The organism is Streptomyces sp. ISL-98 (genome assembly GCF_018614055.1).
GTDB classification, from domain to species: domain Bacteria; phylum Actinomycetota; class Actinomycetes; order Streptomycetales; family Streptomycetaceae; genus Streptomyces; species Streptomyces spiramyceticus.
In genome coordinates this window covers 224,817-265,708 of the sequence record NZ_JAGGPB010000013.1, presented here as the reverse complement: position 1 = coordinate 265,708, position 40,892 = coordinate 224,817, and the positions used below count along the sequence as shown (strand labels likewise).

Here is a 40,892-nt window from a genome sequence, read left to right as displayed (position 1 = left end):
ACTCATGAACGATCGAGGCTAGTGTTCCACTGGCCGTTGTAGTAGACCTGCCACCCATAGTCGGGCATTGACGCGTTGGAAGCACACCAGTCCGTCCGACTCGCCCCACGCGTGATCTGGGCACCGTAGGTCGTGGTCTTCCCAATACCAGTCGAGCACTTCGCTATCGCCCGAAGCGGTCGATTACATCTGTTCAGGGCTATGGTCGCCTTGTACGCCGTGTTACGCCCCGAAGTGACCTTCTCGCCATATACATCCATCGCGCACGGCGGATCGGCAGCAGCCGGAGCGGCAGTCAGCGGAACAACGGATGCTGCGGCAATCACAGCGGGTACAAGCACACGAAGCATTGTCCTGCGCAAGACAGTCCCCCTCTTGTAGCGGTAGGCATAGGCCCGGCAGGTCAGTCCGGCCCTCAACACCCATAAGATTCGGACGCACGTTCGCGTCTCTTGGTGGGACACTAGCGAACAGAGCGTGACCGATCAAGAGCCTTTAATGCCATGCGAATTGAGACTACGGGCGGCTTCACACTCCAAGCCCGCGCACTCCCGACGGGACGCAGCTCCACAGGCTGAGTCCCGGGCCATGCCCCCGGGGAACACCCGTTACCTCAACGCCAGCACTCGAGAGGGGCGGAGTCGGCAGGGCAGGGCCCCTTATCGCCCTCTTCGCATATCGAGGCTCCTCCTACTTCACCGCCAGCACCACCGCGTCCGACGGCGAGCACCACACCGCCCGCGCCTCCCCGAACCCGCCGGCCTCGCGCAGCGTCCGCGCGTGCCACTCGATCTCGACCGCGTCGGCCTGGGCGACAAGGCGAAGAACTACCCGTCGCAGCTCTCCGGCGGCCAGCAGCAGCGTGTGGCGATCGCCCGCGCGCTGGCCATGGAGCCAAAAATGATGCTCTTGGACGAGCCGACGTCGGCGCTCGACCCCGAGCTGGTGGGCGACGTGCTCGACGTGATGCGCGGCCTCGCCGAGGACGGCATGACGATGATCGTCGTCACGCACGAGATGGGCTTCGCGCGTGAGGTCGGCGATGCGCTGGTCTTCATGGACGACGGCGTGGTGGTCGAGTCGGGCAACCCGCGCGACGTACTGACGAACCTGCAGCACGACCGGACGAAGGCGTTCCTCTCCAAGGTTCTCTGACCGGCGCCCTTCTTCCGAGGAGCCGACCGAACGGGCTCCGCCGCGCAAATGCGGCGGAGCCCGGCCCTTCGCGACCGCCACGAACCCGGTACCAGCGCAACCTCAAGGAAACCTCTGAGACAACGAAGATCGCTGTGCACGGTCTACGGGCCGCCGTACTGTGCGCGGTGACCGTCTCGCCGGATCTCCGGCGAGACAAATCTGGGGGTTTCATTGAATCGCTTCATACAAACGACCGCGCGAGTGGTCGGTGTCGCCGGAATTGTGGCCGCGTCGGTCATGACGGGGTCCAGCGCCCAGGCGGCGAGCGGCGGTGGCTGCTACAGCTACACCGAGGGCTCGACCAACAGGGGCACCTATGTCGACATCAAGACCTGTATCAGCGCGCCGAGCCGCGGGGTGGGACGACCCGATGCCTACATCACGCTTCGCTCCGGCCACCCCGCCTGTAAAATCGCCATTCGGGTGGCCCGGTCGGGCGATTCGAGGCTGATGTCGCAGAAGACCCACCGGTGCCCCTCCGGCGGCATTCGCGCGAAGCGGTTCACCGCTCCCGACTTCCGCGCAAGCTCGCGCGCCTACACCACCTTTACGCAGATCGTGTGGACGTCCGCTGGGGAAGCAACCCTGCCTTACCGCAGCCCCTGGCTGAAGCTGCCGTAAGACGACGAAACAGAGGAGTGGTGCCGCCCTGGGCGGCACCACTCCTCTGTTTTTCACCGGGTGGCTATTTCAGCCCGAGGACCAGCGAGTCCGACGGGGACGTCCACACCGCCCGCGCCTCCCCGAACCCGCCCGTCTCGCGCAGCGTCCGCGCGTGCCACTCGATGCTCGGAGTCTCGCCGTCGGCGTGCTCACCGTAGATCTCGAAGCGCTTGGCGGTCGGCTCGGCAAGTACGGGGTCCTTGGCGGCCAGCTCCCACCACTCCGCCCAGTCGAGCGCGCCGGCGGCCTTGGCCCGGTCCATCTGTGCGTGCCGGTGAGCGCGTTCGGCCTCGTTGATGCGAGGGGTGCGCTCGTCCTTCATGTGGTCGGCGTTCATGAAGACGCCGCCGTCCCGTACGAGCCCGCCGATCTGCCCGTACAGGGTGGTGAGCGGCTCGCTGTGCAGCCAGTGGAGGGCGGTGGCGGTCAGGACCGCGTCGTACGACTCGTACGGCAGCGCATCGGTCCACTGCGGGTCCTTCAGGTCGGCCGTCACGAAGGTGACCCGCTCGTCCCCGGCGAAGTACCCCTCCGCGATGGCGAGCAGCGCCGGGTCGAGGTCCACGCCCGTGCTGGTGGCCCTCGGGAACCGCTTCAGCAACCGGTCCGTGATACTTCCCGTACCGCACGCAAGATCCAGCACCCGCGGCTCGGGGCCGACCAGGGCCTCGACCATGTCGAGCATGACCCGGAACCGCTCCTCGCGGTCCGGCATGTACCACTCCTGCTGCCGGTCCCAGCTCTCCTGCCAGGCCCGCCAGTCGGTGCCCGTCACTGTCTCCGCCACCAGAACCTCCACACCGTAATACCCTCGAACTACAAACAGCTATTACTCGCTATTACCTCGAACCTTAGACCGCCCTCGTAAGGACTACAAGTGGAACTGGCCTATTACTCGGACTACGCCGTGCGCCTGGTCAACAGCGAGGAGCCGGCCCGTAATAAAGACACCCTCACCTCGGTGGAAGCGGTCCGCGCTCTCTTCGGCGCCAATTCGTCGGCAGCCCGCCGCACCACCGAAGCGGATGTCACCCGTTTCCGCTCGGTACGGGCCCGTCTGCGCGCGATCTTCGAGGCGGCCGACGGCGGGGACGAAACGCTCGCCGTGGACCTGCTGAATTCACTCCTCATGGAATTCCCGGTCAGCCCGCAGATCTCCGGCCACGAGACACGCAAGGAGGACGGTCGTCCCGACTGGCACATGCACCTCGCCGACCACCCCTCCAACGCGACCGCCGGCTACGCCGCCATCGCCTCGATGGGCCTCGCCTTCCACCTCACCGAACACGGCGCCGACCGCCTCGGCCTGTGCCAGGCAGCACCCTGCCGCAACGCCTACCTGGACACCTCGACCAACCGCTCGCGCCGCTACTGCTCCGACCGCTGCGCGACCCGCGCCAACGTCGCCGCCTACCGCGCCCGCAAACGCCTGGAGACGGAGCGGTCGCTCAGCACGGGCCGTACGGCGGACACCAGCCAGGAGAGCACCACCCCGATCGAACGCTGACGCCCCGCCACAATGGGCCGGTACCGCGCACGTACCCGCCCCAGCACCAGCTCGCAGGGCACCACGCCGAACGCCCTGCTGTCCGTGACCTCGGCGTCCTGGTTGTCGCCGAGCACCCACCAGCCACCGTCGCGCCGCTCGACCAGCCGCTTCACGATGAGCAGATCCTGCTGCAACGGATGCCGCAATACGGCCACATCACCCGCCCGCGGCTCCACTCCGTAATGCACGAGCAACTGATCCCGGTGCAGCAGCGTCGGCACCATGGAAAGACCCGTCACTTCGGCGACCCCGAACATCGCTGTCGGCTCCCGCCCTTGATCCACCATCCGGCACCTCCGGTCCGATCCTCCACCAGTCTCATACTGACCCTGGACTTTTGGCCTAAGCCCATGGGGGCACCCGTCAAAACACGTCTCTCACCGAGTAATGTCCCCCTTGAGAAGACGATCACGAGGAAGGAAGCTCTTACATGCTCTCCCGCCTGTTTGCCCCCAAGGTGAAGGTCAGCGCACACTGCGACCTGCCCTGCGGCGTGTACGACCCCGCCCAGGCCCGCATTGAGGCCGAGTCGGTCAAGGCCGTCCAGGAAAAGATGCAGGCCAACGACGACGCGCACTTCCAGGCGCGCGCCACGGTCATCAAGGAGCAGCGCGCGGAGCTCGCCAAGCACCACGTTTCGGTGCTGTGGAGCGACTACTTCAAGCCCCCGCACTTCGAGAAGTACCCGGAGCTGCACCAGCTCGTCAACGACGCCCTGAAGGCGCTGTCGTCGGCGAAGGCGTCGACGGACCCGAAGACGGGCGAGAAGGCACTGGAGCTCATTGCCCGGATCGACACGATCTTCTGGGAGACGAAGAAGGCCTGACCTCCACCAGGTCACCTTTTCCGGTACGACCGACAGCACCCGGCATCCGCGCGGAGCCGGGTGCTGTCGGCGTTCGTACACAGGATTTCGGGGCGCTGGTGAAGGGGCAGTCCTTGAAGCCGCCCCGGGACGGAGCGGGCGGAGCCTTCGGCGCACTTGAGCGGGGGTGGCGCACCCGGCACCCACATACGTGTGGTTTACGGCACCTGTCCGGCACGTCCGGCGGACAGGTGTCGCTACTACTGGTCCCTCCGTACGAGTTGGAGGGATCAGCATGCGCAAGCTCAGCTCCCTGGTGTCGGTGTTGATGATTACGGCGGCAATCGCCGCAGGCTCGGCGCCCGGCGCCGCCGCCGCGCCCGGTGACACGGTCAGTACCACGGTCGAGAAGGCCATCGCCGGTCTGCCGGTCGCCGCCGAGGACGGCGCCGGGTACAGCGTGGGGAAGTTCAGGCACTGGACCGATCCGGACCAGGACGGCTGCGACACCCGTGCCGAGGTGCTCATCGCGGAGGCGACCACGCCGCCCGCCGTCGACCGGTGGTGCACCATCACGGGAGGCGCGTGGCACTCGTACTACGACAAGAAGGACCACACCGGCGCCGGATCGCTGGACGTCGACCACCTGGTGCCGCTCGCCGAGGCGTGGCGCAGCGGTGCGTCGGCGTGGAGCGACGAGGAGCGGGAGCGGTACGCGAACGACATGGCGGACCCGAGGGTGCTCGCCGCCGTGACCGCCGCCGAGAAGCGTCTCAAGGGGGACAGGGATCCGGCGCGGTGGGAGCCGTCCGACGACAGTGCGGACTGCCGGTACATCGCCGAGTGGGCGGCGGTGAAGGGGCGTTGGAAGCTGGCTGTGGATTCGGGTGAACTGGCGGCGCTGAAGAACATGGTGGCGGAGTGCGAGACGGAGGAGATCACTTACGAGCTCGCCCTCTGACGCCACCGGCCTCTGACCACACCAGCCTCTGACGCCGCCGGTTTCAGGCGGTCAACTCCTCTTCCTCCAGCCAGGTCTTGCCCCGCGTGCGCGCTGTGAGGCGTACGCCCGTCAGCAGCGGGGCAAGACGCTCCGCCTCCGCGCGAACCGCCGCCTCGGCCGCCCTGCCCACGTCCTCCACGAAGCGGCGGACGATCTCGCCGGACGCGTCCTGGGCCCATCCGCCGACGAGCCACCGCCGGCCGGTGGCGCCACGCCAGGCGTTCCCTGCGTTCGGCCGTGCTCACCCGCATCGTCCGCGTCTGCATGCGCGGACCCCAGCGGACCTCACCCATGCCGCTGGCCCTCTCCCATGCCGCTGACCAGGTGCCGGTACCTCCTGGGGTGTTCCTCGAGGTACTCGGCGAAGGTCTTGGCCGAGTGGCCCGTCAGGCGGGGCACGGCGTCGGAGACGGCTGCCATCTCGCCGTTCGCGATGGCCTCGTACGACGACACCCAGCCCGCGACCTCCCACGCCTCGGCGCCGTACCGCTCCCGTGACGCGTACGCCTCTTCGCGCGTCTCGGGTACGTAGGTGACGGTGCGCCCGGTGGCCCGGCTCAGCTCCTGCGCGATCTCGGCGAGCGACAGGGCCTCGCCGCCGGTGAGGTCGTACGTAGCACCGTCGTGGCCCTCGCCGAGGAGTACGGCGACTGCCGCGTCCGCGACGTCCTCGTGCGCCACGGCCGAGACCCTGCCGTCGCCGCCGGGGCCGCGCATCACGCCGTCCTCGCCGGTCATGGCGGGGAACGCGGCCTGGTAGAAGCTGTCGCGCAGGAAGGTGTGGCGCAGGCCGGTGGCGCGGATGTACTGCTCGGTGTGCCAGTGGTCGCGGGCGAAGGTGAACGTCGCGTCCGGCGCCGCGCCGAGGAAGGACAGGTACACGATCCGCTGCACGCCCGCCGCGACCGCCGCGTCCACGGCGCTCTGGTGTTCGCGCACGCGGTCGGCGCTCTCGTGCGCGGAGACCAGGAAGAGCGTGTCGGCGCCGTCGATGGCCGCGCGCATCGCGTCCGCGTCGCCATAGGCGGCGGGCGGCGCCTTGACCGCGCCGGGCAGGTCGGGCAGGTCGGGCAGACGGGAGGGATCGCGGCAGAGGAGACGCAGGGCGGGGCGGGTGTCCGGGCCCGCGGCGGCGAGCCCCCTGGCGACGCGGCGCCCGACCTGTCCGGTGGCTCCGGTGACGGCGATGACGTGGGTCATGGGGGGATCCCCTTCAGCTGCTGGGTGGCCTGGTGCCCGTACAGCATCAATGGGCCGGGGCCGGGCCGCATTCCTTCACACCGCCATCAGCCGTACAGCCGCCGCCGGTGGAACTTCCCGGCCGAGCGGATCGCGCCGGGACCGACGGGACCGACGGGGCCGACGGGGCCGACGGGGCCGACGGGACAGGGCCACAGGCTGGGCCCTACGTCGTGCTCCTCCACGGGGGGCCGCTCGTCGCACATGACCTGGGCAGTTTGTGGGACCCCGTCGGTCGCGCTCGCGAGGAGATAAGGCACCTCCTGGAGTGGCGGCGGCCCGAGCATCCGGCGTCACCGCCCGGCCTCGGCCTCCCTCGTCATGCGGTCACTCCGTCACGCCACCGCGCTCCCCGCCAGCAGCGGGCTCTCGTTGCGCAGCAGCCACTGCCGGTACCCGGCCGCCCGCATCGCCGCGTCGCGGTACGCCGCCTCCAGGTCCGCGTACACCGCCGCAGCCTCGGCGAATCCGGGCCGCGACACCAGCAGCAGGCGTACGGCGAGCGGGTCGCCGCGCCACGGCCGTATCGCCATGTCGTCGCGCGGCCCCGACGTCGGCTGGCAGGGCGCGACCGCCTCGCCGATCACGATCAGGGAAGCTGCGGTGAGGTAATCCCCGTACAGGACAGGCGGATTGAGACCGGCCGCACCGAATACGCGGCGCAGACCGTCCCATTCCCCGTCCACCGTCGGGTCGACCATCCACCGGTCGGCGGCCAGATCCGCCAGCTCCACCACCGGCCGGGCGGCCGCCGGATGGTCCAGCGACATCGAGATGAACTGCGGCTCCCGTTCGACCAGTACGCGCTGCACCAGGCCGTCGGGCATGCGCAGCGGAGAGCCCTCCACCTCGTGCACGAAGGCGACATCGAGCTGCCCGGCCGCGAGCTTCCGCAGCAGCGCGTTTGCCGATACATCGACATGGAGTGAGGTGTCCGTACCGGGCAGCCGGATACGGAGCCTGCGCAGCCAGTTCGCGATCACGCGGCTGGCGGTGGCGCCGATCCGCAGATGCGGGCCTTCCGTCGTACGGGCCGCGGCCGCCCTCGTCTCGGCCACCAGCGCACTCATCTGCTCGACGAGCGGACGCGCCCTGCTCAGCACCGCGTACCCCAGGGGCGTCGGCCGGCACCCGGTGCGCTCGCGCGAGAACAGCTCCGCGCCCAGGGAGTTCTCGATGCGGCGGAGCTGCGTGGTCAGGGGCGGCTGGCTCATACCGAGACTTCGGGCGGCTTTGTGCAGGCTGCCGGCCTCGGCGATGGCGCACAGCGCACGGAGGTGCCTCACCTCGAGCTCCATACCCCGAGCGTAAGCGGGCCCCTCGCGTCACACCAGACACCACAACCACACGAATCACCCCCGGTTTCATGGCGGTTGGCCGACGTGATGCGCTCGCGCTATCGCCGGTTGGCATCATCCGCACCGGCCCGGGCTCCCCGACACTCTCCCCTACCGAACCGTTCACGTTTCACATTCCCCGGACGAGTAGGAGCCCCCCACATGAGACGCACCAGGACCGTCCTCACCACCGCCCTCGGCCTCGGCCTCGGCCTCGCCGCAGCGACCCTCGGCGCCGTACCCGCGAATGCGGCGGCCCCCCACAACGCCGCATCCGCGCAGTACGGCTCATACGACTCGTACGTCGCGTACGAGAAGTCCAAGGAGAACGGCGCGGCCACCAAGGCCTTCTTCGAGGCCGTGAAGAAGTCGGTCGCCGAGAAACGCGCCGCGAACCCCGGCGCGCAGGCCGTCACCGTCGTCTACTCCGCGGCGAACGCGCCCAGCTTCCGCAGCCAGATAGCCAGCAGCACCCAGATATGGAACAGCTCCGTCTCCAACGTGAAGCTCCAGGAAGGCTCCAACCCTGACTTCACCTACCGCGAGGGCAATGACTCCCGCGGCTCGTACGCCAGCACCGACGGCCACGGCAGCGGGTACATCTTCCTCGACTACCGCCAGAACCAGCAGTACAACTCGACCCGCGTCACCGCCCACGAGACCGGCCATGTCCTCGGTCTGCCGGACCACTACTCGGGCCCGTGCAGCGAGCTGATGTCCGGCGGCGGCCCCGGCACCTCCTGCCAGAACGCCACCCCCGACCGGAATGAGCGCAACAGGGTCAACCAGCTCTGGCAGAACGGGTTCGCCCCGGCGGCCTCCTGACCCCTGGATGCCCCGTACACGTACAGTCGGCTCCCAATCGACAACAAATGGAGCCGACTTGCGAGTACGGGGCATCGTCCTGCCGGAGCGGGAAGAGCGGACCTTCTGGATACGAGGCGACCGCCTCACGACGGACCGGCCGCCCGCAGGGACGGACGCCGAGTCCGTCATCGACGGCGGCTGGCTGCTTCCCGGCCTGGTCGACGTACACACCCACCCGGGCGCGGAAGACGCCGACACCCCATTCGACGAAGCCCTGCTCCGCAAACACCTGCTCGACCACCGCGACGCGGGCGTGCTCCTCGTCCGTACGCCCGGAACCGCCGCCCGTATGCCCGCCTGGGTCGACTCCGACGAGGAGCTGCCGCGCGTACGGTCGGCAGGACGGTGGCTGGCGACCCCCGGCCGGTTCTTCCCGGGCGCGGGGCGGGACATCCGCGAGGAGGAGCTGCCGCGGGCGGCGGTCGAGGAGGCCGGGGCGTCGTCCGGCTGGTGCAAGGTCATCGGCGACTGGCGCTGGGACGAACCGGCGGTCCCCCTGGACATCCTCACCGAGGCGGTACGGGCCGTACACGCGGCCGGCGGCAAGGTCGCCGTCCACTGCCAGACCGCGGAGGGCAGCCGCAACGCGGTGCTCGCCGGGGCGGACAGCCTGGAGCACGGCATGCACCTCGACCCCGGGCTGCTCCACCGGATGGCGGCACAGGGCACGGCGTTCGTACCGACGCTCGGTGCGTTCGGGTCGGGCGCGGACGAGATGTACGCGCGCGAGCGCGGGGCCAGGCGTGACCACTGGGTGGCGGGCTGGGAGGGGATGCTGCGCAATGTGCGGGCCGCGCACGAAGCGGGCGTCACGGTCCTGGCCGGAACCGACAGCTTCCCGTGCGGCACGGTGGCCGCGGAGGCGTCGTGGCTGATACGCGCGGGCCTGCCGTCGGAAGCTGCGCTCGGGGCGGCATCGTGGACGGCCCGCTCCTGGCTCGGCCTGCCGGGGCTGGCGGACGGGGCTCCGGCGGACGTGATCGCGTACGCGACGGATCCGACGCTGGATCCACGCGTCCTGGCCCACCCGACCCGGATAATCCTGCGCGGCAGGGTCGTCGGCTAGACAGGGTCGTCGGCTGAGGGCGTGCCCTGCGGGGCTTTGCCCCTACCCGCCCCTTCGACGGGCTGATCTCTCAGCCTGGGGGTCCCCCCTGGACGTAGTCCTTGGGGGAGTTTGAGGACCGGGTCTGGGGCGGAGCCCCACGCGGGGGCAGCCGCAAATGTCACAGCGGGAAGAATGGGGTCTCCCCTGCTCGAACGAAGTTGAGAGCTTGGGGGAAGGGCAGGGGAACAGAAACCTCCGCCCGCCCCCCGCCCCGCCTACCCCACCGCCGAGGAGGGCGCAGCCCGCACCGTCCGCTCGCCAGACGCAGCCAACTCGCCCGCCCCCGCCCGAACATATGGAAACGGCCCCCGGTAACCCGCCCCCTCCGCCGGCCTCCGCTCAAAGTCCGCGCAAGCCCACGTCTCCTGCACGAAGCCGGACCGCAGGTCCCACAGCCGGAGCAGCTCCCGCTCGCCCTCGATCGCCCGGTACTCGTCCTTGATCCGCCGGAAGCAGGCGAGGTTGCCGAACAGCCCGCTGCCCGCAGGGTGGTAGTCCGAGAAGGCGCAGGAAATGCACGCCCGCATGTACGCCCCCTCCGGCAGCCGCCGCTGTATCACCGTCAGCGCGTGCTCGAAGTCGTTCTCGGCGCGCTCCGATTCGTACGCCGCGCCGTCGAAGTGCAGGGTCAGGGCGAGGTGTTCACGGTCGAGGCCGCCCGTGGGAAGCGGCCGGCCGAGGGTCAGCAGGCAGCTGAGCGTGGCCCGGTGCACCCGCCCGTCCGCGTACACCGGAATCGGTGTGTCCCACTCAAGTATGCAGTCGCACAGCGAGCCACCGTCCGACAGCGCGAATATCGCGCTGCCGCCCCCGCCCTCCCACTCCACCGGCTCCAGCGCGTCGAAGCTGTCGCCCTCGAAGTCGACTCCCCTGATGCGCGTGCGCAACCGCTGTCCGTCCGTCGTGATCCCGACGGCGACGGAACCCGCGCGGTCGCGGTACCAGCCGGCCCATGGCTCTCCTGTCATGGGCGGGACTTTAGCCCGTTCGAGTACGGCACCGCCCCCGGTCCGGGTCAGCGCACCTTGCTGTACTTCAGGACCACGGCGCCGTTGTCGTACGTCCGCGGAGGCGCCGCGTCGAGCGTGAAGTTGCGGACGCCGAACTCCGCCGAGAACAGCGGGATGCCCGAACCGAGCACGATCGGGTACAGCTTGACGACCATCTCGTCGATCTCGTCCAGCAGCTGAGCCGCCAGATTCGCCCCGCCCGCCAGATAGATCCCGAGGCCGTCCTCCTGCTTGAGCTCCCGGACCTTGGCCGCGACGTCGCCGGAGATGATCTCGACGTCGGGGTCGGGCGACTTGTCGATACTGCGCGACACGACGTACTGGCGCAGGTGCTTGTACGGGCTGGTGACCCCGATCTCCAGAGCCGCGCCATAAGTTGCCCGCCCCTGAAGCATCGTGTCGAAGTGCTTGTTCTCCAGGCCGTCCACGCCGAGGTGCTGGCGCGCGTGGGTGGGCAGACAGTCCGGGTACTCGCCGATGTGGAAGTCCTTGATGAAGGACTCGCTCAGCGGATACATGTCGTAGGTGCCGTCGGGCGCCGCGATGAAACCGTCGAGGGACATACCGACGTAGTACGTGAGCTTGCGCAAGCTGATCCTCTGGTCGGAAGGCAAGGATGGGATGCGGGAGCCGGTCGGCGTACATCACCCGCCCGCAACCACTCCGTGCATAGTGGTCCATCCGTAGTGGTTACGCAAGGGCCTTTTCCTGGAGGGAAGTTAGAAAGTCAGGGAAGTCAGGGAAGTCAGGAAAAGTTGAGGAGCACGCCGCCTCGTCAGGCGAGCGGCTCACGCCACATGGGCCACATGTGGGGGCCGTCGGGAAGATCGACCGTACGGCCGGTGAAGGCGAACCCGAGCCGCTCGTACAGCTTGCTGCTGCGCGCACTGCTCGCCTCCAGATAGGCGGGCACGCCGTCGCGGTCGCAGCGCTCGAGGACCGGCTCGATCAGCGCGGTGCCGAGCCCCTCGCCCTGGCGCTCCGGGGAGACGGCGATGAGCAGCAGATACTCGTGGGCCCGGTCGTGCGGATGCACCTCGCCCGTCAACCGGCCGATCAGTTCGGCCCGTTCGTTGTCCGGGTCGGCGGTTTCCCTCATCCGTACGGGAGTGTCGTCCTCCTCGGGCGGACCGGCCGGCACCTGGAGCCAGAGGGCGGCCGCCGATCCGTCCTGTGTGACGTCGACCCGCCCCTCACGGAGAGCCACGTCGAGAAAGACACCGAGGAAGGTGCCGTGCACGCGGCGGCGGTGTTCCCGGTCGGGGAAGACCCAGCTGCTCACCGGGTCGTCCATGAAGGCCGCGTCCAGCAGCCGTACGAGCGCCTCGCGGTCGCTCTCCCCCGCCTGTCGTATCTCCACGTCCACGCCCACGGTCCGGCCCTCTCTCGGGTACGTAACTGACGTACCTGATCCTAGAGTTGGCGCCCACGTGGTGAATCAGTGCATGCGCGGACGCCCGGGGTCTCCCTCCCGGACGCCCGCGCAGAGGCAGCTGATCAGCGGGTTCTGCGCGTGACGAACTCCGCCAGCGAGAGGAGATCTCCCGCCGCGCCCAGGTCGGGCACCGCCCGCGACAGATGGTGCACGGCCCGGGCCATCCGGTCCGCCGCATGACCCTGCGCCCAGTCCCTGCCGCCCGCCCGGTCGACGGCCTCGGCGGCGCGCCGGACGGCGGCGGCGTCCAGCGGCCCCCGGTAGAGCCCCGCCAGCTCGTCGGCTGCCTCGGTGCCCGAGGCCAGTGCCGCCACCACCGGGAGCGATTTCTTATGGGCGGCCAGATCAGCGCCCACCGGCTTGCCCGTCTGGTCGGGGTCGCCCCAGATCCCGATCAGGTCGTCGATGAGCTGGAACGCCAGGCCCGCTTCCCTCCCGAAGGCGTCCATGGCCGCGACCTCCTCCTCGTCCGCGCCCGCGTAGAGCGCGCCGAGTGCGCACGCGCAGCCGAGCAGCGCGCCCGTCTTGGCCTCCGCCATCGACAGGCACTCGTCGATCGACACGTCCTGCGGGCCACGCCGTTCGAGTTCGCAGTCCGCCTGCTGCCCCTCGCACAGCTCGATGACACAGGCGGCGAGCCGCGCCGACGCCCGGGCCGCCGCCGGGTGCGGATCCTCGGCCAGCTGCCGCAGCGCGAGCGCGCACATGGCGTCCCCGGCGACGATCGCGTCCGGGACACCGAAGACCGTCCAGGCGGTGGGCCGGTTTCTGCGGGTCGGGTCCTCGTCCATGACGTCGTCATGGAGCAGGGTGAAGTTGTGCGCGAGCTCCACGGCCGCCGCCGCCCGCACGGCCTGCCGCGGGTCGCCGCCGAGGGCCTGGGCGGAAGCGAGGACGAGAGCGGGTCTGATCGCCTTGCCCGCCTGCCCCGAGGCCGGCGTTCCGTCCGCCTGCTCCCAGCCGAAGTGGTACATCGCGATGCGGCGTATGGAACCCGGCAGACTCTCGACCGTACTGCGCAGTTGGGGATTGACAGCGCTGCGGGTCCGTTCGAGAAGGGCCGCAGCCTCGTGCCCCTCCGGGGCGGCCGCTTCCCCTCTGGTCATGGTCACGGTCACTTCCTCCAGCAGTGCTTCGGTGATGCCCTGAACCGGACGCGCGAACCGCCTCGCGACTGCGCCCGCTAACCCCACCTGCCGATCTCGACGTTCTCCAGCACACCCAGCGCGTCCGGCACGAGGATCGCCGCCGAGTAGTACGCCGTAACGAGGTACGAGATGATCGCCTGCTCGTCGATGCCCATGAAGCGCACCGAGAGGCTCGGCTCGATCTCGTCCGGGATGCCGCTCTGCTGAAGCCCGATGACGCCCTGGTCGGCCTCGCCCGTACGCATGCAGATGATCGAGGTCGTACCGGCGTCGCTCACCGGGATCTTGTTGCAGGGGAAGATCGGGACGCCGCGCCAGGAGGGCACCCGGCTGCCGCCGATCTCCACGCTCTCCGGGTAGAGGCCGCGCTTGTTGCACTCGCGCCCGAAGGCGGCGATGGCACGCGGGTGGGCGAGGAAGAGCTTGGAGCTGCGCCGCCTCGACAGCAGGCCGTCCATGTCGTCCGGGGTCGGCACACCGTCGTGCGGCTGGAAGCGCTGCCCGTAGTCGCAGTTGTTGAGCAGGCCGAACTCACGGTGATTGATGAGTTCGTCTTCCTGACGCTCGCGCAGCGCCTCGACCGTGAGCCGCAACTGCTGCTCGGTCTGGTTCATCGGCTGGTTGTAGAGGTCGGCGACCCGGCTGTGGACCTTCAGCACCGTCTGGGCGACGCTCAGTTCGTACTCGCGCGGCGCCACCTCGTAGTCGACGTAGGTGTGCGGGACGACGGCCTCGCCGACATGTCCTGCGGAGAGGTCGATGTGCGCCTCGCCGTACTTGTTGGTCCGCTGGCGTGGCAGGGAGCGGACCTGCGCGAGATGGTCGCGCAGCGTCTCCGCGCGGTCCGCCAGTGTCAGTACGGACTGGCGGGACAGCGTCAGCACGGTGCACGCGGTCGCCGCGCGGACCGTGTACCCCCACGTGGCGTCTTCTTCCACGAGCGCCTGGTCGCCGAAGTACGCCCCGTCGGCGAGGAAGCCGAGCACCGCCTCGTCGTCGTACGGCCCGTCGCCGACCTTCTCGACCCTGCCGTGCGCCAGCAGATACACCGTGTCCGCGGCATCACCGGCGGCCGCGATCACTTCCCCGGACGCGAACTCCCGCTGCTCGCACCGCTGTGCCAGCTCACCGAGCACCGCCTCGTCGCCGAGGGTCCGGAGCGCCGGCAGCTCGCTGAGCTCGGCGGGGACGACCTCGACGCGGTCTCCTGTCTGTACGAACGTCACCCGTCCGTCGCCCACCGCGAAACTGAGCCGGCGGTTCACCCTGTACGTACCGCCCTGGACCTGCACCCATGGCAGCATCCGCAGCAGCCACCGTGAGGTGATCTCCTGCATCTGCGGTGCGGACTTGGTGGTGGTGGCCAAGTTCCGCGCGGCAGCCGTACCGAGACTCTGCTGCGGCTGAACCTGTTCTTCGCGGACCTCGGAACCTGCCTCGACCGACATCTGACTCCCTCTCGATCATGAGCTGACCTGCACGGAAAAGCCTTGCAGCGCGGGGAGTCGACGCGCCATTACACAAACGAGTGTGACTAGATCATCGATGCCGGGGCAGAGCACATTTCCGTCGGCGGAACTGACTGAAACAGGTCGCACATGTCCCGAACAGATGGCCCTGCCAACGGTGTTCCGGTACAAGCGAGGCGTACGAGACGATCCGAATCTCACCTAAGGAGGCGGTCATGGCCTCACCCATGTCCGCGGGCAACTTCCTCGACGTACTGAGAGACGAAGGAATCACTGTCGTCGAGGTCGGCGACTGGCGTACGCACAACCGCAACCACAAGGGCCCTTGGGGCCCCGTGCATGGCGTGATGATTCACCACACCGTCACCTCAGGCACCGCCAACACCGTGCGTATCTGCCGCGACGGCTATGCGAGCCTCCCCGGACCGCTCTGCCACGGCGTGATCGCCAAGAACGGCTCGCTCCATCTCGTCGGCTACGGCCGCGCCAATCACGCGGGGCTGGGCGACGACGACGTACTGCGCGCCGTCATCGCGGAGAGGGCCCTGCCGACCGACAATGAGGCCAACACCGACGGAAACCGGCACTTCTACGGCTTCGAGTGCGAGAACCTCGGTGACGGCGAAGACCCCTGGCCCGCGGCACAGCTGGAAACCATCGAGCGGGCGGCGGCCGCGGTCTGCCGGTGGCACGGCTGGAACTCCCGCTCCGTCATCGGCCATCGCGAATGGCAGCCCGGCAAGATTGACCCGCGCGGCTTCTCGATGAACACCATGCGCGAGCGCATCCACGACCGCCTCAACTAAGCAACCACCTCGAGCAAGCGCACCGGCGGGACCACTGGGACAATGGGGCCATGCCCCCCGAAGCGCTCGACCTCTCCCGCCTGCGGCCGCGGCTCCCCTCGCCGCTGCGGCAGGCCGAGGACGAGCGCTTCGCCCGTCACGGCGTACGACTGCTACTCAAGCGCGACGACCTGATCCATCCGGACCTCCCCGGCAACAAGTGGCGCAAACTCGCGCCGAACCTGCGCGCGGCGGCCGGGCGCACCGTGCTGACCTTCGGCGGCGCGTACTCCAACCATCTGCGGGCGACGGCCGCGGCCGGCCGCCTCCTCGGCTTCCCGACGATCGGCGTCGTACGCGGCGACGAGCTCGCCGACCGCCCCCTCAACCCCTCCCTGGCCCAGTGCGCGGCGGACGGCATGCGCCTGCACTTCGTGGACCGCGCGACGTACCGCTGCAAATCGGACCCCGAGGTCCTGGCGGAGATCCTCAGCGCGACCGCCGGGGACGTCTATGTCGTCCCAGAAGGCGGCAGCAACGCCCTCGCCGCCCAGGGCTGCACCGCCCTCGGGCAGGAACTGCGCGGGGCCGCCGACGTCGTCGGCGTCGCCTGCGGCACCGGCGGGACGCTCGCGGGCCTGGCGGCGGGTCTGGGGCCGGGGCAGCGGGCCATCGGGTTCCCGGTCCTCAAGGGCGGCTTCCTCGGCGACGACATACGCGCCCTCCAGCTCACCGCCTTCGGCGGCCCCACCGGCGACTGGCGCCTCGACGACCGCTTCCACTTCGGCGGATACGCCCGCACGACCCCCGAACTCGACGTGTTCGCCGAGGACTTCGAGGCCCGTCACGGACTGCCGGTCGAGCGGCTCTACGTCGCGAAGATGCTGTACGGACTGACCACGCTGGCCACCGAGGGCGCCTTCCCGCCCGGCACCGCCGTCGCGGCCGTGATCACAGGTCGGCCGGATCAGCCTGATCAGCAGGGTCAGTCGGAATCCGCCCGGTAGGCCGCCGCCTCCTCCAGGTCCAGCCTCCGCATCAGCGAGCGCAGCATCTCGTCGTCGATCCGCCGCCGGTCCCGCAGCTCCACGAAGACCGCGCGCTCCGCGGCGATCATCTCCCCGGCGAGCCGCCGGTACGTGTCGTCCGCCGACTCCCCCGTCTCCTCGTTGACCCCGCCGAGCCGCTCCCAGACCGCGTTGCGCCGCCGTTCGAGGACCGTGCGCAGCCGGTCGGCGAGCGGCTGCGGCAGCGCGTTGCGGGGGTCGGCGAGGAGCTCGTCGAGCCGGGCCTCGGCGGCCGCAGACGCCTCGCTCTGGGCCTGCGCCTCGGCGAGCGTCTCGGCGTACGTGTCGCGCCTCGGCAGCTTGAGGAGGCGGATCAGCGGCGCGAGGGTGAGGCCCTGGACGACGAGTGTGGCGATCACAGTCGTAAAGGTCAGGAAGAGCACCAGGTTCCGCTCGGGGAACGGTTCGCCCTGGTCGACGGTCAGCGGGATCGAGAAGGCGATGGCGAGGGAGACCACCCCGCGCATCCCCGCCCACCCCACGATGACCGGTGATGTCCAGGTCACGCCGGGCTCCCGCTCGCGGATGCGCGCCGACATGATCCGTGGCAGATACGTCGCCGGGAAGACCCAGACGAAGCGCACCACGACGACCGCGGCGAAGACCGCGAACGCGTACCAGGCGGCCTCCCCGCCCCCGTACGGGCCGAGTCCGTCCAGGACGTACGGCAGTTGAAGCCCGATGAGCGCGAACACGGCCGATTCGAGTACGAAGGAGACCATCTTCCAGACGGCGTGCTCCTGGAGCCTGGTCGCGAAGTCAACCTGCCAGGAGCGATGTCCCAGGTAGAGGGCGACGACGACCACCGCGAGCACTCCCGAGGCGTGGACGTACTCGGCCGCCGCGTACGCCACGAAGGGGATCAGCAGCGACAGCGTGTTCTGCAGCAGCGCCTCCTTGAGATGCGTACGGAGCCAGTGCAGCGGCACCATCAGCAGCAGGCCGACCCCGACCCCGCCGACCGCAGCGACCGCGAATTCCCCGATCCCGCCGACCCAGCTCGCGCCCTCCCCCACCGCCGCCGCGACCGCCACCTTGAACGCGGTGATGGCGGTGGCGTCGTTGACCAGCGACTCGCCCTGGAGGATCGCGGTGATACGCGGCGGCAGCCCGACGCGGCGCGCGATCGCGGTCGCCGCCACCGCGTCGGGCGGCGCGATCACCGCGCCGAGCACCAGCGCGGAGGTCAGCGGGAGGCCAGGAACGACGAGATACGCCAGGTAGCCGACGATCACGGTCGCGAACAGCACATAGCCGACCGACAGGAAGGCGACGGGCCGGACGTTCGCCCGCAGGTCCAGGTACGAGCTGTCCAGAGCCGCGGTGTGCAGCAGGGGCGGCAGCAGCAGCGGCAGCACGATGTCCGGTTGCAGTGTGTAGTCGGGCACTCCCGGGATGTACGCCGCCGCGAGCCCGACCGCGACGAGCAGCAGCGGTGCGGGGACCGGCGTCCTGCGGGCCGCCCCGGCGACGACCGCGCTGCCCGCGACCAGGAACAGCAGTGGCAATGCGTCCATCGGTTCAGGCCCCGCCCTCATGCGTTCGTACGTCGTAACCTGGCCATCATGAACGAGTGCCCGCACGTCGCCGAGCTGCCGCACCCCGAACCGACTCCGCTGAGTGACACCTGCCCGGAATGCCTGGCGGTCGGCAGCCATCCCGTACAGCTGCGGCTCTGCCTGCAGTGCGGGCACGTGGGGTGCTGCGACTCGTCGCCGTACCGGCATGCTTCCGCGCACTCCAAGGAGGCCGGTCATCCGGTACTGCGCAGCTTGGAACCGGGGGCAGACTGGCGTTGGTGCACGATGGACGGTTCGATCGTCTGACGTGTGGGTACGTCAACCCGGCGCTGGTTCTCTGCAATTGGGCGCCGCAGACCCCTAGCCACTGTCCGTACCCATGTGCTTACCATGAGTGACAAGTCGGGGCGGGGGCCCTGGCGACACGGAAGAGTGGATCGCGATAGCGTCACCGGCGAACGACGTACCGCGTGGCTCCGGGGGGCGCCCCCTCCCGGACCCCCGAAAGAGCTTGTGCCACCTTGGAGGTGAGGGTGTCCCAGATCGCAGGCGAGCCCGGGACCCAGGACTTCGTGGAAGTCCGGCTGCCCGCTGCAGGTGCCTATCTGTCCGTGCTGCGTACGGCCACTGCCGGCCTTGCGGCGCGCTTGGACTTCACCCTCGACGAGATCGAGGACCTGCGCATCGCGGTCGACGAGGCCTGCGCGATCCTGCTTCAGCAGGCCGTGCCCGGCTCCGTCCTCAGCTGCGTCTTCCGGCTCGTCGACGACTCCCTCGACGTGACGGTGTCGGCCCCGACCACCGACGGGCGCGCGCCCGAGCGCGACACGTTCGCCTGGACGGTGCTCTCCGCACTCGCGGGCAAAGTCGACTCCACGGTCGCGGAGGACCGTACGGTCACCATCAGCCTGTACAAACAGCGCGGCGCGGGACCCGGGCCGGCGTGAGGAACGGGGACGGGCCGGTGCGCAACGAGGAGCTCAGCCCAAAGACGCCCGCGGGAGGGCGCGCGACTCCGGTCGAGTCCGCGCGCCAGCCGTCGGGTCTCCCTGAGCAGCAGGCCCGCCCCCACCCGGTGGACGGCCTGGTGGAGGGCTTGGTGGGCACGGCGGCGGCGGAGCAGGCAGAGCGGGCGGGCCAAATGAGCGAGCACGAAGAGCACTCCAAGGATCACGGACGCCATGATCCGCACGATCGCAGTGGTGCGCGGGCGATGTTCATCGAGCTGCGCAAACTGCCGGACGGATCGGTGGAGAAGGCGGAGCTGCGCAACCGTCTTGTGCGCATGCACCTTCCGCTGGTCGAGCACCTCGCGCGGCGGTTCCGCAACCGCGGCGAGCCTCTCGACGACCTGACCCAGGTCGCCACGATCGGGCTGATCAAGTCGGTGGACCGGTTCGATCCGGAGCGCGGTGTCGAGTTCTCGACGTACGCGACGCCGACCGTCGTCGGTGAGATCAAGCGGCACTTCCGCGACAAGGGCTGGGCGGTCCGGGTGCCGCGCAGGCTCCAGGAACTGCGCCTGTCGTTGACGACGGCCACGGCGGAGCTCTCCCAGCAGCACGGTCGTTCCCCGACGGTGCACGAGCTGGCCGAGCGCCTCGGGATCTCGGAGGAAGAGGTCCTGGAGGGCCTGGAGTCGGCCAACGCGTACAGCACGCTGTCGCTGGACGTCCCGGACACGGACGACGATTCGCCGGCCGTCGCGGACACGCTGGGCGCGGAGGACGAGGCGCTGGAGGGTGTCGAGTACCGGGAGTCGCTCAAGCCGCTGCTGGAGGATCTTCCGCCCCGGGAGAAGCGGATTCTGCTGCTTCGCTTCTTCGGGAACATGACGCAGTCGCAGATCGCGCAGGAGGTCGGCATCTCCCAGATGCATGTCTCCCGGCTGCTGGCCCGCACGCTGGCCCAGCTCCGCGAAAGGCTCCTCGTCGAGGAATAACCGAAATGACCGAGAGGTCGCTTACGCCGCTGCGCCCGTGACGCTATGCGTCGCGGGCGCTGCGGATTCCCAGCGCCTGCGTGGTCTGCGGGTTGACCAGCAGCACCAGGGACGTCACGGCCACCGCGGCGAGCACGATTCCGGCCGGGATCAGCAGCGAGCCCTCCGAGCGCAGCAGCGTCCAGGCCACCGGCAGCGCCATGAGCTGCGTGATGATGGCCGGCCCCCGGCTCCACGCCCGGCACTTGAGAAGTCCGCGCGCGGCCACCAGCGGCAGCACCGCGAGGACGAGCAGGGTCAGGCCGCCCATTTCCGCCTGCTCCGGCTTGTCGGGGCTGCCGAGCAGTCCCATCACGAGCATGTACGCGCCACCGGCGATCAGGGCCAGGCCCTCAAGTGCGGCGAGCGCCGCGGCGGCCGTCAGCCGGGAGGGTCGGGGTTCGGCGGCGGGTGCCTGCTCTTGCTCGGGCTGCTCAGTACTCACCCTTGCAGCGTAGCGGCCTGCCCCAGCGGGCCAGGTCTGGGCCGGGTACCCCCAAGTAGGTAGGCTGCTGCGCATGCGCTCACTCCTCGTGGTCAACCCGGCAGCAACCACCACCAGCGCACGCACCCGCGATGTCCTGATTCATGCCCTCGCCAGCGAGATGAAGCTGGAAGCGGTGACCACCGAGTACCGCGGACACGCCCGCGACCTCGCCCGGCAGGCCGCGCAGAGCAAGGAAATCGACCTGGTCGTCGCGCTCGGTGGTGACGGCACCGTCAACGAGGTCGTCAACGGGCTCCTGCACGACGGGCCCGACCCCGACCGGCTGCCGCGCCTCGCGGTCGTCCCCGGCGGCTCCACGAACGTATTCGCCCGAGCGCTGGGGCTGCCCAACGACGCCGTCGAGGCGACCGGCGCCATTCTGGACGCCCTGAGCACGCGCAGCGAGCGCACGGTCGGCCTCGGGCACGCCGGCGGCACGCCGGGAACCGAGGACGAATCCGTCCCGGGCCGCTGGTTCACGTTCACGGCGGGGCTCGGTTTCGACGCGGGAGTGATCGGCAGGGTCGAGCAGCAGCGGGAGCGCGGAAAGCGCTCGACGCACGCCCTCTACGTGCGCCAGGTGGTACGCCAGTTCCTGGAGGAACCGCACCGCCTGCACGGGCTGATCACCCTGGAACGGCCGGGTCACAACCCCGTAAAAGATCTTGTGCTTTCCATAGTCTGCAACACCGCCCCATGGACCTACCTGGGGAATCGCCCGATGTACGCATCCCCCGAGGCCTCCTTCGACAAGGCCCTGGACGTACTCGCCCTCAGCAGGATGTCCACCCCCGCGGTGGCCCGCTACGCGACCCAGCTGCTCACTTCAAGTCCTGATCGCGGTCCGCACGGTAAGCACGCGGTAACGCTGCATGACTTGACGGACTTCACCTTGCATTCAAAGGCTCCGCTGCCCTTCCAGATGGACGGCGACCACCTAGGACTGCGTACTAGCGTGACGTTCACAGGCGTACGCCGTGCACTGCGTGTGATTGTGTGAGCGGAACGCGCAAAAGTCCTTTAACTCGAACGTATCTACTGGGGTCCACCCCATGGAAGTACGGCTGTGACCTAGCCGACACCGAGGAATCAAAAAAAACTTTCCGGAAGGGGTTGTATCCGCCGCCGAGGTTTGCGAATCTCTACATGGCGATCGGGACGGCCCGCAACACCGGCCTCCACTGAGAGCAAGAACCCCCCTCCTTCACAAGGACCACACCAGGCAACTGGCAGTCGGCCCTTCACTTGCGGGGGGATTCGTGAAAGCGTTCACATTCACAAGCAACGTGCTTGTAATACCAAGGAGAGGTAGCAGCCATGGACTGGCGTCACAACGCCGTTTGTCGTGAGGAAGACCCGGAGCTGTTCTTCCCCATCGGCAACACCGGTCCTGCGCTGCTGCAGATCGAGGAAGCCAAGGCCGTCTGCCGCCGCTGCCCCGTCATGGAGCAGTGCCTGCAGTGGGCGCTCGAGTCCGGTCAGGACTCCGGCGTCTGGGGTGGACTCAGCGAGGACGAGCGACGCGCAATGAAGCGCCGCGCCGCCCGCAACCGGGCGCGTAACGCGACCGCCTGATTCCCCCTGCTTCGAGCCTGAGCCTGGCGGCGCGTGTGCCTTGACGGCATTAATCCGTTGAGAGCGCGTACGCACCACCCGCCCCGAGCCGCAGCGCGCAGTACCCCCCGATGCGCACAGTGAGCCCCGGACCGTTTCTCGGTCCGGGGCTCACTGCTTTTTCTACTTGTCCGCCCTGACGGGGACGTCGAGCAGGACCTGCGTACCGCCCTCGGGGCCGGGGACCATGTCGAACGTCCCGCCCAACTCGCCCTCCACCAGGGTCCGTACGATCTGCAGCCCCAGATTGCCGGTCCGCTTCGGGTCGAACCCCTCGGGCAGTCCGCGGCCGTCGTCCTGCACCGTGATCAGCAGCCGCGCATCCTTGTGGTCGCCGCCGCGCACCGCCGCGACCTCGACCGATCCCTGGTCGCCCGGTGCGAAAGCGTGCTCCAGGGCGTTCTGCATGATCTCGGTGAGGACCATCGCCAGCGGGGTCGCGACCTCGGCGTCGAGGATGCCGAAACGGCCCGTACGGCGGCACCTGACCTTGCCCGGCGAGATTTCGGCGACCATCGCGATCACCCGATCGGCGATGTCGTCGAACTCCACGCGCTCGTCGAGGTTCTGCGAGAGCGTCTCGTGGACGATCGCGATCGAGCCGACGCGGCGTACCGCCTCATTGAGCGCCTCGCGGCCCTGCTCCGAGTCCATCCTGCGGGCCTGGAGGCGCAGCAGCGCCGCCACCGTCTGAAGGTTGTTCTTCACCCGGTGGTGAATCTCCCGGATGGTGGCGTCCTTGGTGATCAACTCCCGCTCGCGGCGGCGCAGTTCCGTGACGTCCCGGCACAGTACGAGCGATCCGATCCGGGTTCCCTTGGGCTTGAGCGGGATCGCGCGCAGCTGGATCACCCCGCCGTTGCCCTCGACTTCGGTCTCGCGCGGCGCCCAGCCGCTGGCCAGCTTGACCAGGGCTTCGTCCACCGGGCCGCGGGAGGGGGCGAGTTCGGCTGTGGCCTGGCCCAGGTGGTGGCCGACGAGGTCGGAGGCGAGGCCGAGGCGGTGGTACGCGGAGAGGGCGTTCGGCGACGCGTACTGGACGATGCCGTCCGCGTCGAGCCTGATCAGGCCGTCTCCGGCGCGCGGCGACGCGTCCATGTCGACCTGCTGGCCGGGGAACGGGAAAGATCCGGCGGCGATCATCTGGGCCAGGTCGGACGCGCTCTGCAGGTAGGTCAGTTCGAGGCGACTGGGCGTGCGTACGGTCAGCAGGTTCGTATTGCGGGCGATCACTCCGAGTACGCGGCCCTCGCGGCGTACGGGAATCGACTCGACCCGGACCGGGACCTCCTCCCGCCACTCGGGGTCGCCCTCGCGCACTATCCGGCCTTCGTCGAGGGCGGCGTCGAGCAGAGGGCGGCGGCCGCGCGGGACCAGGTGGCCGACCATGTCGTCCTGGTAGGAGGTCGGGCCGGTGTTGGGCCGCATCTGGGCGACGGACACATAGCGGGTGCCGTCGAGCGTGGGGACCCAGAGGACCAGGTCGGCGAAGGAGAGGTCGGAGAGCAGCTGCCACTCCGAGACCAGCAGGTGGAGCCACTCGAGGTCGGTTTCACTCAGAGCGGTGTGCTGGCGGACGAGGTCGTTCATGGAGGGCACGTGTGCGAGCGTACCGCCGCTCGGGCGACCCCATGGCCGCGGCGCCTGGCAGGGACCCTCAGCCCTGCCGGCACCGCAGCCCGGAGCTGCTCCGGCCGGCGGATGTGCGGTCCCGCGCGGCCGACAGAGGCGCCGGTGCGCAGTCAGGGCAGAGAGCGACCGGTACCTCGTTCCGCCCTCCTGTGCGGGGAGGGAGGAAGCTTTTTACCTGCATATTGTGGACTAGACCATTAACTTGTGTCTATGGCCCTGCCGGATCAAATCATGCCTGGCCCGCAGGGTCAGTGGGTTTCGGTGACCTTGGCCAGGGCTCGGGGGGCGTCCGGGTCCTGACCTCGGGCGATCGTCACCTCGTACGCCAGAAGCTGAAGCGGCAGGATCTCCAGAATCGGCTGGAGTTCCTCGGCGACGCCCTCCATGGAGAGGACGAAGCCCGCCGACGCCGCATCGACCTGCGCCTTCGGGCCGATCACGAACAGGTCCGCGCCCCGCCCCCGCAGGCGGTCCAGTACGGGCTGGAGCGCCTCGCCGCCCTTTCCTGCCGTGACGACCGCGATGACCGGCGAGATGTTGTCGACCATGGCGAGCGGGCCGTGCAGCAGGTCGGCGCCGGAGTAGGAGAGAGCGGGGATGTAGCTCGTCTCCATCAGCTTGAGCGCCGCCTCCTTGGCCGTCGGATAGCCGTAGCCGCGCGATGTGATGACCATGCGCTCGGCGAAGCGGTAGCGGGCGGCGAGCTGCTTGATCTCCGCCTTTCGGGCCAGGATCTGGTCCGCGAGTTCGGGCAGGGCCTGTGCGGCCGCGCCGTCGCCGCCCCGCAGGCCCTCGACGAAGAGGTACAGGGCGAGGAGCGAGGCGGTGTACGTCTTCGTGGCGGGCAGGGCCTTCTCCGGGCCCGCCAGGATGTCGATGTGGTACTCGCTGACCGCGGCCAGCGCCGAGTCCGGGTTGTTGGTCACGGCGAGCGTGACGGCGCCCGCCTCGCGCGCCGCCCTGGTGGAGGCCACCAGGTCGGGCGAGCCGCCGGACTGGCTGACCGTGATGACCAGCACGTCACTGAGGTCGGGCCTGGCGCCGTACGCCGTCGTCGTGGACATGGAGGTCAGCCCGCAGGGCAGACCGAGCCGGATCTCCAGCAGGTACTTCGCGTAGAGCGCCGCGTTGTCGGACGTGCCGCGGGCGGTCAGGAGCACGAAGCGCGGTTTCCTCTCGGCGATCGCCTGTGCGGTCTCACGGATTCTCGGGGCGCCGGTTTCGAGGATCCGGCGCAGCACCGCGGGCTGCTCCGCCATCTCGCCGGACATGATCCTGCCGGGCTGCTCGACCATGCTCGGTGCCTCCAGAGTGACGAACGTCGCCGCGGTCCCAGTCGACCACGAGAGTCCGTTTGTCCGCCTGTTGTCCGCCTGGCGAAAGCCTCCTGGCGTACACCGGGGCTCTGCTAGATTGGTCTATACCACCATACTGGCTCCCTATTCAGATCGGCAGGATCAGCGTGGAAGTTGTCATCGTTCCGGACGCCGGAGCGGGCGGCGAGCTCATCGCGGCAGGGATCGTCGACCTGCTGGGCCGCAAGCCCGGCGCGCTGCTCGGCGTGGCCACCGGTTCGTCCCCGCTGCCCATCTACGAAGCGCTGACCGCCAAGGTCCGCTCCGGCGCCGTCGACGCGTCGCGTGCCCGGATCTGCCAGCTGGACGAGTACGTCGGCCTGCCTGCCGGGCACCCCGAGTCGTACCGCTCGGTCGTACTGCGCGAGGTCGTCGAGCCGCTCGGCCTGTCCGAGGCGTCCTTCATGGGCCCCGACGGCTCCGCCGACGACATCCAGGCTGCGTGCGAGGCGTACGACCGTGCGCTCGCCGAGGCCGGCGGCGTGGACCTCCAGCTGCTCGGCATAGGCACCGACGGGCACATCGGCTTCAACGAGCCGTGCTCCTCGCTCGCCTCCCGCACCCGGATCAAGACGCTGACCGAGCAGACCCGCGTCGACAACGCGCGCTTCTTCGACGGCGACATCGACCAGGTGCCCCACCACGTCATCACCCAGGGCATAGGCACCATCCTGGAGGCCCGCCACCTGGTGCTGCTCGCCACCGGTGAGGGCAAGGCCGAGGCGGTGGCGCAGACCGTCGAGGGGCCGGTCGCCGCGCTGGTGCCTGCCTCCGCGCTCCAGCTGCACCCGCACGCGACGGTCGTCGTCGACGAGGCCGCGGCGTCCAAACTGAAGCTCGCCGACTACTTCCGCGCGACGTACGCGGCGAAGCCGGCCTGGCAGGGGCTGTAAGGCACAAAGACACATGACATGAAGGTGCCGGGGCCCCTCTGTGGGACCCCGGCACCTTCATGTGGTCAGACGTTCGTGAGGCCAGACGTTCGTGAGGTCAGACGCCCGCGACGACCTCCGCCGCCGCCAGCCCGCACACCCGCGCGGCGCCGTGCGTCGCGATGTGCAGGGCGCCCCTCGGCGGCGCCTGGGGCACGCCCATCTCGACGACGACGGTCTCGGGGCGGGCCGCGAGCAGCGCGTCGAGGGCCGCGCCCATCCACGGGTGACGGTGGATGTCCCGTACGACGGCGACGATCCGGCGGTCCCCGGCGGCTGCGAGCACCTGCGTCGCGGCCGTCGGGTTCTCGCTGCTGTACGTGTCCGTCTCAGTGCCCGGGAGCAGTCGCGCGAGCTCGGCCGCCACGCCCCACGGCGTTTCGTCCCCGACGGCGATGTTCGCGACGGGGGTGAAGGCGGCGACGTAGGGGGCTGAGGTGACGGGTGCGGCCGGAGTGGCTGGAGTGGCGTCCGCGGCCCGAGTGATGCGCAGCGCGCGGCGGGCCGCCACCAGGCCGATGCTGGTTTCGGAGCCGGGCGCGGTCCCCTCCTGTGAAGCCACGCCCGGCCCCGAAGCCCCCCGGGCCCCCCTGGTCTGCCGCGTCCATCCCGCGAGCGCGCGCACGCGGGCGGCCGCGTCGGCCAGCCGTTCCTCGGGCAGTTCGCCATCCCGTACGGCCGCGACCAGCGCATCGCGCAGCCGCAGCACGGTCTCGTCGTCCGCCAGGCCGCCGCCGACACAGATCGCGTCGGCGCCGGCGGCGATCGCCAGGACGCTGCCACGCTCGATGCCGTACGTCGCGGAGATGGCCTGCATCTCCATGCCGTCGGTGATGACAAGCCCTTCGTAGCCCAGCTCCTCGCGCAGCAGACCGGTCAGGATCCGCGGGCTCAGAGTCGCCGGGCGGGCCGGGTCGAGCGCAGGAAGAAGGATATGCGCGCTCATCACAGATTTGGAGCCCGCGGCAATCGCGGCACGGAAAGGCACCAGCTCACGGGCGTGCAACGTGGCGAGATCCACATCGATGCGCGGCAGCGCGTGGTGCGAGTCGACGGCGGTGTCGCCGTGGCCGGGGAAGTGCTTGGTGCAGGCGGCGACACCGGAGGACTGGAGGCCCTCGATGTACGCCGCCGTGTGCCGGGCCACGAGCTGCGGGTCGGCGCCGAAGGAACGTACACCGATGACCGGATTGCCCGGATTCGAGTTGACGTCGGCGGACGGCGCCCAGTTGAGGTTGACGCCGCACTCTTCCAGCCGGCGGCCGAGTTCACGGGCGACGGCCCTGGTCAGTTCGGTGTCGTCGACCGCGCCTAGCGCGAGATTGCCGGGGAAGGACGAGCCGCTCCGGACTTCGAGGCGGGTGACGTCACCACCCTCCTCGTCGATCGCGACGAGCACGTCGTCGCGCTCGGCGCGCAACTGTGCGGTGAGCGCCGCCAGTTGTCCGGGAGAGGCGATGTTGCGGCCGAACAGGCCGACGGAGGTGAGGCCTTCACCGACACGGCGCAGCAGCCAGTCGGGGGCGGCGGTGCCGAGGAAGCCCGGCTGGAGGACGGCGAGGGCGTCGCGCGTCAGAGTGTCAGTGCCACGTGCGAAGGTCGTCATGGGAGCGTTACCCCTTCACTGCGCCGGAGGTGAGACCCGATGCCATCTTCTTCTGGACGATCATGAAGAAGACAACGACGGGGATGGCGATGAGCGTCGAGGCGGCCATCAGCGCGCCGTAGTCCACACCGCGGGAGGTGGTGAAGTTCATGAGCCACACATTGAGCGTGTATTTGTCGTTGTCCTGGAGCACGACGTACGCGAGGAGGTACTCGTTCCACGCATTGATCAGCGAGAAGATCGAGGCGGCGGCGAGGCCGGGGGCGAGCAGCGGGAAGATGACGCGCCAGAAGGCGCCCATCCGGCTGCAGCCGTCCACCATCGCGGACTCCTCCAGTTCCTTCGGAATGTTGATCACGAAGCCGCGGATCATCCAGGTCGCGAAGGGCAGCGTGGAGACGAGATAGATGATCGTCACGCCCCAGTACTCGTTGAGCCCGCCCAGGTCGTTGAGCTGGATGTAGATGGGGATGAGCATCGCGGTCGGCGGCAGCAGCTGCACGACGAGCAGCACCATCATGAAGGCCTTGCGGCCGAAGAACCGGAAGCGGCCGATCGCGAAGGCGGCGATGGTGGAGAGCACCATGGCGCCGACGACCGCGGTGACACAGATGATCAGGCTGGACTGGATCGCCGTGCCGAAGTTCGGCATGTTGATGGCCCGCTGGAAGTTGTCGAAGGTGATCGACGAGGGCCACAACGTCTGGTCGTAGCTGCGGATTTCGCTGTTCGGCCGCAGTGCACTGATGACCAGCCAGTAGACCGGGAAGGCCATGACGACGAAGGCCAGCAGCCCTACGACGTTGAAGAGCAGCCGGTTCTTCTTGCGGTCGGGTCGCAGGACCTGGGGAGTGGAGACGCTCACTCGACCTCTCCGATCTTGAGCAGCTGGCGCAGGTAGTACACGGCGACGCCGGACAGCAGCAGGACCGTGATGAGGGAGATCGCCGCGCCCTGGCTGAAGGAGTTGGACTCGAATGCCTTCTCGAAGGAGTAGAGGCCGAGCAGCGCGTACTCCGGTTCCGGCTTGTTGCCGCGAATCAGGAAGACCTGGCCGAAGACATTGAAGTCCCAGATCACCGACAGGGTGGCGACCATCTGGAAGACCGGCTTGATGACCGGCCAGGTGACGTAACGGAATACGCCGCCGGTGCCGGCGCCGTCGAGGGACGCAGCCTCCTCCAGCTCCTTGGGGACCTGGGTCAGCGCGGCGTAGAGCGTGATCGTGACGAAGGGGACAGCGCCCCAGACGACGACCGCGCCGATGATGGTGAAGCCCTGCGTGGAGTCGAGGAACCAGTTGTGGCCCTGGAAGTCCAGGCGCAGATACTCCGTCAGCACCATGTTCAGTACGCCGTAGTCGGAGTCGGCGAACCAGCGGAAGATCGAGGTCGCCACGAGCAGCGGCATCGACCAGGCCGCGATGAGCGCGGCCGTGAGCAGCAGCCGGGCCCAGGTGGACATGCGCTGCATCACCATGGCGAGGCCGAGCCCGATCACCATCGTGGACACCACGCAGGCGGCCATGAAGACGATCGTGCGTACGACGACGTCCCAGAACTCGCCGTCGCCGAGGATCTCGGTGAACTGGTCGAATCCCACCCAGGGGGCGGCTTCCCCGGTCCACAGTTCGCGGCGGCCGACGTCCTGGAAGGACATGATCACCGTCTTGACCAGCGGCCAGACGAACACGGCAGCGATCGCGACGAACGCGGGGGCTATCAGGAGGTACGGCAGCAGGGCGCCGGCCTTCCGCGGCCTGCGTGGCGCACCCTCGGACGGCTCGGGGCCGATGATCTCGGGGGCCTGATCCATGGTTGCCGGGGGGTCTGCTGCTTGAATGTCGGCGGCACTCATCGTGCTGGCTGCCTTCCGTTCGGGCCGGATACCGGAGGGCGGGGGCAGCGGGCCCCGAAGGAACCGCCACCCCCACAAGTGATCAAGAAGCTCTGGTTCAGGACTCTTCGTTGATCAGCTTGTCGATCTCCGCGTCGGCGGCCTTGGTGGCCTCCTCGACCGACTTGCCCTTGATGATGTCGAGCAGCATGACTTCGAGAATTTCCTTCTTCTCGATGGCCGTCCAGCCCGGGGCGATCGGCGTGAACCACGCGTCGGGCACGGCGTTGGCGATCGGAGCGGTCTCCGGCTTGGCCTTCAGCGGCGCGAGCTGCTTGGTGTTGTTCGGCAGGATGTTCTTGGAGGCGAGGACCTCCTGCGACTTCGCGCTCGTGAACATCGAGATCCACTCCTCGCCGAGGTCCTGGACCTTGGACTTGGAGATGGTGGCGAGGTCGGAGCCGCCGATGAAGGACGGCAGGGCCTTGCCGTCGGGGCCGGGCATACCGGCGACGCCGATCTTGTCCTTCAGCTTGGCGTTGCCGTTGGCCTTGGGGTCGATGACGCTGCCGGCTTCCCAGCCGTTGCCGTAGAGAAGAGCGGTCTTCTCATTGGCCATGACGTTGGCGTGGTCCTGCTCGTCCTTGGTCTTGTCGCCGTTGTTGTACGTGTCGACCAGGTCGGTGAAGTGCTTGATGCCCTTCTGCGCCTCAGGCGTGGAGAGGGAGGACTTCCACTCCTTGGTGCCCTCGTCGTACTTGGCTATCTGGCCGCCGTACGCGGCGACGTACGACATGGCGGCGTACCAGTAGCGGCCCGGCAGGTAGAGCGGCGAGAACGCCTTGTCCTTGCCGTACTTCTTGCCGACCTTGTCGAGGGCCTTGGTCAGGTCGGCCTCGGTCTCGGGCAGCTTGTCGGAGCCGGTGCCCGCCTTGAACATGTCCTTGTTGTAGAGCGCTACGCGGGCGCCCGCGTAGTAGGGCACGCAGTACTGCTTGCCCTCGAAGGAACATGTGTCCTTGAGGCCCTTGATCCAGGTGTCGGAATTCTCGTACTTCTTCGGGTCGATCTCGCCGAGAGCACCGTTGAGGATGTATGTCATCGTCTCGGTGTTGCCGAGCTCCACGACGTCCGGGTACTTGTCGCCGGCGAGGGCGGCGTCCAGCTTCTTGGCCTTGTCGCCCCACTGCTGGTACTGGACGTTCACCTTGGTCTTGGGGTACTTCGCCTTGAACTGGGCGTTGACGTCCTTGACCAGCTCGGGCCACGTGCTCTGAGCGTCGACCATCAGCCACACGGTGAGCGTCTCGTTGCGCTCCTTGGGGTCCTTGGAAGCGTTGGAGTCTCCGGAACCACACGCCGCGACCGAAGCCATCATGGCCGTCGCACCAATTGCCGCGATGAGCTTGCGCTTCACGCCACCCTCCTCAGGGATGCAAGAGAATCCCCACACCGCCCGGGAGTTGCGTCGTATCGCTCCTGTCGCATCACTGCTGAAACTGGAGTCGCTGCGCAGGGGCCTGCCCGTGGGGCTGGGACCTGGTCTTTAATGGTTTAGACCAGTACCGGGAGCTTGGCCTAGACCTTTAGGGGTGTCAAGGGTGTATAAGAAGGGCACTCGCGTCCGTTATCGGACCGACACCTGAGTAAGGGCGACGTCCCGTGACGAGGCCGTGCCACCATGTGAGCCGCGACAGTCGGAGGAGCCGGTGACGGCAGCAGCACAGAAGTCGGGAAGGCGGGTCATGGCCACGGACGGGGGCGGCACAGAAGCCGAGGGCGGGCCGGCGACTCGTACGGCGCGCGTACCCAAGTACTACCGGCTAAAGCGGCATTTGCTGGATATGACGGAAACGCTGCCGCCGGGGACGCCGGTGCCGCCGGAGCGGACCCTGGCAGCCGAGTTCGACACGTCACGCACGACCGTGCGCCAGGCGCTGCAGGAGCTGGTCGTCGAGGGCCGCCTCGAACGGATCCAGGGCAAGGGCACCTTCGTGGCCAAGCCCAAGGTCTCGCAGGCCCTCCAACTCACCTCGTACACCGAGGACATGCGGGCGCAGGGCCTTGAGCCCACGTCCCAGCTCCTCGACATCGGGTACGTGACAGCCGACGACACGCTCGCCGGGCTGCTCGACATCAGCCCGGGCGGCCGTGTCCTGCGCATCGAGCGCCTGCGGCTGGCGAGCGGCGAGCCGATGGCCATCGAGACGACGCACCTGTCGGCGAAGCGCTTCCCCGCGCTGCGCCGCTCGCTCGTCAAGTACACGTCGCTCTACACCGCCTTGGCGGAGGTGTACGACGTACGGCTCGCCGAGGCCGAGGAGACCATCGAGACCTCGCTCGCCACGCCGCGCGAGGCCGGGCTGCTCGGTACGGACGTGGGCCTGCCGATGCTGATGCTGTCCCGGCACTCGATCGACGGGAACGGCGATCCGGTGGAGTGGGTGCGCTCGGTCTACCGGGGCGACCGCTACAAGTTCGTGGCGAACCTGAAGCGGCCGGAGACGGACTGACGGCGCCGGCCAAGGAGCGGCCGGGGGTCCGGGGGTTGCCCCCGGAACAGCACAGCGTGGCGAACCTGAAGCCGCCCGAGACGGACTGACCCGGCGGCCCGGCCGACGGCCTGACGGCCTGCCGCGGAGCCCCCCTGACCTGCGGCGACGTCACCGTGTCCGTACCGATATGCGGACGGGGGGTTACGGACGGCGGTCACAGCGCCTAGATTTCGCGCACGTTACGAGGAAGATCGCGCGAGGGGACGGATCGTCATGCCGGAATCGACACCTCCACCCGAGGGGCAACGGGCACTGTCCCCGAAGTCCATAGCCATATGGGCCACGGTGGCCCTCGTCGGAGCGATCGGCTGGTCCGTCCTCGCTCTCTCGCGGGGCGAAGAGGTCTCCGCCGCCTGGATGCTGGTGGCGGCCCTCGGCTCGTACGCCATCGCGTACCGCTTCTACTCGCGCTTCATCGCCAACCGCGTCCTGAAGGTCGACAAGAACCGGGCCACCCCCGCCGAGCGGCTCGACAACGGCGTCGACTTCCACCCCACCGACCGGCGCGTCCTGTTCGGGCACCACTTCGCCGCGATCGCGGGCGCCGGGCCGCTGGTCGGGCCCGTGCTCGCCGCGCAGATGGGCTACCTGCCCGGCACGATCTGGATCATCGTCGGCGTCATCTTCGCCGGCGCCGTCCAGGACATGGTGACGCTGTTCTTCTCCACGCGCCGCAACGGCCGTTCGCTCGGCCAGATGGCACGTGACGAGATAGGGCCCTTCGGCGGCGCGGCCGCGCTGATCGCCGTCTTCGCCATCATGATCATCCTGCTCGCGGTGCTCGCGCTGGTCATCGTCAACGCCCTCGCGCACTCGCCGTGGGGCGTCTTCTCCATCGGCATGACGATCCCGATCGCGCTCTTCATGGGCGTATACCTGCGCATTCTGCGTCCCGGCCGGGTCAGCGAGGTGTCGCTCATCGGCGTATCGCTGCTGCTGCTCGCGATCGTCGCGGGCGGCTGGGTCGCTGAGTCGTCGTGGGCGGACACATTCACGCTGGAGCCGGGCACGCTCGTCATCTGGATGATCGTCTACGGCTTCCTGGCCTCGGTGCTGCCGGTGTGGCTGCTCCTGGCCCCGCGCGACTACCTCTCGACGTTCATGAAGGTCGGCACGATCGGGCTGCTGGCGCTCGGCGTCTTCATCGCCCTGCCGACGCTGAAGATGGACGCCGTCACCGACTTCGCGACCAGCGGCACGGGCCCGGTCTTCGCCGGCTCGATGTTCCCGTTCGTCTTCATCACCATCGCCTGCGGCGCGCTCTCCGGCTTCCACTCCCTGGTCTCTTCGGGCACCACCCCGAAGATGGTCCAGAAGGAGACGCAGATCCGGATGATCGGTTACGGCGCCATGCTGACCGAGTCGTTCGTCGCGGTCATGGCGATGATCACGGCCTGCATCATCGACCCGGGCCTGTACTTCGCGATCAACTCGCCCGCCGGTGTGATCGGTGACAACGTCCAGGCCGCGTCCGAAGCGGTGACCAACCTCGGATTCTCCATCTCCCCCGACGCGCTGGCCAAGGCGGCGGCGGACGTCGAGGAGCAGAGCCTCCTGTCGCGCACCGGTGGTGCGCCGACCTTCGCGCTCGGCATGTCGGAGATCTTCTCGGCGGTCGTCGGCGGAGCCGGGATGAAGGCGTTCTGGTACCACTTCGCCATCATGTTCGAGGCGCTGTTCATCCTCACCACGGTGGACGCAGGCACCCGCGTCGGCCGCTTCATGCTCCAGGACATGCTCGGCAACGTCTACAGGCCGTTCCGCCAGGTCAGCTGGAAGCCGGGCGTCTGGTTCGCCAGCGCGGTCGTCGTCGGCGGCTGGGGCTACTTCCTGTGGGTCGGCGTGCACGACCCGCTGGGCGGCATCAACCAGCTCTTCCCGCTGTTCGGCATCGCCAACCAGCTCCTCGCCGCCGTCGCACTCGCCGTCTGCACCACACTGCTCGTCAAGTCCGGGCGGCTGAAGTGGGCATGGGTCACCGCCGTCCCGCTCGCCTGGGACGCCGCGGTCACGCTCACCGCGAGCTGGCAGAAGATCTTCTCGGACGACGTGAAGGTCGGCTTCTTCGCCCAGCGCGACAAGTACCAGGCGGGCATCGACGCCGGCCAGGTACTGCCGCCCGCCAAGAGCCTCGACGACATGCACACCGTCGTCACCAACTCCACGGTCGACGGCGTGCTGTGCGCGCTCTTCGCGATCCTCATCGTGGTGGTGCTCGTCGACGCGGCCAGGGTGTGCGTCAAGGCGGTCCGCCACCCCGCGAGCGCCACGCTCAGCGAGGCTCCGTTCGTCGAGTCGCGGCTCGTCGCGCCCGCGTCGATCATCGCGACCAAGGAGGAGAAGGCGGAGCTCGTGGCGGCGGGCCTCGGCCCGGAGGGCGGCATCCGCAAGGAGGCCGAGCCCGTCGGTACGGGGACGGCCGGGGCGGAGACAGTCGGAACAGGAACGCCGGAATGACCCTCACGGACGTGCGCCGGGCGGCGGGCCGGATCCGTTGGTACGTCCGCGAGCTGACGGGCGAGTCGACGTACGACCGCTATGTCGCGCACGCCCGTTCCCACGACCCCCAGGCCCCGGTCATGACCCGCCGGGAGTTCGAGCGCAGCCGCACCGACGCCCGCGAGGCAGACCCCCGCGAGGGCTTCCGCTGCTGCTGAGCCAGTGACACGACCGGCAGTTGTACGGGCCGTCGCATCCCCCGGGGATGCGACGGCCCGTCGCCGTACCCGCGCTCATTAGGATCGCGGATCATGAATACGGAGATGTTGTTCCTCGCCCTCCTCGTCGTCGTCGTGCTGGTGGGCTCGATCACCGATGGCCGGATCAAACGAACCACCCGCAACGTCGCCCGCCTCGAGCGCAAGATCGATCTCATCCTCGGCCAGTTGGGCATCCAGGAAGCCGATCCCGAACTGGACCGGGTCAACGCGCTCCTGCGGGACGGGAAGAAGATTCCGGCGATCAAGCTCTACCGCGAGATCACGGGCGCCGACCTCGTGGAGGCCAAGAACGCCGTCGAGCGGATGGAGAGCCAGATATGAGATCGCGCCCGTCCGTCGACTGAGACACAACACGCCCGAGAGGCGTACGGGGCCTGCGGGGGCTCCTCCCAACTGCCGCAAGGGCCCGGCAGGGGACAGGTTCCCGCAGGGCCCACCACGCGCACCGACACAACATCTGGGGGGTGCCTCATCCAACCGCCCCCACATGTATGCTCAACCTCGCTGTCGCCGCAGGGGAATCCGGTGCGAATCCGGAACTGTCCCGCAACGGTGTGATCGGTGTGCTTTCGCGCACCCAGGAGTCCGACCACCTGCCGACGGCGCATCCGGCTCGACCGAACCGGATGCCGACACGCCGGGCCTCGCGGTTGGGCCGGTGGACGCTACGTGATGTGCCGCCCTTCAAGGGTGTCGTGCGCCCGTACGCCCCCACCCCCCTCCCCGTCGGCCCCGAGCCGAGCGAGGGAGAGCACCCCGTGACCATCGCGCCAGCCGATCCGGCAACTGCCACAGCAACTGCCACGGCTACCGCCACGGAGTCGTCCGACGGACCCGGGACCGTACTTCTGCGGACCCTGACCGACCTCACCGCCGACCTTCCCGACACCGACCCGGGCAAGGTCGCCGCCGCGGCGCTGCGCGGCCGGAACGCCGGTTCCGACGCAGCCGAGTTGCGGGGGCTCGCCACCGACGCCGCCGCCGGTCTCATCTCCGAGGACCCGGCGTACTCGCGGCTCGCGGCCCGGCTGCTCACCCGCACGATCCGCGACGAGGCGGCGACGCAGGGCGTGCGGACCTTCTCGGAGTCGGTCTCCGTCGGCCACCGCGAGGGCCTCATCGCGGACCGTACGGCCGACTTCGTCGCCACCCACGCCGCCCGCCTCGACGCGCTGATCGACCCCACTGCGGACGACCGCTTCGGCTACTTCGGCCTGCGCACGGTCTACAGCCGCTACCTGCTGCGCCACCCGATCACGCGCCAGGTCATCGAGACGCCGCAGCACTTCATGCTGCGCGTCGCCTCCGGCCTCGCCGAGAACGACTCCGTCCCCGCCGTCGACGAAGTCGCCTCCCTCTACCGGCTGATGAGCCGCCTCGACTACCTCCCGTCCTCCCCGACGCTCTTCAACTCCGGCACCCGGCACCCGCAGATGTCCTCCTGCTACCTGCTGGACTCGCCGCAGGACGAGCTCGACTCGATCTACGACCGCTACCACCAGGTCGCGCGCCTGTCGAAGCACGCGGGCGGCATCGGCCTCGCGTACTCCCGCATCCGCGCCCGCGGTTCGCTGATCCGCGGCACGAACGGGCACTCCAACGGCATCGTGCCGTTCCTGAAGACGCTCGACGCCTCGGTCGCGGCGGTCAACCAGGGCGGCAGGCGCAAGGGCGCCGCCGCCGTGTACCTGGAGACCTGGCACGCGGACATCGAGGAGTTCCTGGAGCTCCGCGACAACACCGGTGAGGACGCCCGGCGTACGCACAACCTGAACCTCGCGCACTGGATCCCCGACGAGTTCATGCGCCGCGTCGACGCGGACGCCGACTGGTCGCTGTTCTCGCCGTCGGACGCGCCCGAGCTGGTCGACCTGTGGGGCGACGAGTTCGACGCCGCGTACCGCAAGGCCGAGGCGGCGGGCCTGGCCCGCAAGACGATCCCGGCCCGCGACCTGTACGGCCGCATGATGCGCACGCTCGCCCAGACCGGCAACGGCTGGATGACCTTCAAGGACGCGTCGAACCGTACGGCCAACCAGACGGCCGAGCCCGGCTCCGTCGTCCACTCCTCCAACCTCTGCACCGAGATCCTCGAGGTCACGGACGACGGCGAGACGGCCGTCTGCAACCTCGGTTCGGTCAACCTCGGTTCGTTCGTCACCGAGGCCGGCGACATCGACTGGGAGCGCCTGGACGAGACGGTCCGTACCGCCGTCACCTTCCTCGACCGCGTCGTCGACATCAACTTCTACCCGACCGAGCAGGCGGGCCGCTCCAACTCCCGCTGGCGCCCGGTGGGCCTGGGCGCGATGGGCCTCCAGGACGTTCTCTTCAAGCTGCGGCTGCCCTTCGACTCCGCCGAGGCGAAGACCCTCTCCACGAAGATCGCCGAGCGCATCATGCTCGCCGCGTACGAGGCCTCCTGCGACCTCGCGGAACGCAACGGTCCACTGCCCGCCTGGGCCGAGACCCGCGCGGCGCGCGGCGTCCTGCACCCCGACCACTACGGCGTCGAGACGACCTGGCCGGAGCGCTGGGACGCGCTGCGTGCCCGTATCGCCAAGACCGGAATGCGCAACTCCCTGCTCCTCGCGATCGCGCCGACCGCGACCATCGCATCGATCGCGGGCGTGTACGAGTGCATCGAGCCGCAGGTCTCCAACCTCTTCAAGCGCGAGACGCTCAGCGGTGAATTCCTCCAGGTCAACGCCTACTTGGTGGAGGACCTGAAGAAGCTCGGCGTCTGGGACGCCCAGTCCCGCGAGGCGCTGCGCGAGTCCAGCGGCTCGGTCCAGGGCTTCAGCTGGATCCCGGAGGAGGTACGGGCGCTGTACCGCACCGCGTGGGAGATCCCGCAGCGCGGACTGATCGACATGGCGGCGGCCCGTACGCCGTACCTCGACCAGTCGCAGTCCCTCAACCTCTTCCTGGAGACGCCGACCATCGGCAAGCTCAGCTCGATGTACGCGTACGCCTGGAAGAAGGGGCTGAAGACGACGTACTACCTGCGCTCGCGCCCCGCGACCCGCATCGCGCGCGCGGCCTCCGCCGCCGCCCCCATCCCCGTACAGCAGGCTCCGGCTCCCGACGCGGACGCGATCGCCTGCTCCCTTGAGAACCCCGAGTCCTGCGAGGCGTGCCAGTAATCATGAGTGACAAGAACCTTCTCGACCCGGGCTTCGAGCTGACCCTGCGCCCCATGCGCTACCCGGACTTCTACGAGCGCTACCGGGACGCGATCAAGAACACCTGGACGGTGGAAGAGGTCGACCTCCACTCGGACGTCGCCGACCTCGCCAAGCTCACCCCCGGTGAGCAGCACATGATCGGCCGGCTGGTCGCGTTCTTCGCGACGGGCGACTCGATCGTCTCCAACAACCTGGTGCTGACCCTCTACAAGCACATCAACTCCCCCGAGGCGCGGCTGTATCTCTCCCGCCAGCTCTTCGAGGAGGCCGTGCACGTCCAGTTCTACTTGACGCTGCTCGACACCTACCTGCCCGACCCGGACGACCGCGCGGCGGCGTTCGACGCGGTCGAGGAGATCCCCTCGATCCGCGAGAAGGCACAGTTCTGCTTCAAGTGGATCAATGAGGTCGAGAAGCTCGACCGGCTGGAGACCAAGGCCGACCGCCGCCGATTCCTCCTCAATCTGATCTGCTTCGCGGCGTGCATCGAGGGCCTGTTCTTCTACGGCGCCTTCGCGTACGTGTACTGGTTCCGCTCGCGCGGCCTGCTGCACGGCCTGGCGACCGGCACCAACTGGGTGTTCCGTGACGAGACGATGCACATGAACTTCGCGTTCGAGGTCGTGGACACCGTCCGCAAGGAGGAGCCGGACCTCTTCGACGACGCCCTCCAGCAGCAGGTCACGGACATGCTGAAGGAGGCCGTCGAGGCGGAGCTCCAGTTCGGCCGCGACCTGTGCGGTGACGGCCTGCCCGGCATGAACACCGAGTCGATGCGCGAGTACCTCCAGTGCGTCGCCGACCAGCGCCTGGAACGCCTCGGCTTCGCCCCGGTGTACGGCTCGGAGAACCCGTTCTCCTTCATGGAGCTCCAGGGCGTGCAGGAACTGACGAACTTCTTCGAGCGCCGCCCGTCGGCGTACCAGGTCGCGGTCGAGGGCTCGGTCGCCTTCGACGACGACTTCTAGACCGCTACACCGCGAGCGGGCGGTCGCGCCTGGCGTCGTGAAGGACCGTGCCCCACCAGTGAAGCTGGTCGAGCAGGACCTTCGCGGCGCCGTTCGGCTCTTCGGGGTTCTTGAGGCTCCCGTCGGGGCTGAAGAGCTCGTAATAGCGGGGGAACGAGACGTAGTCGCGGACCGTGTGGGCGTGCAGCTCGTTGAAGACCTGGCGGAGCTGTTCGATGGCCAGGAGGCCGCCGCTGCCGCCGCTGTAGCCGACGAAGCCGATCGGCTTGGCCTGCCATTCGGTGTAGTGCCAGTCGATCGCGGCCTTGAGCGAGGCCGGGAAGCTGCGGTTGTAGTCCGGCGTCAGCACGACGACCGCGTCGGCGGCGGCGATCCGGCGGGTGAGGGGCTCCATGCTCGCGGGGCGGGCCAGGTCGGGCTGCATCGCCGGCGGCACAGTCGGCAGCTCCAGCGGGATCGGCGTGTCCGCCAGGTCGATGAGGTCTACGGTGAACCGGCCGTGCTGCTCGGCCTGTTCGACGAACCAGTTGGCGACGACCGGTCCGAACCGGCCCTCCCTGACGCTTCCGATGATGATCGCGAGGTTGAGGGGCGTCTCACTGGGCATGGCTGTGCTCCTTGTCCGGTTGTCCGGCATACGAGGTGTGGGAGTGACCCGTCGGGGGTCACGTCCCTCAATCTGCCGGGTACAGCCGGGACCAGGAAGGCCGGGCCGAGACTGGTAGTGGCAGGGCCACGATCCGGTCCGGCAGCCGGTGTTACGTTCAGAAGGTGAGCGACAACGAGCTGGGCCTCTTCCTGCGCATCCGCCGTGAAGCCGTCACACCCGCCGAGGTGGGGCTGCCCACCGGCTCCCGCCGCCGCACACCGGGACTGCGCCGCTCCGAGCTGGCCACGCTCGCGGGCGTCAGCGTCGAGTACGTGACACGTCTGGAGCAGGGGCGCGACCGCCGGCCCTCCGCCCAGGTGCTGTCCGCGCTGGCCGACGCGCTGCGGCTGACCGCGAGCGAGCGCGTCCACCTGCACCGCCTCACCAAGGCGGCCGACGCGGGCTTCAACTGCATGGGCGGCGCGTCACCCGTCCGTACGGTACGGCCCACCGTGCGGGCGCTCCTCGACCGGCTGGAGCCCACACCCGCCGTGCTGGTCAACCGACTGAGCGAGATCCTCGCCTGGACGGAGGGTTACGAGCGGCTGGCGGGCCCGGTCGGCCTGCTGGACGGCACGCCGCCGAACCTCGCCCGCTTCGTGTTCACCGACCCCCGGGCGCGTACCGCGTACCCCGACTGGGGCCTCGTCGCCGACGAGCAGGTGGCGGCGCTCAAGCAGGGCCCTTTCCGGGCGGACGCGCATGTCGCGGTGCTCGCCGACGAGTTGACCGTCACCGCCGGTGCGGACTTCAGCGGGCGCGTGGACACGCTGCCGGGGCTTCCCCCGTCCAGCGGCGTCACCCGCCTCGTGCACCCCGAGGCGGGCGAGCTGAGGCTGGCGTACGAGACGCTCGAACTGCCCGCCGACGACGACCAGCGCCTCATCGTTCACCTGCCGGCCGACGACAGCACGTCCGCCGCGATGGACCGCCTGACCGGCCGTCGGCCGGGCGCCCTGCGCGCTGTTTCCGGCTGACGCGGGCGGGGGTTCTCGGCCTCTCGGAGCTGACGGTCGATCCGGCGTTCTCTGGCGTGCCCGATGAAGGAAGGGAGGGTGAGGAGCAGGAAGACGATCAGGACTGCGAGGTAGTTCAGGAAGGTTGTCATGGCTCCACTGTGGTCTTCTGCGCCCAGAAAAGTGAGTGGCAGGACTGTCATGGAACCTC

The 40,892-nt window shown here is 69.0% G+C and carries 41 protein-coding genes, 2 pseudogenes and 1 riboswitch; of the genes and pseudogenes, 22 read left to right on the top strand and 21 right to left on the bottom strand.

Features of this window, described 5'->3' with window-relative positions; translation table 11 throughout:
• Positions 1-690: 690 nt before the first annotated feature.
• Positions 691-789 (bottom strand): annotated as a pseudogene (locus J7I98_RS40915) (SAM-dependent methyltransferase); the annotation flags it as partial.
• 3 nt (positions 790-792) lie between these two features.
• Between J7I98_RS40915 and J7I98_RS10565 the strand changes: the two are divergent.
• Positions 793-1,155, top strand: a pseudogene (locus J7I98_RS10565) (amino acid ABC transporter ATP-binding protein); the annotation flags it as partial.
• 243 nt (positions 1,156-1,398) lie between these two features.
• On the top strand, positions 1,399-1,818 hold the full coding sequence (locus J7I98_RS10560; RefSeq protein ID WP_214920360.1) for a hypothetical protein: 420 nt from the start codon (positions 1,399-1,401) through the stop codon (positions 1,816-1,818).
• A 64-nt stretch (positions 1,819-1,882) separates the two neighbouring features.
• On the opposite strand, the gene J7I98_RS10555 is transcribed toward J7I98_RS10560, so the two are convergent.
• The gene (locus tag J7I98_RS10555; RefSeq protein WP_374225102.1) at positions 1,883-2,659 is read right to left on the bottom strand and encodes a trans-aconitate 2-methyltransferase; all 777 of its coding nucleotides are present in this window, start codon (positions 2,657-2,659) and stop codon (positions 1,883-1,885) included.
• Positions 2,660-2,737: 78 nt separating this feature from the next.
• On the opposite strand from J7I98_RS10555, the gene J7I98_RS10550 reads away from it, so the two are divergent.
• Positions 2,738-3,367: an ABATE domain-containing protein gene (locus J7I98_RS10550; RefSeq protein ID WP_214920359.1), complete on the top strand. Its 630-nt coding sequence runs from the start codon at positions 2,738-2,740 to the stop codon at positions 3,365-3,367.
• On the opposite strand, the gene sodX is transcribed toward J7I98_RS10550, so the two are convergent.
• Positions 3,271-3,696, bottom strand: a complete 426-nt coding sequence (sodX, locus tag J7I98_RS10545; protein ID WP_214920358.1) for a nickel-type superoxide dismutase maturation protease — start codon at positions 3,694-3,696, stop codon at positions 3,271-3,273. The two genes, J7I98_RS10550 and sodX, sit on opposite strands and share 97 nt — an antisense overlap.
• Before the next feature lie 143 nt (positions 3,697-3,839).
• On the opposite strand from sodX, the gene sodN reads away from it, so the two are divergent.
• Together sodN and J7I98_RS10535 are read left to right on the top strand one after the other, a co-directional pair.
• Positions 3,840-4,235 (top strand): superoxide dismutase, Ni, encoded by a 396-nt coding sequence (gene sodN / locus J7I98_RS10540; protein WP_214920357.1) that lies wholly within the window; start codon positions 3,840-3,842, stop codon positions 4,233-4,235.
• A gap of 274 nt (positions 4,236-4,509) precedes the next feature.
• Positions 4,510-5,175: an HNH endonuclease family protein gene (locus J7I98_RS10535; RefSeq protein WP_214920356.1), complete on the top strand. Its 666-nt coding sequence runs from the start codon at positions 4,510-4,512 to the stop codon at positions 5,173-5,175.
• Positions 5,176-5,218: 43 nt separating this feature from the next.
• On the opposite strand, the gene J7I98_RS10530 is transcribed toward J7I98_RS10535, so the two are convergent.
• The 4 genes from J7I98_RS10530 to J7I98_RS10515 form a co-directional block, all read right to left on the bottom strand.
• Positions 5,219-5,356 (bottom strand): hypothetical protein, encoded by a 138-nt coding sequence (locus tag J7I98_RS10530; RefSeq protein WP_374225101.1) that lies wholly within the window; start codon positions 5,354-5,356, stop codon positions 5,219-5,221.
• 146 nt (positions 5,357-5,502) lie between these two features.
• Positions 5,503-6,417, bottom strand: coding sequence for an SDR family oxidoreductase (locus J7I98_RS10525; RefSeq protein WP_214920355.1), 915 nt, complete (start codon positions 6,415-6,417; stop codon positions 5,503-5,505).
• Between the two features lie 86 nt (positions 6,418-6,503).
• The gene (locus J7I98_RS10520; RefSeq protein WP_214920354.1) at positions 6,504-6,716 is read right to left on the bottom strand and encodes a hypothetical protein; all 213 of its coding nucleotides are present in this window, start codon (positions 6,714-6,716) and stop codon (positions 6,504-6,506) included.
• 75 nt (positions 6,717-6,791) lie between these two features.
• The gene (locus J7I98_RS10515) at positions 6,792-7,754 is read right to left on the bottom strand and encodes a LysR family transcriptional regulator (protein WP_214920353.1); all 963 of its coding nucleotides are present in this window, start codon (positions 7,752-7,754) and stop codon (positions 6,792-6,794) included.
• A 201-nt stretch (positions 7,755-7,955) separates the two neighbouring features.
• Here J7I98_RS10515 and snpA point away from each other — a divergent pair, with 201 nt between their 5' ends.
• The gene (gene snpA / locus J7I98_RS10510; RefSeq protein WP_214920352.1) at positions 7,956-8,618 is read left to right on the top strand and encodes a snapalysin; all 663 of its coding nucleotides are present in this window, start codon (positions 7,956-7,958) and stop codon (positions 8,616-8,618) included.
• A gap of 58 nt (positions 8,619-8,676) precedes the next feature.
• Entirely contained in the window at positions 8,677-9,726 is a 1,050-nt protein-coding gene (locus tag J7I98_RS10505; RefSeq protein ID WP_251020401.1) for an amidohydrolase family protein, read from the top strand.
• Positions 9,727-9,983: 257 nt separating this feature from the next.
• Here the strand turns inward: J7I98_RS10505 and J7I98_RS10500 are convergent, their stop codons facing one another.
• The 5 genes from J7I98_RS10500 to J7I98_RS10480 all read right to left on the bottom strand — a co-directional run bounded on the left by J7I98_RS10500 (position 9,984) and on the right by J7I98_RS10480 (position 14,809).
• The gene (locus J7I98_RS10500; protein WP_251020400.1) at positions 9,984-10,736 is read right to left on the bottom strand and encodes a DUF6304 family protein; all 753 of its coding nucleotides are present in this window, start codon (positions 10,734-10,736) and stop codon (positions 9,984-9,986) included.
• 47 nt (positions 10,737-10,783) lie between these two features.
• Entirely contained in the window at positions 10,784-11,368 is a 585-nt protein-coding gene (locus J7I98_RS10495) for a dihydrofolate reductase family protein (protein ID WP_214920350.1), read from the bottom strand.
• Positions 11,369-11,553: 185 nt separating this feature from the next.
• The gene (locus J7I98_RS10490; RefSeq protein WP_214920386.1) at positions 11,554-12,144 is read right to left on the bottom strand and encodes a GNAT family N-acetyltransferase; all 591 of its coding nucleotides are present in this window, start codon (positions 12,142-12,144) and stop codon (positions 11,554-11,556) included.
• Positions 12,145-12,275: 131 nt separating this feature from the next.
• Positions 12,276-13,319 carry a family 2 encapsulin nanocompartment cargo protein polyprenyl transferase gene (locus J7I98_RS10485; protein ID WP_214920385.1) on the bottom strand — a complete coding sequence of 348 codons (1,044 nt, stop codon included), beginning with the start codon at positions 13,317-13,319 and terminating at the stop codon, positions 12,276-12,278.
• A 77-nt stretch (positions 13,320-13,396) separates the two neighbouring features.
• Entirely contained in the window at positions 13,397-14,809 is a 1,413-nt protein-coding gene (locus J7I98_RS10480) for a family 2B encapsulin nanocompartment shell protein (RefSeq protein ID WP_214920349.1), read from the bottom strand.
• Between the two features lie 236 nt (positions 14,810-15,045).
• Here J7I98_RS10480 and J7I98_RS10475 point away from each other — a divergent pair, with 236 nt between their 5' ends.
• Both J7I98_RS10475 and J7I98_RS10470 read left to right on the top strand, forming a co-directional pair.
• Positions 15,046-15,636, top strand: a complete 591-nt coding sequence (locus J7I98_RS10475) for an N-acetylmuramoyl-L-alanine amidase (RefSeq protein ID WP_214920348.1) — start codon at positions 15,046-15,048, stop codon at positions 15,634-15,636.
• A 50-nt stretch (positions 15,637-15,686) separates the two neighbouring features.
• The gene (locus tag J7I98_RS10470; RefSeq protein ID WP_214920347.1) at positions 15,687-16,622 is read left to right on the top strand and encodes a 1-aminocyclopropane-1-carboxylate deaminase/D-cysteine desulfhydrase; all 936 of its coding nucleotides are present in this window, start codon (positions 15,687-15,689) and stop codon (positions 16,620-16,622) included.
• Here the strand turns inward: J7I98_RS10470 and J7I98_RS10465 are convergent.
• On the bottom strand, positions 16,601-18,199 hold the full coding sequence (locus J7I98_RS10465; protein ID WP_214920346.1) for a Na+/H+ antiporter: 1,599 nt from the start codon (positions 18,197-18,199) through the stop codon (positions 16,601-16,603). The genes J7I98_RS10470 and J7I98_RS10465 overlap by 22 nt on opposite strands.
• Positions 18,200-18,247: 48 nt before the next feature.
• Here J7I98_RS10465 and J7I98_RS10460 point away from each other — a divergent pair, with 48 nt between their 5' ends.
• The 3 genes from J7I98_RS10460 to J7I98_RS10450 all read left to right on the top strand — a co-directional run bounded on the left by J7I98_RS10460 (position 18,248) and on the right by J7I98_RS10450 (position 20,144).
• Positions 18,248-18,508, top strand: coding sequence for a UBP-type zinc finger domain-containing protein (locus tag J7I98_RS10460; protein WP_214920345.1), 261 nt, complete (start codon positions 18,248-18,250; stop codon positions 18,506-18,508).
• A 227-nt stretch (positions 18,509-18,735) separates the two neighbouring features.
• Complete coding sequence (locus tag J7I98_RS10455; RefSeq protein ID WP_214920344.1) at positions 18,736-19,149, top strand: anti-sigma regulatory factor; 414 nt, start codon at positions 18,736-18,738, stop codon at positions 19,147-19,149.
• A complete protein-coding gene (locus tag J7I98_RS10450; protein ID WP_251020440.1) occupies positions 19,038-20,144 on the top strand; it encodes an RNA polymerase sigma factor SigF in 1,107 nt (368 codons plus the stop codon). Before J7I98_RS10455 ends, J7I98_RS10450 begins: the two co-directional genes overlap by 112 nt.
• Positions 20,145-20,187: 43 nt before the next feature.
• Here the strand turns inward: J7I98_RS10450 and J7I98_RS10445 are convergent, their stop codons facing one another.
• Positions 20,188-20,628: a hypothetical protein gene (locus tag J7I98_RS10445; protein WP_214920342.1), complete on the bottom strand. Its 441-nt coding sequence runs from the start codon at positions 20,626-20,628 to the stop codon at positions 20,188-20,190.
• Between the two features lie 73 nt (positions 20,629-20,701).
• Here J7I98_RS10445 and J7I98_RS10440 point away from each other — a divergent pair, with 73 nt between their 5' ends.
• The gene (locus J7I98_RS10440; RefSeq protein ID WP_214920341.1) at positions 20,702-21,670 is read left to right on the top strand and encodes a diacylglycerol kinase family protein; all 969 of its coding nucleotides are present in this window, start codon (positions 20,702-20,704) and stop codon (positions 21,668-21,670) included.
• Between the two features lie 317 nt (positions 21,671-21,987).
• A complete protein-coding gene (locus tag J7I98_RS10435) occupies positions 21,988-22,245 on the top strand; it encodes a WhiB family transcriptional regulator (RefSeq protein WP_004937597.1) in 258 nt (85 codons plus the stop codon).
• A gap of 162 nt (positions 22,246-22,407) precedes the next feature.
• Here J7I98_RS10435 and J7I98_RS10430 read toward each other — a convergent pair whose 3' ends face one another.
• On the bottom strand, positions 22,408-23,874 hold the full coding sequence (locus tag J7I98_RS10430; protein ID WP_214920384.1) for a sensor histidine kinase: 1,467 nt from the start codon (positions 23,872-23,874) through the stop codon (positions 22,408-22,410).
• A 290-nt stretch (positions 23,875-24,164) separates the two neighbouring features.
• The gene (locus tag J7I98_RS10425) at positions 24,165-25,211 is read right to left on the bottom strand and encodes an SIS domain-containing protein (RefSeq protein WP_214920340.1); all 1,047 of its coding nucleotides are present in this window, start codon (positions 25,209-25,211) and stop codon (positions 24,165-24,167) included.
• Positions 25,212-25,378: 167 nt separating this feature from the next.
• Here J7I98_RS10425 and nagB point away from each other — a divergent pair, with 167 nt between their 5' ends.
• Positions 25,379-26,164: a glucosamine-6-phosphate deaminase gene (nagB, locus tag J7I98_RS10420; protein WP_214920339.1), complete on the top strand. Its 786-nt coding sequence runs from the start codon at positions 25,379-25,381 to the stop codon at positions 26,162-26,164.
• Positions 26,165-26,261: 97 nt separating this feature from the next.
• Here nagB and J7I98_RS10415 read toward each other — a convergent pair whose 3' ends face one another.
• The 4 genes from J7I98_RS10415 to J7I98_RS10400 all read right to left on the bottom strand — a co-directional run bounded on the left by J7I98_RS10415 (position 26,262) and on the right by J7I98_RS10400 (position 31,062).
• Positions 26,262-27,809, bottom strand: a complete 1,548-nt coding sequence (locus J7I98_RS10415; protein WP_214920338.1) for a glycoside hydrolase family 3 protein — start codon at positions 27,807-27,809, stop codon at positions 26,262-26,264.
• A 7-nt stretch (positions 27,810-27,816) separates the two neighbouring features.
• The gene (locus J7I98_RS10410) at positions 27,817-28,674 is read right to left on the bottom strand and encodes a carbohydrate ABC transporter permease (protein ID WP_214920337.1); all 858 of its coding nucleotides are present in this window, start codon (positions 28,672-28,674) and stop codon (positions 27,817-27,819) included.
• Positions 28,671-29,666, bottom strand: coding sequence for a carbohydrate ABC transporter permease (locus J7I98_RS10405; protein ID WP_214920336.1), 996 nt, complete (start codon positions 29,664-29,666; stop codon positions 28,671-28,673). Before J7I98_RS10405 ends, J7I98_RS10410 begins: the two co-directional genes overlap by 4 nt.
• A 97-nt stretch (positions 29,667-29,763) precedes the next feature.
• On the bottom strand, positions 29,764-31,062 hold the full coding sequence (locus J7I98_RS10400; protein ID WP_214920335.1) for a sugar ABC transporter substrate-binding protein: 1,299 nt from the start codon (positions 31,060-31,062) through the stop codon (positions 29,764-29,766).
• A gap of 328 nt (positions 31,063-31,390) precedes the next feature.
• Here J7I98_RS10400 and J7I98_RS10395 point away from each other — a divergent pair, with 328 nt between their 5' ends.
• The 6 genes from J7I98_RS10395 to J7I98_RS10370 all read left to right on the top strand — a co-directional run bounded on the left by J7I98_RS10395 (position 31,391) and on the right by J7I98_RS10370 (position 39,076).
• On the top strand, positions 31,391-32,158 hold the full coding sequence (locus J7I98_RS10395; protein ID WP_214920334.1) for a GntR family transcriptional regulator: 768 nt from the start codon (positions 31,391-31,393) through the stop codon (positions 32,156-32,158).
• A gap of 255 nt (positions 32,159-32,413) precedes the next feature.
• On the top strand, positions 32,414-34,657 hold the full coding sequence (locus J7I98_RS10390) for a carbon starvation CstA family protein (protein ID WP_214920333.1): 2,244 nt from the start codon (positions 32,414-32,416) through the stop codon (positions 34,655-34,657).
• A complete protein-coding gene (locus tag J7I98_RS10385) occupies positions 34,654-34,857 on the top strand; it encodes a YbdD/YjiX family protein (RefSeq protein ID WP_214920332.1) in 204 nt (67 codons plus the stop codon). Before J7I98_RS10390 ends, J7I98_RS10385 begins: the two co-directional genes overlap by 4 nt.
• 93 nt (positions 34,858-34,950) lie before the next feature.
• Positions 34,951-35,241 (top strand): ribosomal protein L7/L12, encoded by a 291-nt coding sequence (locus J7I98_RS10380; protein ID WP_251020398.1) that lies wholly within the window; start codon positions 34,951-34,953, stop codon positions 35,239-35,241.
• A gap of 153 nt (positions 35,242-35,394) precedes the next feature.
• Positions 35,395-35,536, top strand: a riboswitch (cobalamin riboswitch).
• Between the two features lie 142 nt (positions 35,537-35,678).
• Complete coding sequence (locus J7I98_RS10375) at positions 35,679-38,066, top strand: ribonucleoside-diphosphate reductase subunit alpha (protein WP_214920331.1); 2,388 nt, start codon at positions 35,679-35,681, stop codon at positions 38,064-38,066.
• Positions 38,067-38,068: 2 nt separating this feature from the next.
• Positions 38,069-39,076, top strand: coding sequence for a ribonucleotide-diphosphate reductase subunit beta (locus tag J7I98_RS10370; protein WP_214920330.1), 1,008 nt, complete (start codon positions 38,069-38,071; stop codon positions 39,074-39,076).
• A 4-nt stretch (positions 39,077-39,080) separates the two neighbouring features.
• On the opposite strand, the gene J7I98_RS10365 is transcribed toward J7I98_RS10370, so the two are convergent.
• The gene (locus tag J7I98_RS10365; RefSeq protein WP_214920329.1) at positions 39,081-39,683 is read right to left on the bottom strand and encodes an NADPH-dependent FMN reductase; all 603 of its coding nucleotides are present in this window, start codon (positions 39,681-39,683) and stop codon (positions 39,081-39,083) included.
• 164 nt (positions 39,684-39,847) lie between these two features.
• On the opposite strand from J7I98_RS10365, the gene J7I98_RS10360 reads away from it, so the two are divergent.
• Positions 39,848-40,702 carry a helix-turn-helix domain-containing protein gene (locus J7I98_RS10360; RefSeq protein ID WP_214920328.1) on the top strand — a complete coding sequence of 285 codons (855 nt, stop codon included), beginning with the start codon at positions 39,848-39,850 and terminating at the stop codon, positions 40,700-40,702.
• Positions 40,703-40,892: the final 190 nt, after the last annotated feature.

Bases quoted from the DNA above. Each gene is read 5' to 3' on its own strand.
- J7I98_RS10395 (WP_214920334.1), top strand. From the start codon at position 31,391: ATGGCCACGGACGGGGGCGGCACAGAAGCCGAGGGCGGGCCGGCGACT.
- J7I98_RS10370 (WP_214920330.1), top strand. From the start codon at position 38,069: ATGAGTGACAAGAACCTTCTCGACCCGGGCTTCGAGCTGACCCTGCGC.
- sodX (WP_214920358.1), bottom strand. From the start codon at position 3,696: ATGGTGGATCAAGGGCGGGAGCCGACAGCGATGTTCGGGGTCGCCGAA.
- sodN (WP_214920357.1), top strand. From the start codon at position 3,840: ATGCTCTCCCGCCTGTTTGCCCCCAAGGTGAAGGTCAGCGCACACTGC.
- J7I98_RS10525 (WP_214920355.1), bottom strand. From the start codon at position 6,417: ATGACCCACGTCATCGCCGTCACCGGAGCCACCGGACAGGTCGGGCGC.
- J7I98_RS10460 (WP_214920345.1), top strand. From the start codon at position 18,248: ATGAACGAGTGCCCGCACGTCGCCGAGCTGCCGCACCCCGAACCGACT.
- J7I98_RS10425 (WP_214920340.1), bottom strand. From the start codon at position 25,211: ATGGTCGAGCAGCCCGGCAGGATCATGTCCGGCGAGATGGCGGAGCAG.
- J7I98_RS10390 (WP_214920333.1), top strand. From the start codon at position 32,414: ATGCCGGAATCGACACCTCCACCCGAGGGGCAACGGGCACTGTCCCCG.
- J7I98_RS10380 (WP_251020398.1), top strand. From the start codon at position 34,951: ATGAATACGGAGATGTTGTTCCTCGCCCTCCTCGTCGTCGTCGTGCTG.
- J7I98_RS10465 (WP_214920346.1), bottom strand. From the start codon at position 18,199: ATGGACGCATTGCCACTGCTGTTCCTGGTCGCGGGCAGCGCGGTCGTC.
- J7I98_RS10435 (WP_004937597.1), top strand. From the start codon at position 21,988: ATGGACTGGCGTCACAACGCCGTTTGTCGTGAGGAAGACCCGGAGCTG.
- J7I98_RS10535 (WP_214920356.1), top strand. From the start codon at position 4,510: ATGCGCAAGCTCAGCTCCCTGGTGTCGGTGTTGATGATTACGGCGGCA.
- J7I98_RS10415 (WP_214920338.1), bottom strand. From the start codon at position 27,809: ATGACGACCTTCGCACGTGGCACTGACACTCTGACGCGCGACGCCCTC.
- J7I98_RS10500 (WP_251020400.1), bottom strand. From the start codon at position 10,736: ATGACAGGAGAGCCATGGGCCGGCTGGTACCGCGACCGCGCGGGTTCC.
- J7I98_RS10430 (WP_214920384.1), bottom strand. From the start codon at position 23,874: ATGAACGACCTCGTCCGCCAGCACACCGCTCTGAGTGAAACCGACCTC.
- J7I98_RS10480 (WP_214920349.1), bottom strand. From the start codon at position 14,809: ATGTCGGTCGAGGCAGGTTCCGAGGTCCGCGAAGAACAGGTTCAGCCG.
- J7I98_RS10365 (WP_214920329.1), bottom strand. From the start codon at position 39,683: ATGCCCAGTGAGACGCCCCTCAACCTCGCGATCATCATCGGAAGCGTC.
- J7I98_RS10470 (WP_214920347.1), top strand. From the start codon at position 15,687: ATGCCCCCCGAAGCGCTCGACCTCTCCCGCCTGCGGCCGCGGCTCCCC.
- J7I98_RS10405 (WP_214920336.1), bottom strand. From the start codon at position 29,666: ATGAGTGCCGCCGACATTCAAGCAGCAGACCCCCCGGCAACCATGGAT.
- J7I98_RS10385 (WP_214920332.1), top strand. From the start codon at position 34,654: ATGACCCTCACGGACGTGCGCCGGGCGGCGGGCCGGATCCGTTGGTAC.
- J7I98_RS10485 (WP_214920385.1), bottom strand. From the start codon at position 13,319: ATGACCAGAGGGGAAGCGGCCGCCCCGGAGGGGCACGAGGCTGCGGCC.
- J7I98_RS10515 (WP_214920353.1), bottom strand. From the start codon at position 7,754: ATGGAGCTCGAGGTGAGGCACCTCCGTGCGCTGTGCGCCATCGCCGAG.
- snpA (WP_214920352.1), top strand. From the start codon at position 7,956: ATGAGACGCACCAGGACCGTCCTCACCACCGCCCTCGGCCTCGGCCTC.
- J7I98_RS10475 (WP_214920348.1), top strand. From the start codon at position 15,046: ATGGCCTCACCCATGTCCGCGGGCAACTTCCTCGACGTACTGAGAGAC.
- J7I98_RS10440 (WP_214920341.1), top strand. From the start codon at position 20,702: ATGCGCTCACTCCTCGTGGTCAACCCGGCAGCAACCACCACCAGCGCA.